47 protein-coding genes and 1 pseudogene (1 of these 48 running past the window's edge) are annotated in these 57,671 nt (G+C 73.4%); 12 read left to right on the top strand and 36 right to left on the bottom strand.

Annotation, left to right across the window (positions count from 1 at the left end; all coding sequences use genetic code 11):
* Positions 1–63: 63 nt before the first annotated feature.
* Positions 64–1,167 (top strand): polyprenyl synthetase family protein, encoded by a 1,104-nt coding sequence (locus tag LZF96_RS21070; protein ID WP_233875362.1) that lies wholly within the window; start codon positions 64–66, stop codon positions 1,165–1,167.
* 94 nt (positions 1,168–1,261) lie between these two features.
* On the opposite strand, the gene LZF96_RS21075 is transcribed toward LZF96_RS21070, so the two are convergent.
* The 5 genes from LZF96_RS21075 to argC form a co-directional block, all read right to left on the bottom strand.
* Positions 1,262–1,789, bottom strand: coding sequence for an arginine repressor (locus LZF96_RS21075; protein WP_233875364.1), 528 nt, complete (start codon positions 1,787–1,789; stop codon positions 1,262–1,264).
* 151 nt (positions 1,790–1,940) lie between these two features.
* Positions 1,941–3,236, bottom strand: a complete 1,296-nt coding sequence (locus LZF96_RS21080) for an acetylornithine transaminase (protein ID WP_233875367.1) — start codon at positions 3,234–3,236, stop codon at positions 1,941–1,943.
* Positions 3,233–4,276, bottom strand: a complete 1,044-nt coding sequence (gene argB / locus LZF96_RS21085; protein WP_233875369.1) for an acetylglutamate kinase — start codon at positions 4,274–4,276, stop codon at positions 3,233–3,235. The genes LZF96_RS21080 and argB overlap by 4 nt, the downstream gene beginning before the upstream one ends.
* The gene (argJ, locus tag LZF96_RS21090) at positions 4,273–5,424 is read right to left on the bottom strand and encodes a bifunctional glutamate N-acetyltransferase/amino-acid acetyltransferase ArgJ (protein ID WP_233875371.1); all 1,152 of its coding nucleotides are present in this window, start codon (positions 5,422–5,424) and stop codon (positions 4,273–4,275) included. The genes argB and argJ overlap by 4 nt, the downstream gene beginning before the upstream one ends.
* Positions 5,425–5,587: 163 nt before the next feature.
* Positions 5,588–6,616 carry an N-acetyl-gamma-glutamyl-phosphate reductase gene (gene argC, locus LZF96_RS21095; RefSeq protein WP_233875372.1) on the bottom strand — a complete coding sequence of 343 codons (1,029 nt, stop codon included), beginning with the start codon at positions 6,614–6,616 and terminating at the stop codon, positions 5,588–5,590.
* Positions 6,617–8,763: 2,147 nt separating this feature from the next.
* On the opposite strand from argC, the gene LZF96_RS21100 reads away from it, so the two are divergent.
* A complete protein-coding gene (locus tag LZF96_RS21100; RefSeq protein ID WP_233875374.1) occupies positions 8,764–9,768 on the top strand; it encodes an alpha/beta fold hydrolase in 1,005 nt (334 codons plus the stop codon).
* A gap of 550 nt (positions 9,769–10,318) precedes the next feature.
* Positions 10,319–10,534, top strand: a pseudogene (locus tag LZF96_RS27410) (transposase); the annotation flags it as partial.
* A gap of 260 nt (positions 10,535–10,794) precedes the next feature.
* On the opposite strand, the gene LZF96_RS21105 reads toward LZF96_RS27410, so the two are convergent.
* The 3 genes from LZF96_RS21105 to LZF96_RS21115 all read right to left on the bottom strand — a co-directional run bounded on the left by LZF96_RS21105 (position 10,795) and on the right by LZF96_RS21115 (position 14,170).
* Positions 10,795–13,014: an NADP-dependent isocitrate dehydrogenase gene (locus LZF96_RS21105; RefSeq protein ID WP_233875376.1), complete on the bottom strand. Its 2,220-nt coding sequence runs from the start codon at positions 13,012–13,014 to the stop codon at positions 10,795–10,797.
* A gap of 91 nt (positions 13,015–13,105) precedes the next feature.
* Complete coding sequence (locus LZF96_RS21110) at positions 13,106–13,666, bottom strand: histidine phosphatase family protein (RefSeq protein WP_233875378.1); 561 nt, start codon at positions 13,664–13,666, stop codon at positions 13,106–13,108.
* A gap of 84 nt (positions 13,667–13,750) precedes the next feature.
* On the bottom strand, positions 13,751–14,170 hold the full coding sequence (locus tag LZF96_RS21115; RefSeq protein WP_233875380.1) for a GNAT family N-acetyltransferase: 420 nt from the start codon (positions 14,168–14,170) through the stop codon (positions 13,751–13,753).
* Positions 14,171–14,503: 333 nt separating this feature from the next.
* Between LZF96_RS21115 and LZF96_RS21120 the strand changes: the two genes are divergently transcribed.
* On the top strand, positions 14,504–14,701 hold the full coding sequence (locus LZF96_RS21120) for a DUF1918 domain-containing protein (RefSeq protein ID WP_233875382.1): 198 nt from the start codon (positions 14,504–14,506) through the stop codon (positions 14,699–14,701).
* Between the two features lie 76 nt (positions 14,702–14,777).
* Here the strand turns inward: LZF96_RS21120 and LZF96_RS21125 are convergent, their stop codons facing one another.
* A complete protein-coding gene (locus tag LZF96_RS21125) occupies positions 14,778–16,073 on the bottom strand; it encodes a glycoside hydrolase family 10 protein (protein ID WP_233875384.1) in 1,296 nt (431 codons plus the stop codon).
* Positions 16,074–16,414: 341 nt separating this feature from the next.
* Here LZF96_RS21125 and LZF96_RS21130 point away from each other — a divergent pair, with 341 nt between their 5' ends.
* From LZF96_RS21130 to LZF96_RS21145, 4 genes are all read left to right on the top strand, one after another.
* Complete coding sequence (locus LZF96_RS21130) at positions 16,415–19,255, top strand: cellulose binding domain-containing protein (protein WP_374203299.1); 2,841 nt, start codon at positions 16,415–16,417, stop codon at positions 19,253–19,255.
* Between the two features lie 171 nt (positions 19,256–19,426).
* Complete coding sequence (locus LZF96_RS21135) at positions 19,427–20,287, top strand: 3-hydroxybutyryl-CoA dehydrogenase (protein WP_233875388.1); 861 nt, start codon at positions 19,427–19,429, stop codon at positions 20,285–20,287.
* A 197-nt stretch (positions 20,288–20,484) separates the two neighbouring features.
* Positions 20,485–21,423, top strand: coding sequence for a peptidoglycan-binding protein (locus LZF96_RS21140; protein ID WP_233875454.1), 939 nt, complete (start codon positions 20,485–20,487; stop codon positions 21,421–21,423).
* Positions 21,424–21,648: 225 nt separating this feature from the next.
* Positions 21,649–22,431 (top strand): SAM-dependent methyltransferase, encoded by a 783-nt coding sequence (locus LZF96_RS21145; RefSeq protein ID WP_233875456.1) that lies wholly within the window; start codon positions 21,649–21,651, stop codon positions 22,429–22,431.
* Between the two features lie 75 nt (positions 22,432–22,506).
* Here the strand turns inward: LZF96_RS21145 and pheT are convergent, their stop codons facing one another.
* The 7 genes from pheT to infC form a co-directional block, all read right to left on the bottom strand.
* On the bottom strand, positions 22,507–25,035 hold the full coding sequence (gene pheT, locus LZF96_RS21150) for a phenylalanine--tRNA ligase subunit beta (protein ID WP_233875390.1): 2,529 nt from the start codon (positions 25,033–25,035) through the stop codon (positions 22,507–22,509).
* A complete protein-coding gene (gene pheS, locus LZF96_RS21155; protein WP_233875392.1) occupies positions 25,035–26,183 on the bottom strand; it encodes a phenylalanine--tRNA ligase subunit alpha in 1,149 nt (382 codons plus the stop codon). The genes pheT and pheS overlap by 1 nt, the downstream gene beginning before the upstream one ends.
* Before the next feature lie 188 nt (positions 26,184–26,371).
* Positions 26,372–27,451, bottom strand: a complete 1,080-nt coding sequence (locus LZF96_RS21160; protein ID WP_233875394.1) for a PAS domain-containing sensor histidine kinase — start codon at positions 27,449–27,451, stop codon at positions 26,372–26,374.
* A gap of 248 nt (positions 27,452–27,699) precedes the next feature.
* Positions 27,700–28,587, bottom strand: a complete 888-nt coding sequence (locus LZF96_RS21165; RefSeq protein ID WP_233875396.1) for an RNA methyltransferase — start codon at positions 28,585–28,587, stop codon at positions 27,700–27,702.
* A gap of 320 nt (positions 28,588–28,907) precedes the next feature.
* Entirely contained in the window at positions 28,908–29,291 is a 384-nt protein-coding gene (gene rplT / locus LZF96_RS21170) for a 50S ribosomal protein L20 (RefSeq protein ID WP_233875398.1), read from the bottom strand.
* A gap of 114 nt (positions 29,292–29,405) precedes the next feature.
* Complete coding sequence (gene rpmI, locus LZF96_RS21175; protein WP_143618415.1) at positions 29,406–29,600, bottom strand: 50S ribosomal protein L35; 195 nt, start codon at positions 29,598–29,600, stop codon at positions 29,406–29,408.
* Between the two features lie 107 nt (positions 29,601–29,707).
* Positions 29,708–30,322, bottom strand: a complete 615-nt coding sequence (gene infC, locus LZF96_RS21180; protein WP_233875400.1) for a translation initiation factor IF-3 — start codon at positions 30,320–30,322, stop codon at positions 29,708–29,710.
* A gap of 375 nt (positions 30,323–30,697) precedes the next feature.
* Between infC and LZF96_RS21185 the strand changes: the two genes are divergently transcribed.
* A complete protein-coding gene (locus tag LZF96_RS21185; protein ID WP_233875402.1) occupies positions 30,698–31,120 on the top strand; it encodes a DUF1844 domain-containing protein in 423 nt (140 codons plus the stop codon).
* A gap of 102 nt (positions 31,121–31,222) precedes the next feature.
* Here LZF96_RS21185 and LZF96_RS21190 read toward each other — a convergent pair whose 3' ends face one another.
* Positions 31,223–32,020: an SseB family protein gene (locus LZF96_RS21190; protein WP_233875404.1), complete on the bottom strand. Its 798-nt coding sequence runs from the start codon at positions 32,018–32,020 to the stop codon at positions 31,223–31,225.
* Positions 32,021–32,125: 105 nt separating this feature from the next.
* On the opposite strand from LZF96_RS21190, the gene LZF96_RS21195 reads away from it, so the two are divergent.
* Positions 32,126–33,304: a serine hydrolase gene (locus tag LZF96_RS21195; RefSeq protein WP_233875408.1), complete on the top strand. Its 1,179-nt coding sequence runs from the start codon at positions 32,126–32,128 to the stop codon at positions 33,302–33,304.
* Here the strand turns inward: LZF96_RS21195 and mycP are convergent.
* The 6 genes from mycP to LZF96_RS21225 form a co-directional block, all read right to left on the bottom strand.
* On the bottom strand, positions 33,276–34,472 hold the full coding sequence (gene mycP, locus LZF96_RS21200) for a type VII secretion-associated serine protease mycosin (protein ID WP_374203297.1): 1,197 nt from the start codon (positions 34,470–34,472) through the stop codon (positions 33,276–33,278). The genes LZF96_RS21195 and mycP overlap by 29 nt on opposite strands.
* The gene (locus tag LZF96_RS21205) at positions 34,469–35,329 is read right to left on the bottom strand and encodes a hypothetical protein (RefSeq protein WP_233875411.1); all 861 of its coding nucleotides are present in this window, start codon (positions 35,327–35,329) and stop codon (positions 34,469–34,471) included. Before LZF96_RS21205 ends, mycP begins: the two co-directional genes overlap by 4 nt.
* A gap of 496 nt (positions 35,330–35,825) precedes the next feature.
* Complete coding sequence (locus LZF96_RS21210) at positions 35,826–36,074, bottom strand: hypothetical protein (protein WP_233875414.1); 249 nt, start codon at positions 36,072–36,074, stop codon at positions 35,826–35,828.
* A 303-nt stretch (positions 36,075–36,377) separates the two neighbouring features.
* Positions 36,378–37,265, bottom strand: coding sequence for a 3-oxoacyl-ACP reductase (locus LZF96_RS21215; protein WP_233875417.1), 888 nt, complete (start codon positions 37,263–37,265; stop codon positions 36,378–36,380).
* 103 nt (positions 37,266–37,368) lie between these two features.
* Positions 37,369–38,811, bottom strand: coding sequence for an aldehyde dehydrogenase (locus tag LZF96_RS21220; protein WP_233875419.1), 1,443 nt, complete (start codon positions 38,809–38,811; stop codon positions 37,369–37,371).
* A gap of 98 nt (positions 38,812–38,909) precedes the next feature.
* Complete coding sequence (locus tag LZF96_RS21225; protein ID WP_233875421.1) at positions 38,910–40,304, bottom strand: glutamine synthetase family protein; 1,395 nt, start codon at positions 40,302–40,304, stop codon at positions 38,910–38,912.
* Between the two features lie 197 nt (positions 40,305–40,501).
* Between LZF96_RS21225 and LZF96_RS21230 the strand changes: the two genes are divergently transcribed.
* Positions 40,502–41,275, top strand: a complete 774-nt coding sequence (locus LZF96_RS21230; RefSeq protein ID WP_233875460.1) for a gamma-glutamyl-gamma-aminobutyrate hydrolase family protein — start codon at positions 40,502–40,504, stop codon at positions 41,273–41,275.
* On the opposite strand, the gene LZF96_RS21235 is transcribed toward LZF96_RS21230, so the two are convergent.
* Genes LZF96_RS21235 through LZF96_RS21250 form a run of 4 tightly spaced genes read right to left on the bottom strand, consistent with a single transcriptional unit; the run spans position 41,183 to position 45,816 of the window.
* Positions 41,183–41,965: a helical backbone metal receptor gene (locus LZF96_RS21235; RefSeq protein WP_233875423.1), complete on the bottom strand. Its 783-nt coding sequence runs from the start codon at positions 41,963–41,965 to the stop codon at positions 41,183–41,185. The genes LZF96_RS21230 and LZF96_RS21235 overlap by 93 nt on opposite strands.
* The gene (locus LZF96_RS21240) at positions 41,962–43,119 is read right to left on the bottom strand and encodes an ABC transporter ATP-binding protein (protein WP_233875425.1); all 1,158 of its coding nucleotides are present in this window, start codon (positions 43,117–43,119) and stop codon (positions 41,962–41,964) included. Before LZF96_RS21240 ends, LZF96_RS21235 begins: the two co-directional genes overlap by 4 nt.
* Positions 43,116–44,747, bottom strand: a complete 1,632-nt coding sequence (locus tag LZF96_RS21245) for an ABC transporter permease (RefSeq protein ID WP_374203298.1) — start codon at positions 44,745–44,747, stop codon at positions 43,116–43,118. The genes LZF96_RS21240 and LZF96_RS21245 overlap by 4 nt, the downstream gene beginning before the upstream one ends.
* Positions 44,748–44,754: 7 nt before the next feature.
* Positions 44,755–45,816 carry an iron ABC transporter substrate-binding protein gene (locus tag LZF96_RS21250; RefSeq protein WP_233875427.1) on the bottom strand — a complete coding sequence of 354 codons (1,062 nt, stop codon included), beginning with the start codon at positions 45,814–45,816 and terminating at the stop codon, positions 44,755–44,757.
* A 373-nt stretch (positions 45,817–46,189) separates the two neighbouring features.
* Here LZF96_RS21250 and LZF96_RS21255 point away from each other — a divergent pair, with 373 nt between their 5' ends.
* Entirely contained in the window at positions 46,190–47,140 is a 951-nt protein-coding gene (locus LZF96_RS21255) for a 5'-3' exonuclease (protein WP_233875466.1), read from the top strand.
* Positions 47,141–47,195: 55 nt separating this feature from the next.
* Here the strand turns inward: LZF96_RS21255 and LZF96_RS21260 are convergent, their stop codons facing one another.
* The 9 genes from LZF96_RS21260 to pafA form a co-directional block, all read right to left on the bottom strand.
* On the bottom strand, positions 47,196–50,111 hold the full coding sequence (locus tag LZF96_RS21260; protein ID WP_233875429.1) for an RNA helicase: 2,916 nt from the start codon (positions 50,109–50,111) through the stop codon (positions 47,196–47,198).
* Positions 50,112–50,348: 237 nt separating this feature from the next.
* Positions 50,349–51,230: a twin-arginine translocase subunit TatC gene (gene tatC, locus LZF96_RS21265; protein ID WP_267941199.1), complete on the bottom strand. Its 882-nt coding sequence runs from the start codon at positions 51,228–51,230 to the stop codon at positions 50,349–50,351.
* A gap of 191 nt (positions 51,231–51,421) precedes the next feature.
* Positions 51,422–51,697 (bottom strand): Sec-independent protein translocase subunit TatA, encoded by a 276-nt coding sequence (tatA, locus tag LZF96_RS21270; RefSeq protein ID WP_233875434.1) that lies wholly within the window; start codon positions 51,695–51,697, stop codon positions 51,422–51,424.
* A 484-nt stretch (positions 51,698–52,181) separates the two neighbouring features.
* On the bottom strand, positions 52,182–52,409 hold the full coding sequence (locus LZF96_RS21275; RefSeq protein ID WP_233875436.1) for a hypothetical protein: 228 nt from the start codon (positions 52,407–52,409) through the stop codon (positions 52,182–52,184).
* A gap of 145 nt (positions 52,410–52,554) precedes the next feature.
* Positions 52,555–53,514: a YafY family protein gene (locus LZF96_RS21280; RefSeq protein ID WP_233875438.1), complete on the bottom strand. Its 960-nt coding sequence runs from the start codon at positions 53,512–53,514 to the stop codon at positions 52,555–52,557.
* A gap of 74 nt (positions 53,515–53,588) precedes the next feature.
* On the bottom strand, positions 53,589–54,542 hold the full coding sequence (locus LZF96_RS21285) for a YafY family protein (protein WP_233875440.1): 954 nt from the start codon (positions 54,540–54,542) through the stop codon (positions 53,589–53,591).
* Between the two features lie 181 nt (positions 54,543–54,723).
* Positions 54,724–55,095 carry an FKBP-type peptidyl-prolyl cis-trans isomerase gene (locus tag LZF96_RS21290; RefSeq protein WP_233875442.1) on the bottom strand — a complete coding sequence of 124 codons (372 nt, stop codon included), beginning with the start codon at positions 55,093–55,095 and terminating at the stop codon, positions 54,724–54,726.
* A gap of 269 nt (positions 55,096–55,364) precedes the next feature.
* The gene (locus LZF96_RS21295) at positions 55,365–56,381 is read right to left on the bottom strand and encodes an FKBP-type peptidyl-prolyl cis-trans isomerase (protein ID WP_233875444.1); all 1,017 of its coding nucleotides are present in this window, start codon (positions 56,379–56,381) and stop codon (positions 55,365–55,367) included.
* Between the two features lie 115 nt (positions 56,382–56,496).
* A protein-coding gene (gene pafA / locus LZF96_RS21300; protein ID WP_233875448.1) for a Pup--protein ligase crosses the window boundary here: on the bottom strand, positions 56,497–57,671 show its 3' portion. The gene runs 187 nt beyond the window's last position; only the last 1,175 of its 1,362 coding nucleotides appear in the window; the start codon falls outside the window, past its right edge; the stop codon is at positions 56,497–56,499.

The following is a 57,671-nucleotide window of genomic DNA, read 5'->3' on the forward strand; positions in this document are numbered from 1 at the left end:
GGGGCGGGGGGGCGGCCCCCCCCGCCGCCCCCGGGCCCGGGCGCCGACAACAGGAGGTCAGGCATGACGACCGCCCACCGATTCCCCGCCGCCGGCGCCGATCCCGTCCCCGGCGGACCGCCGGCGGACCGGGGGGCCGCCCCCTTCACCGCCCGGGAGGCGCTGGAGGCCGGCCGCCGCCTGCTCGACCCCGCCCTGCGCGACCGGGTGGACGACCTGCCCGCCCCCGTGGCCAGGGTCGCCTCCTACCACTTCGGCTGGACCGACGCCGCCGGACGTCCCGACACCGGACCCACCGGCAAGGCCCTGCGCCCCACCCTGGTGACGGGTTGCGCCGAGGCGGTGGGGGGCGCGGCAGCCGACGCGGTGGCCCCCGCCGTCGCGGTGGAACTCGTGCACAACTTCTCGCTGTTGCACGACGACATCCTCGACGGGGACACCACCCGGCGCCACCGCGCCACCGCGTGGGCCGTGTTCGGCTCCCCCGCCGCGCTCCTGACCGGGGACGCCCTGCTCGCACTGGCCTCCCGGGTGCTGGCCGAGGACGACTCCCCGCACGTCGCCACCGGCGTGCGGTGGTTGGCCCGGTCCACCGAACTGCTCATCGAGGGGGAACAGACGGACATCTCCTTCGAGGAGCGCGAACGCGTGACGCTCGCCGAGTGCCTGGCCATGGCCGAGCGCAAGACCGCCGAACTGCTCGCCTGCTCCTGCGCGCTGGGCGCGCTGTGGGGCGGGGCCGGGCCGGAGCGGATCGCCGCGCTGCGGGCCTTCGGTCGGCACCTGGGCATCGCGTTCCAGCTCGCCGACGACCTGTTGGGGATCTGGGGCGATCCGGCGGTGACCGGGAAACCGGCCCGTGCCGACCTGGCCTGTCGCAAGAAGTCCCTCCCGGTGGTCGCCGCGCTGGAGTCGGACACCCCGGCGGGGCGCCGACTCGCCCGTGGCTACGGTCCGCCGGCCGACGGCGCGGGCGAGGAGACCCCCGGCGAGCTGGCTCTGCTCGCCGACCTGGTGGAGGAGGCCGGCGGCCGGGAGTGGGCGGAACGGCGGGCGGCCGGGGAACTGGACCGCGCCCTGGTCGCACTGGAGGCGGGCGAGCCGGAGCCGGCGGTCGCGCGAACGCTCTCCGCCCTCGCCCGGATGGCCTGCCGCCGCGATCACTGAGCCGGTCATCGGGCAGGTCACCCACCCGCACCTCCCGCGCGATCATCCGCGCGGGAGGTGCGGCGTGTTCCCCGGCGGAACGCGCCGCACCCGATCAGTGGTCGCGCTGGGCGAGGCGCAGCAGGTGGTCGGCGAGTTCCTGACCGCCCGCCGGCTCACGGCTGATCAGCAACAAAGTGTCGTCCCCCGCGATGGTGCCCAGGATCTCGTGCAGCTCCGCCTGGTCGATGGCGGAGGCGAGGAACTGCGCCGCCCCCGGGGGAGTGCGCAGCACCACGAGATTGGCCGACGCCTCGGCCGAGATCAGGAGTTCCCCGGCCAACCGGGCCATCCGCTCCTCCTTGACCGACTCCCCCAGCGGGGCCCGCGGCGTACGGTAGCCACCCTCGCTGGGCACCGCGTAGATCAACTCCCCCGAGGGATTGCGGATCTTCACCGCCCCCAACTCGTCGAGGTCCCGGCTGAGGGTGGCCTGGGTCACCGACAGTCCGTCATCGGCCAGCAGTTTCGCCAACTGGCTCTGTGAGCGCACCGGTTGACGGTTGAGGATGTCCACGATCCTGCGGTGGCGGGCGGTACGGGTCTGCGGCACCGCGGGGCCGCCGTTGCGGTCCACGATCATCCCCCTCCCCCACCGCCGCGACCGCCCCGCGTCCCGGAGCCCGGCCGCCGTCCGACGGCGGCCGGGCAGGTGGTCCCGCACGCTCTCCGGGACGCGGATCGTCGTCGTACGCGGAGGGCTCCCGTGATACCCCTGATCCCCATGGCCGGTCTCATGCCCGTGTCCCGTCTTCCTTCCCGGTCCCGGCGTCGCCGGCGGCGTCCAGGATCGCCGGGAGGGCGGCCACCAGTGCGTCGATCTCGGCGTCGGTGATCACCAGCGGAGGGGCCAGCCGAATGACCTCCGGGGCCACCGCGTTGATCAGGAACCCGGCGTCGCGCGCGTGTTCCTGTGCCTTCGCCGCCACCGGTCGCCGCAGGACGACGCCCAGCAGCAGTCCGGCCCCGCGCACCCCCTCCACCAGCGGGTGGTCGAGTGCCTCGATCCCGCCGCGCAGGCGTTCACCGGCTTCCTTGACCCGCTGGAGGAGGTCGGTCGAGGTGATGGTGTCCAGCACGGCCAGCGCGGCGGCGCAGGCCACCGGATTTCCGCCGAAGGTGGAACCGTGCCGACCGGGGGTCAGCAGATCGGCGGCGGGGCCGAAGACCATCGTCGCACCGATCGGTAGTCCGGCGCCCAGGCCCTTGGCGAGGGTGATGACGTCGGGTACCACCCCCTCGGCCGCACAGGCGAACCACTCGCCGGTCCGCCCGATGCCGGTCTGCACCTCGTCCACGGCCAGCAGCGTGCCGGTGGCCCGGGTGATCTCCCGGGCGGCGGTCAGGTACCCCCGCGGGGGCGACACCACGCCGTTCTCCCCCTGGATGGGCTCCAGGACCACCATGGCGGTCTCCTCGGTGACGGCGGCGCGCAGCGCCTCGACATCCCCGTAGGGAACGTGTTCCACCCCGCCGGGCAGCGGGTGGAACCCCTCCTGCTTGGCCGGTTGGCCGGTGAGGGCGAGGGCCCCCATGGTGCGGCCGTGGAAGCCGCCCGCGGCGGCCACGATCCGGGGTCGGCCGGTGAGCCGGGCCAGTTTGAAGGCGGCCTCGTTGGCCTCGGCCCCGGAGTTGCAGAAGTACACCCGACCCTCGCGCCCCGTCAGGGCGAGCAACCGCTCGGCGAGCGCGACGGGCGGTTCGGCCACGTACAGGTTGGAGGTGTGGGCCAGGGTGGCCACCTGTTCGCTCACCGCGCGGACCACGGCCGGGTGGCCGGTGCCCAGGGAGGACACGGCGATCCCGCCCAGGAAATCGACGTACTCCCGACCGTCGGCGTCGCGCAGCCGGGCCCCCTCACCGGAGACCAGGGGCAGCGGCGGTGTGCCGTAGTTGTCGGTGAGGGCGCCCCGCCAGCGACGGACGAGTTCGGCGTTGCGCGACTCCCCCGGGCCGGCGGTGGCGGCTTCACCCGTGCCCGGGCTCCGCTCGGCGGGACGCCCGGGATCGGTGGTGTTCGCAGGGTTCACGGCCGTCCTCCCGGCTCGGATGGGGCGGGGGAACCGGGGGGAGCCGTCCCCCGGTCACCGGTGTGGCCGGTCCGGCCGGCGCCCGGCGGGGGATCGGGCAGCACCATGGTGCCCACCCCCTCGTCGGTGAAGATCTCCAGCAGGATGGCGTGCTGGACCCGTCCGTCGATGACCCGGGCGGTGCGCACACCGTTGCGCACCGCGTGCAGGCAGCCCTCCATCTTCGGGACCATCCCGCTGGCCAGGTCCGGCAGGAGTTCCTCCAGCTCGGAGGCGGTCAGCTCGCTGATCACCTCGTCGCTGTCGGGCCAGTCGGCGTACAGCCCTTCGACATCGGTGAGGACCATCAGGGTCTCGGCGCCGAGCGCCGCGGCCAGGGCGGCCGCGGCGGTGTCGGCGTTGACGTTGTAGACGTGGTGGTCCTCGGTACTGCGGGCGATGGAGGAGATCACCGGGATGCGCCCGTCGTCCAGCAGGGCGGTGACGGCCCCGGTGTCGATGGCGGAGACGTCGCCGACCCGCCCCAGGTCGATCCGCTCGCCGTCCACCTCGGCCCACCGGCGGGTGGCGGTCATCAGGTGGGCGTCCTCCCCGGTCATGCCGACCGCCAGTGGGCCGTGCCGGTTCAACAGACCCACGAGTTCACGCTGGACCTGCCCGGCGAGCACCATCCGCACCACGTCCATGGTCTCGGGGGTGGTCACCCGCAGGCCGGCGCGGAACTCCGAGGTCAGGCCGAGCCGCTCGAGTTGGGCATTGATCTGCGGTCCGCCGCCGTGGACGACCACGGGACGCAGGCCGGCGTGCCGCAGGAAGACCACGTCCTGGGCGAAGGCGGCCTTCAGTTCCTCGTCGACCATGGCGTTGCCGCCGAACTTGATGACGACGGTCTTCCCGTGGTGGCGTGTCAGCCAGGGAAGGGCCTCGATGAGGATGCGGGCCTTGGGCAGCGCGGTGTGCCGGCGACCGGCGGCCGGGCCGTCGGATTCCGCGGCGGGCCCGACGGCCGCGCCGCCGGCTTCGGTGGGGGGATTGCTCATGAGGAATAGGCGCTGTTCTCGTGGACGTAGTCGGCGGTCAGGTCATTGGTCCACACCGTGGCGCCGGCGTTCCCGGCGGCGAGGTCGGCCAGGATGTGCACCTCGCGGAAGCGCATGTCCACGCCCTCGCGGTCCTCCCCGGCGGCACCTCCCTTGCAGACCCACACGCCGTTGATGGCCACGTCGACACGGTCGGGCTCGAAGGCGGCGGAGGTGGTGCCGATCGCGGAGAGTACCCGCCCCCAATTGGGGTCCTCACCGTGCACGGCGCACTTGAGGAGATTGCTGCGGGCGATCGCGCGCGCCACCTCCACCGCGTCGTCCTCGTCGGCTGCGTTGCGCACCTCGACTCGGATGTCCTTGGAGGCGCCCTCCGCGTCGGCGATCAACTGCCGGGCGAGGTCGGCGCAGACCTCGGTGACCGCGGCGGTGAGCTCCTCCTCGTCGGGGGCGATGCCGGAGGCCCCGGAGGCCAGCAGCAGGACGGTGTCGTTGGTGGACAGGCAACCGTCGGAGTCGACGCGCTCGAAGGTGACCCGGGTGGCGGCGCGCAGGGCGCGGTCCAGCACCTCCGGGGTGACCTCGGCGTCGGTGGTGATCACGCTCAGCATGGTGGCCAGGGCCGGGGCCAACATGCCCGCGCCCTTGGCCATGCCGCCGACGGTCCAGCCCTCGCGGGAGGCGACGGCGGTCTTGTGGACGGTGTCGGTGGTCTTGATCGCGATGGCCGCCTTCTCCCCGGCCCGGGGGGAGAGTTCGGCGACCGCCCGGTCCACGCCCGGCAACAGCCGATCCATCGGCAGGCGCACACCGATCAGTCCGGTGGAGGCGACGGCGATCTCGGCGGCGTTGTGGCCGAGGGCCTCGGCGACCCGCTCGGCGGTGGTATGGGTGTCCAGGAAGCCCGGGGATCCGGTGCAGGCGTTGGCACCGCCCGAGTTGAGGATCACGGCGGACACCTTCCCCGCGCGCAGCACCTGCTGCGACCACAGGACCGGTGCGGCCTTCACCCGGTTGGCGGTGAAGACCCCGGCGGCGGTCCGGGAGGGGCCGTCGTTGACGACGAGGGCGAGGTCGGGATCGCCCGAGGACTTGAGGCCGGCGGCGATGCCGGCCGCCCGGAAGCCCCGGGCTGCGGTGACGCTCACGGTGTGGTGACTCCCATCGGTGCGGACGAGTGGAGCGGGTGGGGCGGGTGGAGGGGCCGGGCGGCACGGCGCGGCACGGTGAGCGGGTCGGCGGCCACACCCGGCGGGGACCACCGGGGAATCGGAGGCGAGGGGCGCCCGGGGCTCACCGGGCTCTGGGGCCTCACGGGGCGAGACCCGTCCCGGGCAGTCCGAGGGTCTCGGGGAGGCCGAGGGCGATGTTCGCGCTCTGCAGGGCACCACCGGCGGTGCCCTTGGTGAGGTTGTCCACGGCTGCGATGACCACGATCCGGCCGGCGGCCTCGTCCAGGGCGGTCTGGAGGTGCACCAGGTTGGAGCCCAGGACGGCGCCGGTGGAGGGCCAGCGGCCCTCGGGCAGCAGGTGGACGAAGGGTTCGTCGGCCAACGCCTTCGCGTACGCCTCGCGCAGGCCCTCGGCGGTGGTTCCGGGACGGGCGGGGGCGGTACAGGTGGCGAGGATGCCGCGCGGCATCGGGGCGAGGGTCGGGGTGAAGGAGACGGTGACCGGCTCACCGGCGACGGCGGAGAGATTCCGGACGATCTCCGGGGTGTGGCGGTGGCCCCCGCCGACGCCGTAGGGGGTCATGGAGCCCATGACCTCGCTGCCGAGCAGGTGCGGCTTGAGGGCCTTCCCCGCGCCGGAGGTGCCGGAGGCGGCGACCACCACGGCCTCCGGGGCCGCAAGGCCGGCCGCGAGGGCGGGGAAGAGGGCGAGGCTGACGGCGGTGGGATAGCAACCGGGGACGGCGATCCGGCGGGTGCCGCGCAGCGCCTCCCGGCGGCCCGGCAGCTCGGGCAGGCCGTAGGGCCAGGTACCGGCGTGGGGGGTGCCGTAGAACCGCTCCCAGTCGGCGGCCGAGTCCAACCGGAAGTCGGCACCGCAGTCGACGACGAGGACCGACTCGCCGAGCGCCTCGGCGACGGCGGCGGACTCGCCGTGCGGGAGCGCCAGGAAGACGACGTCGTGCCCCGCGAGGGTGTCCGCGTCGGTCGGCTCCAACACCCGGTCCGCGAGCGGGGTGAGATGGGGCTGGAGCTCACCCAGGGGACGACCGGCGTTGGAGGCGCCGGTCAGGGCCCCGATCCCGATTTCGGGGTGTCCGAGCAACAGGCGCAGGAGCTCGCCCCCCGCGTAGCCACTGGCTCCCGCCACCGCAGCGCGCACCACCATCGCCTCCATTCGATCGACGGCATGACTATACGCATCACGGCAGTTTTATGCAATACCCGGCGATCCGACCGACCGCCCGGGCTGCGACCGAGAATTTTGGTTGGCCCCCGGGCACGCCGACCGGCGAATCCCGTTCCTGTGACGCTGCGTAACGATCAATTCCGAAGAGCGGCTCTCGTCGCCGACCGAGTGGTTCCGCTGTGGGTGAGCGAGGCAGCGAGCGCGAAGATCCCGTCGGATTCAAGTGGCCCGGATCGGCTGGTCACGGTGTATGACGGAGATACCCTCCCGCGGGGATGGCCGCTGCTCGGGGTCGGCCGGCCGCATCGGTGGAGTTCGACGTGACGGGTGGGTGCCGGCAAGGGCAGCCGGCCCGTGCGGGAGATGACTCACGTGCCGGTCCCGGCTTCCCGACCGACGCGAGGGTTCACGTGGCGGTCGAAGCAGCGGCATCGCACCGGGCTCGAGGTGATGGTGTCCACGGACCGGACGGCACGGCGTCGAGTCGCCGGAGGAGATACGGCTACCGATCGCACTGGACTTCCCGGACACCTCGGAGGTGCCGGCGCAGCCGTTCCGACCGGACTTCGAGCACGCGGGCGGGGACACCTGGCACATTCCGGGCCTACCGGCCGTGGCCGGCGCGGGGATGTGGCTGCCGGGCATCCCTCCGATGGAGCCGGTCGAGGAAGAGGATGCGCCGAAGTTCGCGGCGGCCGGCGAACAAGAGAGGGCGGGACTCGCGGATACCGGGTTGTTGACGCGCTCCCTCGGGACGCCGCCCCAACCGCGGCACTCTTGTCGGCAGCGCGTTCGGTCCTTGACAACGGAAATGGGGTTTTCTCAGTGAAATTCATCGCCATGCGTGGTTGAGGGCAAGGGCTGCTTTCGCGGTGGCTCCGATGCGGTGGGGGCTGAGGGTGACGTGTCGGAGGGCTCGCCGTCGTTGTTCGAGGACGGCTGCGGCTCCGCGGAGGGCGGCGAGGGATGCCTCGGTCCGCATGCGTTCGGGGTTGCCGCCGGCGGTGACCGGGGGCCGGACGGCGGTGTCGGGGCCGACTCCGTAGACGGCTCGCAGGACGGGGTCGTGGGCGGTGACCTGGTTGTCCAGGCCCCGGGTCGGGGTCCGGTGCTCGGCGGTCGGCTCCTTGACGCGCCGGACAAGGCTCTTGAGCGCGGTGAGGACCGCGACGTGGACCGGGTCGCCGGCCGCCGCAGCCGGGCCGGGATGTCGGTGCGTTCCGTTCCCTTGAGCCGGCCGTATCGGGTGCGGATGCCCTCGGGTGCGGCGACGAGGATGTGGGTGATCTGGTTGAGGGCTGCGGTGCGTGCCTTGATGGCGGAGCGGGTGGCGTTGTGCCGGGCGCGTGTCCCGGCGACGGTGTCGCCCCCGGCGCGCCGGGGGCCCGTCCGGTCAGGGCGGCGCGGGCGGCGGCGTAGGCGTCGATGGGGTCGATGGGGTCGGACTTGCCGATGCGGCGGCGTTCGGCCCGGTCGGGCCGCTTGACCTCCCCGACATGAAGACCCCGGCAGCGTGCGGCGCGGGGGAAGCCGGCCCCGTAGGGCGAGGTGCCTTCCACACCGATCGCGGTCACGTGGCCGTGGGCGCTCGGGAAGGCCGGGGCGGCGGCGTAGCCGAACTCGGCGTCCGCGAGGTGGCCGCCGTTCTCGCTGATCACGGCGACGTGAGTGGTGTCGGCGTGGGAGTCGACCCCGCCGAACACGCTGTGGTCCGCGGTGTCCACCACAACATCGGATGTCATGCCGATACCGCCTTCCCGGCCGAAGGTGGGCGCCGACCGTCCCGCTGGTTCGGCCCCGCCTCCGCGGGAACTGACGGGATAGCGGACCCGGCACGGTCGCCGGCGACCGTGCCGGACGGAGTCGGTCTCGGGCAACACCGAACGCGTGCCCATCACGTCCGGGGCCATCGGCACCCCGCGGGGCGCCGATGGAGCCGATCCGTTCCTCGCCGATGACACGGCCGAGGACGACGGGTCCACGAGAGACCTCTTGAAATCGTCGCCAGCCTATTGGGGCACGTTGACTTCAAGTCCGGCCATACATATAACGGTCGAGGTCTCCCGGCGACTGCTCTGATTTCATCCTTCGCCGGTCGCATTCTTATTCCAAAAAAGGAGAAATGAGTGTTGCGAAAGGATGGTCCGCTGCGCCGCGTTCGCCGGAGCGTGTACGCGGCAATGGCCGCTCTCGTACTGCTGTTCACCGGTTCGGCCGCGAGCGCCGAGGAGGCATCGACCGTTGATCGCGCGTCCCGGATCGGGCCTGGCTTCCACCACGGGAAGGTGCGGGTCGACGGCGGCACACTGCACTACGTCCGCGGTGGCTCCGGTCCGCCGTTGGTGCTGTTGCACGGCTGGCCGCAGACCTGGTGGGGATGGTCGAAGGTCATGCCCGAGCTGGCCCACAACCACACCGTCATAGCGTTCGACCTGCCGGGTGCGGGCTCCTCCGGCATCCCGGCCGGCGGTTACGACAAGGTGACCACCGCCAACCGCATCCGCGAGGGGGTCCGCAAGCTGGGCTTCGACAAGGTGTCGATCCTCAGCCACGACACCGGCGCCCTGGTGGCCTACCCCTACGCCCGCGACTACCCGGAGGAGGTGGAGCGGCTGGCCGTCCTGGAGACCCCGCTGTCCGGCTTCGGTCTCGAGGACTTCTACGGCATCAGCTGGCACCTCGGCTTCAACCAGACCGCGGCACCGATCCCCGAGACGATCATGGACAACAAGGACGTGCCGACCTACCTCGGCTGGCTGTTCAGCGGTGCCCGTCACCCCGACCGCATCGATCAGCAGGTCTACTTCCGCGCCTACTCGCACTCGGCCCGCCGGTCCGCGGGCTACGAGTACTACCGGGCGTTCGCCGCCGACGCGGCCGACAACCAGGCCAACGCCGACCGCAGGCTGCCGATGCCGGTGCTGGCGATGGGTGCGGAGTTCGCCTTCGGCCCGCTGGTGGCCAACTCGTTCGACCAGGTCGGCGACGACGTCCGTGGTGTCGTCGCGCCGGACAGCGGCCACTGGATCCCGGAGGAGAACCCGCGCTTCCTCATCGACTGTGCGTCACTGTTCTTCGGACAGGAGGGCGTTCCCGCGCCCAGCCCTGAGCTGGAGGGCTGCACGGCCTGACAGGCAGCACGCATCGGCCTCGCGCGAACCGTTCGCGCGGGGCCGATGCCCCGTCCGCGGCGGTGGGTGACTGCCTCGGTTCAGCCGCACCCGGACCGGGATGACCTGCCGGGCGCGCGGTGTGTCGTTGTGATGTCGCACGGGGGGGGTCCGACGAGTTCGATCCCGTGCACCCGGCGTGCGAGGGCGGTGAGCAGCGCCGCCGCCTCGAGTCGAGCCCCGTACCGGCCGACGCGCTGGTGCAAACCCGTGCCGAACCCGACATGGCCCGAGGGGGCGCGGCACGGGTCGAACGAGTCGGGCGCGTCCCTGCGTCGAGGGTCCCGGTTGGCCACCTCCGGGAACAGCCGGACTTTCCTGCCACCGGAAACCACATGGTCGCCGACCCGGATGCCGGTGGTCGTCGTGCGAAGGAAGGTCTGCGCCGGGGACGGCCGCTCACGCATGCGCCGCAGGACATTCGGACCGGGCACCTTGCCGAGCCCCCCGGCCGTTTCGTTCGGATCAACCGACCGTTGGTCCGGGTGAGTCGTCGGCTGACGCGCGGTGGGCGCGGATCGAACGGTTGCTCCCGGACCGGACGCCGGAGCGAGATGGCCGCTGCCGGGACCACCGCGAGGTGACCGATGCGACCGCCCACAAGTTCCGGACCGGAATCCGGTGGGTGCGTCTGCCGGGGAGGTACGGCAACCGGCGCGGTGTCCACAATCGGCTGCGGGTGGGGCCCTCGACGGCACCCGGGAGCGGGTGTTCACCGCTCTGGTGACCCGGGCCGACGCGGAAGGGAATCCGAGCCGGACGACCATGGCATCGGCCGGTCCCGCGGCGGTCGGGGGCTTGCCCCGGGAGAGGGCCCCGTTGTTCCGTCGGGCCCTCCCGTGCCGAGCGGATTCCCCTTTCCCCGGGCCGAGCCGGGCCGGGGAACGGCGCCGGCCGGGATCGGCACCCCGATCCCGGCCGGCGGGGGACGGCGGAGGACCGCCGTCCCCCGCCGACGCCGATGTGCCGGGGAAGCTCGCCCGGTTGTCAGCCGAGCATCGCCAGGGCCTGGTTGAAGGTCTTCGACGGGCGCATCACGGCCGCGGCCAGCGCCGGGTCGGGACGGTAGTAGCCACCGATCTCCGCCGGGGAGCCCTGCACCGAGGCCAGCTCCTCGATGATCGTGGCCTCCTGCGTGGCCAGGGTTTCCGCCAGCGGGGCGAAGGCCTCGGCCAGGCGCTCGTCCTCGCTCTGCCCGGCCAGTTCCCGCGCCCAGTACAGGGCGAGGTAGAAGTGGCTGCCGCGGTTGTCGATCCCGCCCAGCCGACGGCTGGGGGACTTGTCCTCGTTGAGGAAGGTTCCGGTGGCGCGGTCCAGGGTCTCGGCCAGCACCTTGGCGCGGGCGTTGCCGGTGGTGTTCGCCAGGTGCTCGAAGCTGACGGCCAGGGCGAGGAACTCGCCGAGGCTGTCCCAGCGCAGGTAGTTCTCCTTGACCAGCTGCTGGACGTGCTTGGGCGCGGAACCACCGGCACCGGTCTCGAAGAGGCCGCCGCCGTTGATCAACGGGACCACCGAGAGCATCTTGGCGCTGGTGCCCAGCTCCAGGATGGGGAAGAGGTCGGTGAGGTAGTCGCGCAGCACGTTGCCGGTGACCGAGATGGCGTTCTCGCCGCGCCGGACGCGCTCCAGGGAATAGGCGGTGGCCTCGACCGGGGCCATGATCTCCAGGGTCAGGCCGTCGGTGTCGTGCTCGGGCAGGTACTCGCGAACCTTCGCGATCAGGTTGGCGTCGTGGGCGCGGTCCTCATCCAGCCAGAAGACGGCCGGGTCGCCGGTGGCACGTGCCCGGGTGACGGCGAGCTTGACCCAGTCGCGCACGGCGATGTCCTTGGTCTGGCACATGCGCCAGATGTCACCGGCGCCCACGGCGTGCTCCATCAACACGGTGCCCTCGCCGTCCAGGACCCGCACCGTGCCGGTGGTGGGGATCTCGAAGGTCTTGTCGTGGCTGCCGTACTCCTCGGCCTTGCGGGCCATCAGGCCGACGTTGGGCACGGTACCCATGGTCGCCGGGTCGAAGGCGCCGTTGGCGCGGCAGTCGTCGATGACGACCTGGTAGACCCCGGCGTAGCTGCTGTCCGGGATGACCGCGAGGGTGTCGGCCTCCTGACCGTCGGGGCCCCACATGTGGCCGGAGGTGCGGATCATGGCCGGCATGGAGGCGTCCACGATCACGTCGCTGGGGACGTGCAGGTTGGTGATGCCACGGTCGGAGTCGACCATCGCCAGCTGCGGGCCCTCGGCCAGCTCGGCCTCGAAGGAGGCCTTGACGGCGTCGCCGCCGGGCAGGGATTCCAGCCCCTTGAGGATGCCGCCCAGCCCGTCGTTGGGGGTGAGGCCGGCGGCGGCCAGCGCCTCGCCGTGCTCGGCGAAGGTACGGGGGAAGAAGGCCCGCACGACGTGGCCGAAGATGATCGGGTCGGAGACCTTCATCATGGTGGCCTTCAGGTGCACCGAGAACAGCACGCCCTCGGCCCTGGCCCGTCCGACCTGGGCCGTGAGGAACTCGCGCAGCACCGCGACGCGCAGGACGGCGGCGTCGACGACCTCGCCCTCCTCGACCGGCACGGAGTCGCGCAGGACGGTGGTGGTGCCGTCGTCGCCGGCGAGCTCGATGCGCAGGGAGCCGGCGGCGGGGATCACCACGGACTTCTCGGTGGAACGGAAGTCGTCACCGGTCATGTGGGCGACGTTGGTCTTCGAGTCGGCGGACCAGGCGCCCATGCGGTGCGGGTGGGTCTTCGCGTAGTTCTTCACCGAGGCGGGGGCGCGGCGGTCCGAGTTGCCCTCGCGCAGCACGGGGTTGACGGCGCTGCCCTTGACCTTGTCGTAGCGGGCGCGGATCTCGCGCTCCTCGTCGGTGGAGGGGTCGTCCGGGTAGTCCGGCAGGGTGTAGCCCTGCTCCCGGAGTTCCGCGACGGCGGCCTTCAGCTGCGGAATCGAGGCGGAGATGTTCGGCAGCTTGATGATGTTGGCGTCGGCGGTCTTCGCCAGCTCTCCCAGCTCGGCGAGGGCGTCGTCGATCCGCCGGCTCTCCTCCAGGTACTCGGGGAAGGCCGCGATGATGCGCCCCGACAGGGAGATGTCACGGCTCTCCACGGCGACCCCGGCGGTGGAGGCGTACGCCTCGATCACCGGCAGGAACGAATACGTCGCCAGGGCAGGGGCCTCGTCGGTGTGCGTGTAGATGATGGTCGAGTCAGTCACCGGGTGCTCCGCTCCACGTCTGCAACATTGCTCGACATCAAGATATCCCGTGGGCGGGTCCCCATCGACGGGGCCCCGCCGGGTCCCGGCCTCATCCCAGCCGCAGGTTCCAGTGGCCCCCGCCGCCGCTGAAGCTGATCACCGACAGGGGGTGGACCTCGGTACGCCAGTAGGCGTGGGGTGGGGCCTTGAGCGCGTAGAGCATGGCGGCCCGGATGACCGAGGGTTCGGTGACGGCCACCACGCGCCCGTCGGCGACCTCCGGTCGGGTGTCGAGCCAGCTCCCGACCCGGGTGACGAAGGAGACCAGCGGCTCGCCACCGTGCGGCGCGGTGCGCGGATCGGTGAGCCAGGCGTTGACGGCCGCCGGCTCCCGCAGCGTGACCTCATGCAGGGTCATCCCGTGCCAACGACCCATGTCGCAGTCCCGAAGGGCGGGTTGGGCCAGCGGGGCGAGCCCCAGCACATCGCCGGTCTGACGCGCGCAGGGACTCGGCGAGCAGTAGCGCAACTCGGCGGCGGCCAGCGGGGCGAGAGCGGGCAGGGCGCGCTCGACCGCGTGCCATCCCGCGGCGTCCAGCGGACGATCGTCACCGAATCGCGTGTCGAGAAGGCCCGTTCCACGGGCCGCGGCGATCAGGGTGACCAACATGCGGTGATCGTACGAGCAGGCGAATGGACGCGCCACGGTCGTCGAACAATTCATCGGGTTTTTTCACGGGGCGCCGTTCCCCGATCATCCGGGCTCGAAGATCATCCATCGGTCGGGGCGGTCGAGCGCGCGAAAACCGAGCCGGGTGTACAAGTCGTGGGCGTCATGGGTGGCGAGCATGATCCTTTTCAGCCCCCATCCGTCGAGCTGATCACGGACGGCGCCGACGAACTCCGTACCGACCCCGAGCCCCCGTTCGGCCGGGTCGAGGTACACGTCACACAGCCAGGCGAAGGTCACCCGGTCGGTGACCACCCGGGCGTACCCCACCTGCTCACCCGAAGTCACCCGATAAAGACCGAAGTTGAGGGAACCCGCGATGGCCGCTTCCTGCTTTTCCCGGCTTCGCCCCAACGCCCAATAGGCGTCACTGGAAAGCCACCGGTGAATTCGGGGCGTGTTCAGCCGTGTCGGATCCGTCGAGATCTCGTAGTCGTCGCGCACGCCCGGAAGTCTGCCGGCTCACCCGGATCCCCACAGCGAATTTTCCGCATTCCCGCAAGCTCCCCGACCACACTCCGAGCACACCCCGCCCTTCGGCGAGGGGAGACCGAAAGACGGAAAGCAGGAGGAAATGAGGAAATCGGAATAAAATGATCTCGTCGCGGGAATCGGGCCCGCCCGTGGAACGACCGCGGGCCCGGGAGCGGCGCCTCCCTTCGGGGTGACGGGGGCCGTGGCCCGGGAAACGACCGGCTGCGACCGGGGCGGCGGGAGCGACCGCGCACGACCGGATGAACCGGATGAGATAGACGGAAAGAACAAGGAGGTGTCCCCATGCGGGCACACATCGGCGACCGGGTGATCACCCACGGCCGCACCGTGGGTCGGCCCGACCGGGTGAGCGAGATCATCGAGGTACTGGGGGACGACGGCGGGCCGCCCTATCGGGTGCGGGACACCGACGGCCACGAGACCCTGCTCTATCCGGGTCCGGACTCCGTGGTGGAGGACCGCGAGGACGCCCACCACTGATCCGACCCGGCCGCCGGGACCCGTGAACGGGTCCCGGCGGCCCTCGCCTGCGACCCGCACGGGCCGCCGACGGACCTCAACGGCGGGCGGACGGATCCGCGCGCGGTGGTTCGGCGGGCGTGCCGTGGTGCTCGGCGACCAGCAGACCCATCGCCCCCAGGGGGTCGGCTACCACCCGGGAAGCCGAGAAGTAGGCGTGTCCGCCCACCGCCGGCCGGTCGCGGCAGAAGGCCAGGTGCCGGGAGAGTTCGGCCGGGTCCCGCCAGGCCGCCGGCTGTTGCGGATCCCCCACCTTGTAGACCGCCTCGCCGATCCACAGCGCGACCCCGGTGCCCTCCACCGTCCGCGACCACCACTCGACCAGCTCGGCGTAGTCGGCCGGCGCGTGGCCGATGTGCCAGTACAACTGGGGCAGGATGTAGTCGACCCACCCCTCCCGCACCCAGCGCCGGGTGTCGGCGTACAGGTCGTCGTAGGTCTGCAGGGCCGAGGTGGCCGACCCCCCGGGGTCGGTGGAGCGGTTGCGCCACACACCGAAGGGGCTGACCCCGAACAGCGCGTCGGGCCGGGAGGAACGGATCCGCTCGGCGGTCTCGCGGACCAACAGGTCGATGTTGTTCCGCCGCCAGTCGGCCCGGTTCGCGGTCCCCCCGTGGCGGGCGAAGCTCGCGTCGTCGGCGAACTTCTCGCCGGGCACCGGATAGGGGTAGAAGTAGTCGTCCCAGTGCAGGCCGTCCACGTCGTGGGTCTCCACCGCGTGCAGCATCGCGTCCGCCGCGAACCGCCGCACCTCGGGCAGGCCGGGATCGTAGTAGAGCCGGCCGCCGTGGGTGATCGCCCAGTCGGGGTTGCGGCGCACCGGGTGGTCGGCGGACAGCCGGGAGGGGTCGGCGTGCAGGGCGACGCGGTAGGGGTTGCACCAGGCGTGCAGGGCCAAACCGCGGTCGTGCGCCTCGCGGACGGCGAACTCCAGGGGGTTCCAGCCGGGGTCGCGCCCCTGGGTACCGGTCAGCCACTGCGACCAGGGCTCGAAGGGCGAGGGCCACAGCGCGTCCGCGGCGGGGCGCACCTGCAGGAAGATCGTGTTCAGCCGCAGCCGGACCGCCTCGTCGAGGAGGGCCAGCAGGTCGGCCCGGGCCCGGTCGGCGGTGGAATCGGCGGCCGGCCAGTCGATGTGCTCCACGGTCGCGATCCACATCCCGCGCAGTTCGCCGGGGGCGGCGGTCCGCCCGCCGACCGGCGCCGCGTCGTCCTCCCGCCGGGTGTCACCGTCCCCGGGGCGCGAGGCGGCGGAGGCACCGTGCAGGGCGAGGGTCCCGACCAGGGTGCCGGCCGCGGCGACCCCCAGTGTGCGGCGGTTGATCGGTGACATGGAGGCGACTCCCGGGTGCGGACGGTCGGTACCGGGACGCCGGCTCCGCGGGCCCCGGTGGTGCATCGACGATACGCCGCTCCCCTCTGGGATTCGGGGCGATTCACCACCGAGCACCCGGGAGCGCACCATCCGGGTGAATCACGCGAATCACTATCAATCGCCCGAATTCCCGCCCGGAAGTCCTTCCGACACACCACTTATGCGAACAACGTTCGACAGTTAACATCACCGACACGCACCACTTGGGAGCGCTCCCACTTCTGTTTCCCTCCCTGTCCACCCCCCTTGCCGTCCCCGGACGGCGGACCCCTGGAGACCCCATGGAGAGGAGTGCCCGCGTGCGCGGTTGGAAAGCGGCCACGGCGGTACTGGCCGGTACGGCTCTCGCCGCCGGATTGCTCGGCACCGCCGCGGCCCAACAGGACGCGGTGGCCACGACGGCCACCGCCGTCTCGGCCGAGGACTACGACTGGCGGAACGTGCGCATCGACGGGGGCGGTTTCGTCCCCTCGGTGATCTTCAACCGCACCGAGCCGAACCTGCTCTACGCCCGCACCGACATCGGCGGTGCCTACCGCTGGAACGAGGCGGGCCAGGAGTGGATCCCGCTGCTGGACTCCGTCGGCTGGGACGAGTGGGGGTACACCGGCGTCGCCTCCCTGGCGACCGACCCCGTGGACCCCGACCGGGTCTACGTCGCGGTCGGCACCTACACCAACGACTGGGACCCCAACAACGGCGCCATCATGCGCTCCACCGACCGGGGGGCGAGTTGGGACACCGTCCCGCTCCCCTTCAAGCTCGGCGGCAACATGCCGGGGCGCGGCATGGGTGAACGGTTGGCGATCGACCCCAACGACAACCGGGTCCTCTACCTGGGCGCCCCCAGCGGCGAGGGTCTGTGGCGCAGCACCGACTCGGGGGCCACCTGGGCCGAGGTGGCCTCCTTCCCCAACCCCGGCGACCACGTCATCAACCCGGACGACCCGTGGGGCTACGAGAACGACGAGATCGGCGTCGTGTGGGTGACCTTCGACCCCGACACCGGCTCCCCCGGCAACCGGACCGGCACCATCTACGTGGGCGTCGCCGACGAGGAGGAGAGCGTCTACCGCTCCACCGACGCGGGCGCCACCTGGCAGGCGGTGCCCGGTCAGCCGACCGGTTTCCTGCCCCACAAGGGTGTGCTGGACGAGGAGACCGGCGACCTCTACATCGCCACCAGCGACAACCCCGGCCCCTACGCCGGCGGTGACGGCGAGGTCTGGCGCCTGGACACCGCCTCGGACGAGTGGACCGACATCACCCCCCATCGACCCGGTGACGCCGAGTACGGCTTCAGCGGCCTGACGGTGGACCGGCAGAACCCCGGCACCGTGATGGTCACCGGCTACAGCTCCTGGTGGCCCGACACCCAGATCTTCCGCAGCACCGACGGCGGCGAGGAGTGGACACCCATCTGGGAGTGGGCCGGTTACCCGGAACGGGACCGTCGGTTCACCCTGGACCACTCCTCGGTGCCCTGGCTGACCTTCGGCAACCAGCCCACGGCGGAGGAGGACTCCCCCAAGCTCGGCTGGATGACCGAGGGCATGGAGATCGACCCGCACAACCCGGATCGGATGCTGTACGGCACCGGGGCGACGATCTACGGCACCACCGAGCTGACCAACTGGGACCGGGACGCCCGCTTCACCGTCCGGCCCATGATCAAGGGACTCGAGGAGACCTCGGTCAAGGATCTGGCCAGCCCGCCCACCGGTGAAGCCCACCTGTTGAGCGCCCTCGGCGACATCGGCGGTTTCCGGCACACCGACATCGACGCGGTCCCGTCGATGATGTACACCTCCCCTTTCATCGGCACCTCCACCAGCGTGGACTTCGCCGAGCTGAGCCCGAACAACGTGATCCGGGTCGGGGAGCACGTCGGGGACAGCGGCCAGGCCACGGTGGGCTTCTCCACCGACGGCGGGGCGCATTGGTTCGCCGGTACCGTGCCCGGTTCGGCGAACGGCGGTACCGCCGCGGCGGCGGCCGACGGCAGCCGCTTCCTGTGGAGCCCGGCCAACGAGCCGGTCCACTTCACCACCACCTTCGGCAGCTCGTGGACCCCTTCGCAGGGCATCCCGCAAGGGGCGACCATCGCCTCCGACCGGGTCGACCCGCAGCGGTTCTACGGCTTCCACAACGGCACCCTGTACGTCAGCGCCGACGGCGGTGCCACCTTCTCGGCCGGTGCCACGGGTGGGCTGCCGACCGAGGGCAACATCCGACTCGAGGCGGCCCCCGGCTCGCGCGGTGACGTGTGGCTGGCCGGTGGCGACGGTGAGGCGCACGGCCTGTGGCGCTCCACCGACGGTGGCCGGAACCTGAACCGGATCGGCGCGTTGGACCAGGCGGACAACATCGGCTTCGGACGCGGCGCCGAGGGCACCGACTACCACGCCCTCTACAGCAGCGCCGTGGTGGACGGGGTGCGCGGCATCTACCGCTCCGATGATGTCGGCGCCACCTGGACCCGGATCAACGACGACGACCACCAGTGGGCGTGGACCGGTGGGGCCATCACCGGCGACCCCCGGGTGGCGGGCCGGGTCTACATCGGCACCAACGGTCGCGGCATCATCGTCGGCGAGACCGGGGAGCAGGGCAACGACGGCGGTCCCGGCGGGGTCACCGGTGGTCCCGGTGACAACGGCGGGAACGGTGACAACGGCGGCAACGGCGGTGACGACGGCGGCCCGGGTGACAACGGCGGCAACGGCGGTGACGACGGCGGCCCGGGTGACAACGGCGGCAACGGCGGTGACGACGGCGGCCCGGGTGACAACGGCGGCAACGGCGGCGTGGACCCCGACGCCGACTGCGCCGTCGCCTACGCCGTCACCGGCGAGTGGCCCGGTGGTTTCCAGGGCGGGGTGACCGTCACCAACACCGGTGACGCCGCCGTGGAGAACTGGGAGCTGCGCTGGAGCTTCCCGCACGGCCAGACCATCACCCAGCTGTGGAACGGTTCGCACACCCAGTCCGGGGCGCAGGTGAGCGTCACCGGCGCCTCCTGGAACAACCGGTTGGCCCCGGGCGCGTCGGCCACCATCGGCTTCCTCGGCAACCGACAGGAGCAGAACGGGGCCCCGTCCTCCTTCACCCTCAACGGCGCCTCCTGCGTCATCGGCTGATCCGGACCCCCTCCCCCGACCGGCCGGGAGCCGGCCGGTCGGGACGGTCCCGACGGCTCACGCCGGGACCCTTGATGTGCCCGCCGCCCCCGACGGAGTACCGTCGGGGGCGGTGCGACGGGCCGGTGACCCCGCCCGCCACCGCTTTGCCGAACAGCGAAAGGGCACGGAGTGACCGACATCAAGCGCGTCGGAGTGGTCGGATGCGGCCAGATGGGCGCCGGCATCGCCGAGGTCTGCGCACGGGCGGGACTGGAGGTGATGGTCGCCGAGACCACCGGCGAGGCCCTGGAACTGGGACGCAGCCGATTGGCGAACTCGCTGGCCCGGGCGACCGCGCGCGGCAAGCTCACCGAGGAGGAACGGGCCGCCACCGAGGCCCGGCTGGGTTTCACCACCGACCTGGGTGAGTTCGCCGACCGCGATCTGGTGATCGAGGCCGTGGTGGAGAACGAGCAGGTCAAGACCGAGATCTTCCAGGTACTGGACCAGGTGGTGACCCGCCCGGACGCGATCCTGGCCTCCAACACCTCCTCCATCCCGCTGGTGAAGCTGGCGGTGGCCACCTCCCGTCCCGGCCAGGTGCTGGGCATCCACTTCTTCAACCCCGCCCAGGTCCAGAAACTGGTGGAGCTGATCCCCGCCCTGACCACCTCCGAGGAGACGGTGGCCCGGGCGGAGTCCCTGGTCACCGACGTGCTCGGCAAGCACCCCATCCGGGCGGCGGACCGTTCGGGTTTCGTGGTGAACGCGCTGCTGATCCCGTATCTGCTGGCGGCCGTCCGGATGGTGGAGTCCGGGGCGGCGAGCCGCGAGGACATCGACAACGGCATGGAGCTGGGCTGCGCCCACCCGATGGGGCCGCTGCGGTTGGCGGACCTGATCGGTCTGGACACCGTCGCCTCGGTGGCCGACTCGATGTATGACGAATTCAAAGAACCCCTGTACGCCGCTCCCCCGCTCCTGCAGCGCATGGTCGCGGCCGGGCGCCTGGGGCGTAAAACCGGCGCGGGCTTCTACCTCTACCCCTGATTTCCACACCCCGATTTCACCTCTTCGGAGTAATTCGCCCCACTTGGGCCGAGGGCTCGGCATGAGTACCGGCCCCCGGGGCATCTCCCGCCGTACGTCGCACGGCCCGGACGCCGACCGCGTCCTGGCCCGCGACGTACGGCGGTGGCGTCACCGGTCACCGCGCGACCGACGATCGCCCGACAATCCGAGGAGAGATCGGCATGGACCTCGTGTCCCGGTCCGGGTGGGGCGCGCGTGCCTTCCGGACCCCCAACGGGTCGACTCCGTACGGCCGGGCCCGACTCGGGGTGAAGGTGCACTACCTGGGCGCCGCCTATTCCGACCGTGCGCACAGCGGCTGTCCCGGCTACGTCCGTTCCCTGCAGGCGCAGCACATGGACGGCAACGGCTGGTCCGACATCGCCTACAGCTTCGTGGTCTGCACACACGGCACGGTCTACGAGGGGCGCGGCCTGGCCCGCCGGAACTCGGCGAACGGCAACACCTCGCTCAACGACGCCCACTACGCGGTCTGCGCGCTGCTGGGCGCCTCCGGTCTGACCGAACCCCCCGACGCCCAACTGAACGGTCTGCGGGACGCGATCGAGTACTGCCGCCGTGACGGACCGGCCGGGAGTGAGATCGCCCGGCACGCCGACGGCTTCGCCACCGCCTGCCCCGGCCCGGCGCTGACCTCGTGGGTGCGCGCCGGCGCCCCCCGACCGTCGGGCGGCGGCGGGACCACCACCCACACCGTGCGGGCCGGGGAGACGCTCTCCGGCATCGCCACCGCGTACCCGGGGGTGAGCTGGCAGGAGATCGCCCGGACCAACGGCATCCCCGCGCCCTACGTCATCCACCCCGGTCAGCGGCTGACCATCCCCGCCCCACGCCCGGCCCCCGTGACGTACGAGCCGTTCCCCGGCGCCTCGTTCTTCCGGGTGGGCACCGACTCACCCGTCATCACCCGGATGGGCCGGCGCCTGGTCGCGGAGGGGTGTTCCCGCTACCGGGTGGGTCCGGGGCCCCGGTGGTCCGACGCGGACCGGCAGTCCTACGCCGCGTGGCAGCGCAAGCTGGGCTTCGGCGGGGCGGACGCCGACGGCATCCCCGGCCGGACGAGCTGGGATCGGCTGCGGGTCCCGAGGGGTTGAACCCCGCTCCCCCGAACGGATGGTCCGGGAACGGGCCACCGCTCCGACCGGCCCGGTGGGAGCCGGGAAGGTCGCCGGTGACACGGGAGGCGCCTACGATCGGTGGTCCGGGGCCGGTCGGTGTCCCCGGAGCCCGCACCCCGGGCCCATCGGGCCGGCCGCCCGATGGGCGGAACGGCAGGAGATGATCACGTGACGGAGGCATCCGGACCGCGCCGGGAGACGGTGTCGAAGATCGACACCTCGGTGCCGCACTCGGCGAGGATCTGGAACTACTGGTTGGGCGGCACCGACAACTACGAGGTGGACCGGATCGCGGGGGATCGATACCGCGAGGTCTTCCCCGGCATCGTGAAGATCGCGCGCGAGTCCAGGCGCTTCCTGGGGCGGGCGATCCGCTTCCTGGCCCGCGACGCGGGGGTGCGCCAGTTCCTGGACGTGGGAACGGGACTACCCACCGCGGACAACACCCACCACGTGGCCCAACGGGTCGCCCCGGACTCCCGGGTGGTCTACGTGGACAACGACCCGCTGGTGTTGATGCACGCCAACGCCCTGCTCACCAGCGCCCCCGAGGGGGAGACCTCCTACGTGGAGGCCGACCTCCGCGACCCGGAGGGCATCCTGCGGGCCGCCGGGGAGCGGCTGGACCTCGACCGGCCCGTGGCCCTGATCCTCAGCGGGATCCTGGGACACGTCGAGACGGTGGACGAGGCCGCCTCCATCGTGGGCCGGCTGATGGGTGGACTCTCCTCCGGAAGCTACCTGTGTCTGAACGAGGGCAGCGACATCGACCCCGTCTACGCGGAGGCGCAGCACGCCTACAACGAGAGCGGTGCCATCCCCTACCGGCTGCGGACGATGGAGGAGCTCCGCGGGATCTTCGCCGGTCTGGAGCCGGTGGAGCCGGGGGTGGTCTCCGTGCCGCTGTGGCGGCCGGAACCGTCCTCCGACGGCTCCGCGCCGCACCCGATCGGTCAGGCCGGCGGGGTGGCCCGCAAGCCCTGAGCCGACGGCGCCCCGTCCCGGCGGGACGGGACGTGTCCGGCGGGGCCCGGGGCACGGACCCCGCCGATCACGGCGTCAGGCGCCGCGCACCACGGCGCCGGTGCGCTCCGCCGCGGCGGCCACCGCGGCCTCGTGGGCGGCGGTCGTCTCCTCGGCGGTCAGGGTGCGGTCCGGCGCCCGGAAGCGCAGGGCCCAGGCCAGCGACTTGCGCCCCTCGCCCACCTGCTCGCCGGTGTAGACGTCGAACAGCCGCAGGGACTCCAGGAGATCACCGGCTCCCTCCCGCAGCGCCTCCTCGACCCGGGCTGCCGGCACCGAGGCGTCCACGACCAGCGCCACGTCACGCGTGGCCGGCGGGAAGCCGGGCACCCCGGGCGCCCGTACCGGGCCCGCGGAGGCCCGCTGCAGCAGGTCCAGGTCCAGCTCCACCGCGCAGGTGCGATCGGGCAACCCCATCGCGCCGATGACCCGCGGATGCAGCTCACCGGCGTGCCCGGCGGTGAGGGTCCCGCCGTCCACGGTGACCCGGACCGCCGCGCAGCGACCCGGATGCCAGGGGGCGTGCCGGTCGGCGACGATCTCCACGTCGGCCCCCGCCTCCCGGGCCACCAGGCGGGCGGTCTCCACCGCGTCCGCCCAGTCGGTCGGGCGTCCCGGTCCCCACCAGCCGGCGGGGTCCCGCCGCCCGGCGAGCACCGCCGCGACCCGACGCGGCTGACGCGGCAGCGCGGCGTCCAGCTCCGCGATCCCCTCGGCGTCGGGGCGGCGGTCCACCGGCAGGCGGGGCGCGGTCGACTCCTCGCCGGTGGGGCGGAAGACCAGGCCGGTCTCGAACAGGGCGGTGTCGTGGTTGCCCCGTCCCTCGTTGCGGCGCAGTGCCGCGAGCAGCCCCGGCAGCAGCGTGGTGCGCAGGTGGGGCTCCTCGTCGGAGAGCGGGTTGGCCAGCGTCACGGTGCGGCGACGCGGGTCATCCGGCTCCAGGCCGAGGGCGTCCAGCGCGGCGGTCCCCAGGAAGGGGTAGCACGGCGCCTCGACGAAGCCCGCGCCCGCCAGCGCGCGGCCGACCCGGCGGTGCAGACGCTGCCGGGGGGTCAGGCCGCGTCCGGCCGGGGGTCGGGGCAGCGTGGAGGGCAGGTTCTCGTAGCCCTCCAGGCGGATGACCTCCTCCGCCAGGTCGTTGGGGTCGGTCAGGTCCGGCCGCCAGGAGGGCACGCTGACGGTGAGCTCGTCGGTACCGTAGACGTCGCACCCCACCCGCTGGAGGCCCCGGGCGACGGTCTCGCGACCGTACGCGACACCGGCGACCCGGTCCGGGTGGTCGGCGGGGATCCGGATGGTGCGCGGTACGCCCACCACACCGATGTGGGTGACGCCGGGGTCGGCGGTGGCACCGGCCAGGCCGACCAGTAGGTCGACGGCACGCTGTGCGGCGGCGGCGGTCGCCTCGGGGTCCACGCCGCGCTCCCAGCGCTTGGACGCCTCGGTGACCAGCCCGTGGCGTCGGACGGTACGGGCGATCGCGACGGGGTCGAAGTGGGCGGCCTCGACCACGATTTCGGTGGTGCCGCGCCACTCGTCGGTCTCCGGGTCCCGCTCGGGGGTCAGGACCTCGGTCTCCTCGCCGCCCATCACACCGGCCAGGCCGATCGGGCCACGGGCATCGGTGATCAGCAGGTCCTCGGGGTGGAGCGCGCGCTTCACCCCGTCGAGGGTGACGAGTTCCTCACCGGCCTCGGCGCGCCGCACGCCGATCCCGCCCTCCAGGCGGGCGCGGTCGTAGGCGTGGAGCGGGGTACCCAGCTCCAACATCACGTAGTTGGTGATGTCCACCGGCAGCGAGACCGAGCGCATGCCGGCCTTCTCCAGGCGGCGGCGCAGCCACACCGGGGTGATGGCGTCGGGTCGCACCCCGGTGACGACCCGGGCGGTGAACCGGCCGCAACCCGCCCGGTCCTCCACCCGGACGGGGTGACCGTCCTCATTGGGCACCGGCACGTCCAGCAGCGCCGGGTCGCGCAGCGGCAGGTCGTACGCGATCGCGGTCTCCCGCGCCAGGCCGCGCAGTGACAGGCAGTAGCCCCGGTCCGGGGTGACGGAGATGTCCAGGATCTCGTCGCGGAGTCCGAGGAGGTCGATCGCGTCCTCGCCGGGCTCGTGACCGGGCGGCAGCACGATGATGCCGCTGTGGTCGTCGGCCGTGCCCAGTTCGGCGGCGGAGCAGATCATGCCCTCGGAGACCCGCCCGTAGGTCTTGCGGGAGGAGATGGCGAAGTCGCCGGGCAGCACCGCGCCGGGGAGCGCCACGACGACGAGGTCGCCGACGACGAAGTTGCGGGCGCCGCAGATCACCCGCTGCGGTTCACCGGACTCCGCGCCCGCCGAACCGACGTCGACCGCGCAGTACCTGATCGGCTTCTTGAACTCGGTCAGCTCCTCGATCTCCACGACCCGGCCGACGACGAGGGGGCCGGTGAGGTCGGCGCCGACGCGTTCGACGGTCTCGACCTCGAGGCCGGCGGCGATCAGCTTCGCGGCGACCTCGCGACCGGTGGTCCCGGCCGGCAGGTCGACGTACTCCCGGAGCCAGGAAAGCGGGGCCCGCATCAGATCTCCGTTCCGAAGGGCCGGGTGAAGCGGACGTCACCCTCGACCATGTCTCGCATGTCCTCGACGTTGTGGCGGAACATCAGCATCCGTTCGATGCCGAAGCCGAAGGCGAAGCCGCTGTAGCGCTCCGGGTCCACGCCGCAGGCGGTGAGCACCCGCGGGTTGACCATGCCGCAGCCGCCCAGCTCGATCCAGCCCTCGCTGGAGCAGGTGCGGCAGGGACGGTCGGGGTCGCCGACCGACTCGCCGCGGCACACGTAGCACACCATGTCCATCTCGGCGGACGGCTCGGTGAAGGGGAAGTAGTTGGGGCGCAGCCGGGTGCGGATGTCGGAGCCGAACAGGGCCCCGACCATGTGGTCGAGGGTGCCGCGCAGATCGGCCATGGTCAGGCCCTCGTCCACCGCCAGCAGCTCGACCTGGTGGAAGACCGGGGTGTGGGTGGCGTCGAGTTCGTCGGTGCGGAAGACCCGCCCGGGACACACCACGTAGACCGGGGGCTCGCGGTCCAGCAGGGAGCGGATCTGCACCGGGGAGGTGTGGGTGCGCAGCACCACCCCGGAGCCCGGGCCGTCGGCGGCGTCCGCCGGTTCCCCGGCCGCCGGGGAACCCTTCAGGAAGAAGGTGTCCTGCTCGGTGCGGGCCGGGTGATCGGGGGCGATGTTGAGGGCGTCGAAGTTGAACCACTCCGCCTCGGCCTCGGGCCCCTCGGCGACCTCGTAACCCATGGCCACGAAGACGTCCTCGATCCGCTCCATGAGCGTGGTCAGCGGGTGGCGGGCGCCGACGGGCGTACGGCGGGCGGGGAGGGTGACGTCCACCGCCTCCTCGACGAGCACCCGCTCGTCGCGCTCCGCCTCCAACTCGGTCAGCCGACCGGCGAGGGCCTTGTTGACCGCGCCGCGGGCCTGCCCGACACGCTTGCCCGCGTCGGCACGGGCCTTCGGCGGCAGCGCGCCGATCTCGCGGTTGGCCAGCGCCAGCGGCGATCGGTCGCCGGCGTGGGCGACCCTGACCTCGTGCAGGGCATCGAGGTCGTCCGCGGCCTCGATGGCCCGCAGCGCGTCCTCGCGGGCCCGCTCGACCGCTTCCGGTTTCAGTGCCTCGACCTCGACGGGGTCGTAGGACTTGTTGGGTGCCGACATCTCTTCTCGATGTTCCCCTGGTCGCTGGTTGCTGGTTCCCGGTCACCCGGGCGCCCGGTCGCACGCCGTGCCCCACGACGGCGGGGGCCGGATGACGAGTCTACGGGGCGGGGTCCGGGGCCCGGTCCGGCCACGGCCGGCGTGGGCGTGGCGTCCCCCGTCGCGCCGGTTCCACCCGGTCCCCGGCGTCAGGCGAGGAAGGACGGGATGCCGGGGGGCAGGATGAAGCGGAACCGCGCCCCGCCCCCGGGGGCCCTTCCCACGGTGACCGTGCCCCCGTGGGCCTCGACGATGCCCTTGACGATGTACAGACCCAGCCCCGTGCCCCCGCGGCCGCTGCCGCGCCAGAAACGGGTGAAGACCCGGTGCATCGTCTCCTCCGGAATGCCGGGGCCCCGGTCGGCCACGGTGACCGCCGTGGCTCCCGGGCCGGACGGGGCCGACGGCGCCGGCCCCACCTCGATGGTGACGGTTCCCGCGCCGTGCCGCACCGCGTTTTCCAGCAGATTGCCCAGGACCTGGTCGATCTTGACGGGGTCGGCCCACAACCGGGGCGGCTCGCCGGTCGCGCGGATCACGAACCGTTCGGGCGGGGTCCCGGCGGCGACCATGGCGTCCACCCGACGTCGGACGGCCTCCTCCATTCGCAGCGGCTCGCGACGGATCTCCAGGCGACCGGAGTCGATCCGGGAGACGTCCAGGAGTTCGGTGATCAGGCGGGTGACGCGGTCGGCGTCGCCGTCCACGGTCTGCATCATGATCCGCTTCTGCTCGTCGGTGAAGCGGTCCCACTTGTCCAACATGGTGGCGGTGAAGCCCTTGACCGAGGTGAGCGGGGAACGCAGCTCGTGGGCGACGGTGGCGATCAGTTCGGCGTTGCCGCGCTCCACCCGTCGACGGGCCCGGGTGCCGCGCAGGGTGATCACCACCCGGACCGGGGCGCTGCGGGGGTCGGGGCGGACGTAGCGGGCGGCCACCAGGATCTCCCTGCCCCCCGGCAGCAACAGGTTCCGCTCGGGCTGGCCGCGACGTATGGCGAGACCCCCGTAGGGGTCGGTCACCCGCCACCAGGGGCGACCGTCGAGATCCTCCAGGGGGAGCGCGTCCTCCAGGGGACGGCCGAGGGCCCGGTCGGGGGCCGTGCCGGTCAGCCGACCGGCCTCGGCGTTGAAACAGGTGACGAATCCCTCACGATCGGCGATCACCAACCCGTCCGGCAGTTCGTCGGGGCGCGGACACGCCCCGTTCGCGCCGGGTGGTGCTCCCATGCCCTCTCCCCTCCCCCGGCGGGGGCCACCCGGGGGCACCCGCACGCCGCGTCAGCCTACCGCCGCAGCGGGTGAGGGAAGCCCTCCGCGGGGTCGGATCACCCGGAGGTGGGGCCGGTCGGGGCGGGCTGTGGGGCGGGGCGCGGGGGTCCGGCGTCGGCGGCACCGGTCGTCCCGGGGGTATCGGACACGCCGCGGGTGGGCGGGCCGGGGCCGGGGGCCGGAGGGGAAGGGGAGCGTCCCGGCGCTCACCCCGCGGTCGACGGGAGCCCGCGGTCGCCGCCGTCCGCCCGGCAGCCGCCGGGGGCCCGCTGGGCCCGGGCCGAGGCGTACAGGCACACCGCGGCGGCGGTGGCGAGGTTCAGGCTCTCGGCACGGCCGTGGATCGGCACCCGCACGACGTCATCGGCCAGCGCCCGGGTCCCGTCGGGCAGGCCCCACGCCTCGTTGCCGAAGATCCACGCGGTGGGGCCGGTCATCGCGCCGGCGTCCAGTTCGGCGTCGAGGTCGCGGTCCCCGGCCCCGTCCGCGGCCAGGCAACGGACACCCGACGCGGCCAGGGCACCCACTGCCTCCGCCACGGGAACTCCCACCACCAGCGGCACGTGGAACAGGCTGCCGGCGGAGGCCCGTACGGCCTTGGGGTTGTAGGGGTCCACCGAGGCGTCGGTGAGGATCACGGCGTCCGCCCCGGCCGCGTCGGCGCAACGCAGCACCGTGCCCGCGTTGCCCGGGTCCCGAACGCGCGCGAGCACCGCCACCAGGCGGGGGCGGTCGGCGAGGATGGCCTTCAGGGGACGGTCCACGAAGGAGCACACCCCCACCAGCCCCTGGGGGGTGACCGTCTGCGACAGCCCCTCGACCAGCCCGGGGTCGGCGACGGCCACCCGGGCGCCCCCGGCACGGGCGAGGTCGAGCAGGTCGGCGTGGCGTTCGGCGGCCTCGGGGGTGGCGAGAAGGTCGAGCAGGACGGGGCCGTCGGTCCCCGTGAGGCGGGCGGTCGCGGCCTCCCGTACCGCCTGGGGGCCCTCCGCGAGAAAGCGACGCTCCCGGGTGCGGGCCGTACGCCGTGTCAACCTGCGGGCGGCGAGGATCCGGGGGGAGCGCGGGGAGGTCAGCTCAACGGCGGGGGGCATGGCGTCTCGGAGCTCGCTTCCGGGTACGGGACGGGTGATCCGGGCTCACCGCGGGGCCCGCCGCCGTCCGGGACCGGGCCACCGGCACGGGGATGCGTGGCAACGGGAGTGCCGGGAGGGAGGAGGCGCGGCGACGGACCCGGGTCGGACGGATCGGGCCGCGTGCCGGGGCGGTCACGCCCCGGGGGAACGGGGCCGACGGCACCCCGCGCCGGTGTGCCGCGGAACACCGGCGGGGCCGGACACACGCCGGACCCGCGGGCACGGCCCGCGGGTCCGGCGGATGCCCCGGCGTGGTGCCGGGTGAACGACGTGAGGGCTCAGGCGGCCTTCGGGGCGTTCACGTCGGCGGGCAGCGCCCCCCGGGCCACCTCGATGAGGGAGGTGAAGGCGTTGGGGTCGTTGACCGCGAGCTCGGCGAGCATCTTGCGGTCGATCTCCACCTCGGCGGCCTTCAGACCCTGGATGAAGCGGTTGTAGGTCATGCCGTTGGCGCGGGCGGCGGCGTTGATCCGCTGGATCCACAGCTGCCGGAAGTCGCCCTTGCGCTTCTTGCGGTCGTTGTAGTTGTAGACGAGGGAGTGGGTGACCTGCTCCTTCGCCTTGCGGTACAGGCGGGACCGCTGACCGCGGTAACCGCTGGCCTGCTCGAGGATCGCCCGGCGCTTCTTGTGGGCGTTGACCGCCCGCTTCACGCGTGCCACTGGTGAACTCCTTGTAGGGGGGCCTTGGGCGTGCGCCCGGCCCGGGAACGGATGAGGACCCGGTTGACGTCGCCCCGCCCGGTCACCGGCCGCGGCCGGTCGGGCGGGAGGCGGTCACTTGCCGAGCAGCTTCTTGATCCGCTTGGCGTCGGCCGGAGCGGTCTCCGTGGTGCCGGCCAGACGGCGGGTCAGGGTGGAGGGCTTGTGCTCCAGGTAGTGGCGGCGGCCGGCGCGCTGGCGCATCACCTTGCCGGAGCCGGTGATCTTGAAGCGCTTACCGGCACCGCTGTGCGTCTTGTTCTTCGGCATGTCGCCGCTCTCTCCTCGTCCATGGCACGCCTCCGGTCCGCCCCGCGGGGTCGTTCCGGAGGGTGCGATTTTCGCTTGCTGATCCGAGCGGGACGTCGCGCGGCCCTTCAGCCGCGGGACTCCCCCTGCTGGCGCTCCGCCTTGCGGGCGGCCTGCGCCTGCCGGGCTTCGGCCATCGCCTCGGTCTTCTTCTTGTGCGGACCGAGAACCATGATCATGTTGCGGCCGTCCTGCTTCGGGTTGGACTCGACGAAGCCCAGCTCCTGGACATCCTCGGCCAACCGCTGGAGCAGCCGGAAGCCCAGTTCGGGCCGGGACTGCTCACGACCGCGGAACATGATCGTGATCTTGACCTTGTCACCCTGCTTGAGGAACCGGACGACGTGACCCTTTTTGGTGTCGTAGTCGTGCGGGTCGATCTTCGGCCGGAGCTTCATCTCCTTGATGACCGTGTGCGCCTGGTTCTTGCGCGCCTCACGGGCCTTCATGGCCGACTCGTACTTGAACTTCCCGTAGTCCATGAGCTTGCACACGGGGGGTCGGGCGGTGGCCGCGACCTCGACGAGATCCAGGTCGTACTCCTGGGCAAGCTCCAGGGCCTTGGCGAGCGGCACGATGCCGACCTGTTCGCCACTGGGGCCGACGAGTCGCACCTCGGGGACGCGAATCCGGTCGTTGATGCGGGGCTCGGCGCTGATGGGGCCTCCTCGGTTGCGCCGCACAGCCGCCTGGCGGACGGCAGTGCCTCGAACATGATGGGGTGCGACCCTCCGCCCGCAAACGCGAACGCCCCGGGCGGGCACAGGCGGAAGCTCCTCGAAGACCGGAGCACCGCCGTGGCTGGCCACGGGGCGCGACAAGACCTTCTGACCTGCCGGCCGAAGGCCGAAATCAGGTGGGAGACGGAGCCTCCACTTGCGGATCGGCGACCCCGAACGCGACCCCGGAGGACTCCCGGAGCGGACTGGTCACCAATCGGTCGTTTCCCATGGTACCGCAGAACGTCGTGTGGTTCGAAGCCCGGGAGTCCGTCATCACGGGGTGGCATCGCTCACCCGCGATCGGTGGGGCCCGCCGGGCGGCCTAGGCTGGGCGGCATGAGCGAGCCCACCGTCCCCGATCCCACCGCAGCCGATGTTCCCGCCGGGACGTCCGCCGACACGTCCTCCGGCGCCCCGGACACACCGGGGGGTTCCGGGGACGCGGCCCGGGACCTCGCCGACGTGCCGGCGGTCGAGGTGATCACCACCGTGGCGGTGCACCTGATGAGCGCCTCCGCCGTGAAGCTCGGCCTCGCCGAGGACGGCGAGCACCACCGCGACCTGGACGAGGCGCGCAAGCTGATCACCGCCCTCGCGGGTCTGGTGACCGCCGGTGCCGGGGAGGTCAGCTCCTTCCACGCCGCCCCGCTGCGGGACGGCCTGAAGGCCCTCCAACTCGCCTTCCGCGAGGCCTCGCTGGTGCCGGACGCACCGGGACAGGGACCGGGCGAGAAGTACACCGGGCCCGTGCTGGGCTGAGTCCCCGGGCCCGCCGTGTCCCGAGGGGTCCGGCGGATCCCGTGGCCCGGGCCGGGCCGTGCCCCGGGGGCGCGTCCCGGCACGTCACATCGCCGGGAGGGGTCAGTCCCGCTCACTCCCGGGAGCCCGGTCCAGGGCGTCCGGGTCCCGCGTCCCCGGGCCGGCCGGGCCCCCCTCCGGCGGGGGCAGCGGATCGCCGGGAAGTTCCCGCCCCGGCGGGAGCACCGCTACCCGCAGACCTCGCACCAGGGCTGCGCGCAGGGTCTCGTCCGCCGCCACCGCGCCCGCCAGTCGGCGCACCGCCTCCGGTCCCTCCGGTCCCGGCCCGACCGCCAGGACCAGTGTGCCGTCGGCCTCACCGCCGGGCACGAGGCGGGCGTCGAGCACCGCCGGTTCGTCGGCGATCAGGGCCGCCAGCGCCCGGCGCACGGCGGGGTCGGTCACCGGACTGCCACCGGCCATCAGGGCCCGTAGTCCCGGCCCGGTGACCTCCCGGGTCACGGGGCCCGCCAGGTCGACCACCAGGGTGTCCGCCCGTTCCGCCACGGCGGCGCGCACCGCCTGCGGCGCGGCCACGGCCACCGGCCGCGCGTCCGCGCGCCAGGCCGCCAACGAGGCCAGTGAGGTGAAGACCGGCAGGGCCCGGCGCCCGCTGGGAAGTCCCAGGGTGAGCACCGCCATGTCGCTGCTCTTCTCGCGCCGCAGGCCGTCGGGGCCGGTCTCCGTCTCGCCGAGCACCGCCACCACCGGCACCAGCAGGCGTGCCCGCGACAACAGGGTCAGCGCCTCCCGTTCCCGGGCCGGGTCACGGGCCCACGCCTCCAGCGCCGCGGCCAGGGCGGGGTCCGCGCTCCCGTCGTCGTCGGCGAACGGGGACCGGGGGATGTTCTTGGCAGCCACCCGGCGAGGGTACCCGGGGACGCGGCCCGCGGATCGCGCGGGATGCCCCACCTTCTTCATCCCCGGGGGCGACACCCCCGGGGGCTCGGGATACGGTCTGCCCCCATGGAGGAACGGGTGTCGTACCGGCAGACGCGGCGAGCGGTGCCGGCGGCGGTGGTCGTGGGTCTGGCGGGAGCGGTGCTGATGGCGGCGACGGGTGGGGTGCCGGGGCGGGCGGAGGGCGAGCGGGCCGGGCTTCCTCCCGTCGACGCGCCGGCGGCGACGCCTGCCGGGAATCCCACCGCCGACGCGGTCGGCGGTGCGCCCGGCGTCCCCGGTGCGCGGACACCGGCGCTCCCGACCGGGGTCGAACGGCCCGAGGCGACGCGCACCCGGACGGCCGGCGCCGAGGTGCCGCCGCCCCGTCCCCGCCCCGGTCCGAACGCCGACGTCCTCCTCGCGACGGCGCTCGCCGAACTCGACCCGCCCGACCCGGTCCGGCTGTCGGTGCGGGCCCTGGATCCCGCCACCGGAACGGTGGTCTCCGCCGGGGACGGTTTCTTCGACACCGCCAGCATCGTCAAGGTGAACATCGTGGCGGCGTTGCTGTTCCTGTGCCAGGAGGAGGGGCGGGGGCCCGACCCCGGGGAGTTGGCCGGGGCGGCCGCCGCGATCCGGTACAGCGACAACGCGGCCACCGACCGGCTCTGGCGACGGATCGGGGGCGAGGAGGGACTGGACGCCCTGAACTCCCGGTGGGGGCTGACCGGGACCACCGGCGGCGAGGACGGCCACTGGGGTCTGACCCGGACCACGGGTGACGACCAACTGCGATTGCTGGAGATCGTCTTCGGCCCCTCCGGGCCGTTGTCGCCCGACTCCCGGGCCCTGTTGCGGGAGCTGATGGGCGAGGTGGCGGAGGAACAGCGGTGGGGGATATCGGCCGCCGCCGTGTCGGGGGCGCCGGACTTCCCGACGGGGGCCGGAACGGGAACGATGGCGGGGTTGGTGGTGGAGAGCGGCGGCCCCGACGCCACGACCCCGGCGCCGCTCCGCGAGTCCCTCGACACCCCGGCGGCAGCACCCGGCGGGGCACGGTTGAAGAACGGGTGGCTGCCGCGCAGTCACACCCGACTGTGGGACATCAACAGCATCGGCCGGGTGACGGTGGACGGCCGCCCACTCCTGATGGTGGTGCTCTCCGACGGACACACCGGCCGGGAGTCCGGCATAGAGGTCGTGGAGGCCGCGGCGCGGGCCGCCGCGGCGGTGCTCAGGACGGCGGGGGCGCCGCGGGCCTGAGCCGGCGGAAGAGCAGCGCCGCGAAGGCCAACAGCACTCCCCCCACGGCCGCGGCGGCCGGGGCGAGCCACGGGGCGGGGAGGGGATCCTCCGGGGCGGGCCGCGGACCGGGGCCGAAATACTCGCGCGGGTAGGTTCCCGATGCCTCCACCCCGGCCTCGGGCTCCGCGGCGTTCGCCGCGGCGATCGCCGCGGCGGGGTCCACCACGCCGGCGCCCAGTTCGTCGTCACGACCGGTGCCCGCTCCCCCGCCGGCGGTGTCGACGAGCAGTCGCCGGATCTGCGCGGGGTCGAGTTCGGGGTGGGCGGCACGCACCAGGGCGACCGCCCCGGAGACGAACGCGGCGGCGGCGCTGGTGCCCCACCCGTGCAGGTAGCGGCCACCGGGCGAGGCGATCACCACGTCCTTGCCCGGCGCGCTGACGGTGGCGTACCAGCGTCGGGTGGAGAAGGGCGCCCGGGCCCCCGTGCGGTCCGCGGCGGTGACCGCGATGACGCCCGGGTAGCCGGCCGGGTAGGAGACCGGGTCGCCGTCCTCGCCGCCGTTGCCGGCGGAGGCGACCACCACCACGCCGTTGTCCAGGGCGTAGCGGATGGCGGCGTCCTCCGCGGGGTCGGGGTGGGCGGTGGGACTGTCGTCCCCCAGCGAGAGGTTGACGATGTCGGCGCCGTTGTCCACCGCCCATCGGATGCCCTCGGCGACGGTGCTGCCCTCACGCCGCCGATGGTCGGCACGGGCCGGGTCGTCCTCCTCCAACAACACCCTGACCGGCAGCACCATCGCCTCGGGGGCGATGCCGATGACGCCCGACCCGGCGTCGGGGCCGTGTCCCCGGCCGGCGATGATGGCGGCCATCGCGGTTCCGTGCCGCGCCCACTCCGGGTCACCGGGACGGGCGCCCTCGTCCACCAGGTCGGCGCCCTCCAGGACCGCGCCGTACAGATCGGGGTGCGAGGCGTCCACGCCGGTGTCCAGCACCGCGACGGTCACGCCGGCGCCCCGGGTGGTCTGCCAGGCGGCGGGGGCGTTGACGAAGTCCAGGGCCCACCGCTGCTGGTCGCGGATGGCGTCGGCGAGGGCGGGGGGCGTGCCTCCCGCCAACAGCACGCCGGTGAGCAGGGCGACGAGCAGCGGGCGGCGAGGGGAGCGGAACGCGCGGCGGTTCACGCGAGGCCTCCGACGGGGGGTACGGGCCCGGCCGCGACGGCCGGGTGGGACCGGTCGGTGTGTCCGGCGGACCGGATGAGCAAGGGGATGAACGACGCGGTGGGGGCCGCCGCGGCGGCGTCGTTCTCCTCGACGAGGCCGGCGGCGGCCCGGCGCAGTCGGCGTTCGATCCGGTCGGTGATCCCGATCGCCTCGTGGCCGAGCCCGGCCAGGGCGGCCGCGCTGTCGGCCCCCTTCTCCACGGCCTCGGCGGCGGGAACGGGTTCGGGGACGGCGCGGCCGTCGGCGAAACCGGAGACCGCCCACACCACGACCGGCACGTCGGTCAGCGCCCGCAGGGTCCAGGTGGCCCGCTGCCGGTCGCCGAACCCGATGGCGGCCGGGTGCGCGCCGGCCCGGGGGCGGGGCAACAGGTCCGCCCGGGCGTCGAGGTCGTCGGTGTCGATGTCGCGGGCGAGGGCGAGCATTCCGGCCGGATCGGCCTCGGTGAAGACCAGGCCCACCGTGGTGACGGCGCTCTCGGTGTCGTCCACATAGGTGGCGCGCAGCAGGCGGTGACAGCCGACGTCGGCCAGCAGGTCGCCCAGGGCCGGGTCGAAGGCGTCGACGCAGTCGGAGTCGGGGGCGACCGCCACCCGTGACCAGTGCCGGTCCGCGCCGCCGGGACCGGCCCCCTCTCCGGCCAACTCCGTCGGGAAGATCGCCTCCACGGGCAACTCGCGCCACAGGGAACGGCGTTCCTCGAAAAGTCGCTCGGCGGAGTCGGCCTCCGTTTCCGGAGTGGTGAGCCAGACACCGGCGGCGGCACCGCCGAGCAGCCCGGCGCCGAGGACCAGGCAGAGCACGGCGGCGGTCAATCGGCCGCGGTGGACCGGTGGCGGGGCCGGATGGACCGGGGTGCCCCGGGGCGGCTCGGTGAGCGGGGGTCGGTCCCCCGGTACCGGCTCGGGAGCGGGCCCGGGGACGATGGGGCGGTGGCCGGTTCCCCTCGGGTCGGCGGCACGGGGCGAGGGGACGGGCGGGAAGGACATCGGTGCCGATCCCGGGAACCGGGGCGCCCGGAGGATCCGCTCGCCGGAAGGTGGGGGAACCGATGGGGCGGGCGGGGGAACGGACGCCGGCCGTGACGCGAAACCGGGCCCGGGGCCCCGATCGGTGGTCATCCGTTGGCTCCCTGCAACCCGTCGGCCGGCGCGCCCCCATCGCTCGTCGGCGACCGTGGGGCCCGACGGGGCGGGTCCCACGGTCGCCGAATGCGGCCACGGGCGCCCGCCCGGGAGTGTGTGTCCAGATGGGCATCAACTCTACGGGGGAATCGTCGTACTTCGGTACCGGGACGGGGTGATCTCTGCGTCACCCCCGGGGGGCGGTTCGCCGGGGGTCGACCGGGGGGTCGGGAATCCCCGCCGGCGGGGCGGGGTGATCGGGAACCCCCGGCAGGCCCCGGGGCGCGGGCGGCCCGGCGATCAGCAGGGCGACACCGGCCACGACCGAGGCGAGCAGCAGGAACGTGGCGGCCAACGCCACCGGTCGGGCCGCCCGCGAGGGGCGGTGGATCGGCGGGGCACCCGAGGGGCCGGCGGGGACGACCGCTCCCGGCACGGCCGGCGCGGTCCCCCACGGGGTGACGGTACGCCACCCCGGGATCTCCGAGGGCCGGGCGGTCGGAGTGGGGATCCCCGGTGTCGGGAACCGCGGGGCCGGTGATTCCGCGGGCGGCGGATCATCGGCCACACCGGTGACGGGAGGGTCGGCGGGGTGGATCGTGGTCACCCGGGCACCCTAACCGCGACAACCACGACCGGGCCCCTCCCCCGGGACGGCCCCGGTGAGGAGTTCCCGCCGTACCGTCGGTGGGACGGCGGGAACCCGCCCGTACCGGACGCGCGGGGCCCCGGCGCGGGCTCACACCGGGGTGACGTAGGCCCCCGCGATGCCGCCGTCCACCAGGAAGCCGGTGGCGTTGACGAAGGATGAGTCGTCACTGGCGAGGAAGGCGACGGCGGCCGCGATCTCCTCCGGCTCGGCGAACCGACCGGCGGGGATGTGGACCAACCGGCGGGCGGCCCGCTCGGGGTCCCTGGCGAAGAGTTCGGTCAGCAGCGGGGTGTTGACCGGACCGGGGCACAGGGCGTTGACCCGGATGCCCTCGCGCGCGAACTGCACCCCCAGTTCGCGGGACATCGCCAACACCCCGCCCTTGGAGGCGGTGTAGGAGATCTGGGAGGTGGCCGCGCCCATGACGGCCACGAAGGAGGCGGTGTTGAGGATCGAGCCCCGTCCCTGCCGGCGCATGTACGGCAGCACGGCCCGGCAGCAGAGGTAGATCGAGGTGAGGTTCACCTGCTGGACCCGCTGCCAGGCGTCGGGTTCGGTGGTCAGGATCGAGTCGTCCTCGGGCGGTGAGATGCCCGCGTTGTGGAAGGAGAAGTCGACCGAGCCGCAGGTGTCCACCACCGTGGAGAACATCCTCTCGACCTCCTCCCGATCGGTGACGTCGACCCGTACGAAGAGTCCGTCGACCTCCTCGGCCACCGCCCGGCCGGCCGCCTCGTCGATGTCGGCGCACACCACCCGGGCGCCCTCGGCGGCGAGCCGGCGCACGGAGGCCAGGCCGATCCCGCTGCCCGCCCCGGTCACGACGGCGACGCGGTCCACCAGACGCCGGCACACCGACCTTCCGGAGGGCGCCGCGCCGGGGACCGGCTCGGGTACGACGGGTTCGGCGGGAACGGCGCCGGTCGGGCCGGCCGGGTCGATGGGCTCGCCGGTGTCGAGGACGGGGTCGGTCATGTTTCTCTCCCGTTGCTGGGCTGGGCCGGGCCGTGCGTCGGCGGGCCGGGATCGCGCGGTGGCGCGCGGAGCGGGACGCCTCCCCGGGCGCCGGGACGCCGGGTCAGTGGTCGGTGTCGATGAAGACGGTCTTGGTCTCGGTGAAGGCGACCGACGCGTCCGGGCCCAGTTCCCTGCCCAGGCCCGACTGTTTGAAGCCACCGAACGGGGTGGTGGGGCGGACGCTGCTGTTGGAGTTGACCGACAGGTTGCCGGCCCGGATGCCCCGCGAGACCCGCAGGGCCCGACCCGCGTCCCGGGTCCAGATCGACCCGGCGAGACCGTAGGGGGTGTCGTTGGCCGATCGGATGGCGGCGTCCTCGTCCGCGAAGGTCTCGACCACCGTGACGGGGCCGAAGACCTCCTCCACGCGGGCGCGTTCGGGCGCGTCGGCGGCGTCCAGCACGGTCGCCGGGTACCAGAAGCCCGACCCGCCGGGCACGTCACCGCGGATCAGGGCGGGTGTGTCGGTGGGCACCAGCGCGGCGACGCGCTCGCGGTGGGCGGCCGAGATCAGCGGCCCCATGTCGGTGTCCGGGTCGCGGGGGTCACCGACCCGGACGGCCCGCACGGCGGGTTCCAGGAGTTCCAGGAAGCGGTCCCGGGCGCTCTCCTGGACCAGGATCCGGGAGCGGGCGCAGCAGTCCTGACCGGTGTTGTCGAGGAAGGCCGACGGAGCGGCGGCCGCGGCCCGCTCCAGGTCCGCGTCCGCGAAGACGAGCAGGGGGCTCTTGCCGCCCAGTTCGAGGGTGAGCCGCTTGAGGGTGCCGGCGCACCGGGCCATGATCCGGCGCCCGACGGCGGTGGAGCCGGTGAAGACGACCTTGGCGACACCGGGATGGTCCACCAGTGCCTCCCCGGTCACTCCCCCGGCCCCCGGCAGGGTCTGGAACAAGCCCTCCGGGAGTCCGGCCTCCAGCGCGAGTTCGGCCAGTCGGAGGGCGGTCAGCGGCGTCTGTTCGGCGGGCTTGAGGAGGACCGCGTTGCCCGCGGCCAGGGCGGGGGCGGCTCCCCACGCGGCGATGGGCATGGGGAAGTTCCACGGCGCGATGACCGCGACCACCCCGAGGGGCTCCGCGAACGTCACCGCCGTGCCGCCGGCGACGGGGATCTGCCGCCCGGTCAGTCGCTCCACTCCCCCGGCCGAGTACTCCAACAGGTCGCGGACCTGCTCGGCCTCCCACCGGGCCGCGGCGACCGGGTGCCCGGCCTCGGCGGTCTCCAGCGCGGCGAGTTCGTCCAACCGACCGTCCACGACATCGGCGAAACGCCGCAGGGCGCGGGCCCGGTCGGCGGGGGCCAGGGCGGCCCAGCGGGTCCCGGCCGCGTCGGCCCGGGCCACCGCGGCGTCCACGGCGGCGGGGTCGGTGTCGGGGACCAGGGCGATGGTGTCCTCGGTGGTGGGGTCGATCACCGGACGTCCGACGGGTTCGGCCGGACGATCGGTCCCGGTGGCGCGGTCGGGGGCGCCGGGGAGGTCGGTGCGGAAGGAGGTGGTGTGGTTCATCGTTTCGGTCCCCGGGTCGGAGGGGCGGGTGCGGACTGGTGCGGGGCGGGTTCGGGGGCCGGCGGAGGGGCGGGGGTTCGACGGATCCCGCGCACGGGTCACATGCGTTCGAAGGAACGCACCCGTTCCCAGTCCGTCACGGCCCCGTCGTACGCCTTCTGTTCCACCCGCGCCATGGTGAGGTAGTGCTCGACCACCTCGTCGCCGAAGGCGGCGCGGGCGGTGTCACCGCGCTCCCACAGGTCGGCGGCCTCCCGCAGGGTGCGCGGCACGTGCTCCTCGTCCCCCCCGGTCCCCGCGGCGGCGTAGGCGTTGCCGGTGCACGGCTCGGGCGGTTCCAGCCCCCGGTCCACGCCGTCCAGGCCGGCGGCGATCATCCCGGCGACGGCCAGGTAGGGGTTGACGTCACCGCCCGGCACCCGGTTCTCCAGCCGCAGGCCGGGGCCGTGGCCCACCACCCGCAGGGCGCAGGTGCGGTTGTCCGCTCCCCAGGCGACGGCGGTGGGCGCGAAGGAGCCGGGCCGGAAGCGCTTGTAGGCGTTGATGGTGGGCGCGTAGAGCAGGGAGAACTCCCGCAACGAGGCGAGCTGACCGGCGAGGAAGGCGCGCATGGTCGGTGACATCCCCTCGGAGCCGGCCGCCGCGCCGGTCGCGAAGACGGGCCGCCCGTCCGCGTCGCGCAGCGAGAGGTGGATGTGGCAGGAGTTGCCCTCCCGCTCGTCGTACTTGGCCATGAAGGTCAGCGAGACGCCCTCGTCGGCGGCGATCTCCTTGGCCCCGGTCTTGTAGATCGAGTGCTGGTCGCAGGTGGTCAGGGCGTCGGCGTAGCGGAAGACGATCTCGTGCTGGCCGAGGTTGCACTCGCCCTTGGCCGACTCCACGACCATCCCGGCCCCGGCCATCCCGTTGCGGACGCGGCGCAGCAACGGCTCGATCCGTCCGGTGCCCAGCAGGGAGTAGTCCACGTTGTAGCGGTTGACCGGGGTGAGCCGGCGGTAACCGGCGTCGCCGGCGGCCTCGTAGCTCTCCCGGAAGACCATGAACTCCAGTTCCGTGCCGACCAGGGCGGTCCAGCCGCGTTCGGCCAGTCGGTCGAGTTGGCGGCGCAGGATGCCGCGCGGACAGGCGGCCACGGGACGGCCGTCGGGCCAGGCGAGGTCGGCGGTGACCATGGCGGTGGCCGGGTGCCAGGGCACCCGGCGCACGGTGTCGACGTCCGGGTGCAGGACGAAGTCCCCGTAGCCGGTGTCCCAGGAGGACATGGCGTAGCCGTCGACGGTGTTCATCTCCACATCGACCGCCAGCAGGTAGGCGCAGGCCTCGGTGCCGTGCCGCAGCACCTCGTCGAGGAAGTGGCGGGCGGCGAACCGTTTGCCCTGCAGTCGGCCCTGCATGTCGGTGAAGGCCACGACGACGGTGTCGATCTCCCCGAGATCGACCCGGGCCCGCAGTTCCTCGACGGAAAGCGGGGGCGTGCGGTCCGCTGGTGTCACGAGTGGGCCCTCCCGATCGCTGCTGCCGGATGCCATAGGGTACGGGTGCCCGGGTCGGTCCCCCGCTCATGCGCGCCGGGGACCGGCGACGGAGGGACGAGCATCCGGCGGCGCGCGACACCGTGGCGCGCGGCCGGCGGACCCGCGGGAGCGCGATCGTGGAACGGCAGGGGGCCCCGGCCGGGGCGGGGGCGCCGATGATCGGGGTGAGCACCTACCTGGAGCCGGTGGCCCGGTGGGGTGCCTGGGAACTGCCCGCGGCGCTGTTGCCGGCCGACTACCACCGGCTGGTGCAGCGGGCCGGTGGGAGGGCTCTGCTGTTGCCGCCCGATCCGGAGCCGGGGGCGGCGCGGGCGGTGGTGGAGCGGTTGGACGGCGTCGTGGTGGCGGGCGGTCCGGACGTGGACCCGGCCCGGTACGGCGCCTCCCGGGATCCGCGGACCGGTCCGCCCGCGCACGAGCGCGACGTGTGGGAGTCGGAGCTGATCGCGGCGGCCCTGGAGGCGGATGTGCCGTTGCTGGGTGTGTGCCGGGGGATGCAGTTGATGAACGTGGTGCTGGGCGGGACGCTGGTCCAGCACCTGGACGGCCACGCGGGCGCGCCCGGCACCTGGGAGACCCATCCGGTGTGCCCGGTGCCGGGCACCCGGCTGGCGGGGTTGCTGGGGACAACGGTCTCCGAGGTCGCGACCCACCACCACCAGGCCGTGGACCGGCTCGCCGAGGGGCTGGTGGTCTGCGCCCGGGCGGGGGACGGGACGGTGGAGGCCGTCGAACTGCCCTCCGCCGGGTTCGCGATGGGGGTGCAGTGGCACCCGGAGGCCGGGGAGGACCTGCGGCTGATGGAGGATTTGGTGACCCGGGCCGCCGCCCGCCGGTCAGGGGCTCCCGAGGCCGGGGGCCGGTCTCCCGGCGGGCGGCAGCGGGTCGAGCAGCGCGGCACCCAAACGGTGGGGCGCCTCCACCAGTGACGGCCCGTACCAGGTGAGCGAGCGCCCGTCGACGAGGGCGGCGGGCAGCTCCGGGAAGGCCTCCGGGCCGTCGCCGGGCCCGAAGGCGTACGGCTCGTCGGGGAGGACCACCAGGCCGGCGCCGGCGGCGCGCAGGTCGGGCAGCGGAACCCGGGGGTAGCGGTCGGAGGCGTCGGCGAAACGGTTGCGCGCCCCCAGCCGGGAGAGCAGGTCCCCGGCGAAGGTGTCCCGCCCCAGCACCATCCACGGTCGGCGCCAGATCGGCACGATCACCGGGGCGTCGACCACCGGTCGGACGGCGTGCCAGTTCTCGCGCGCCTCCTCCCACCAGGCGGGGCGGGGCAGTCGGCAGCCGGTCACCAGGACCCGTTCCAACTCGGCGAGGGCCTCATCGAGGGTGCGGATCACGGTGACCAGGACGGTGAGTCCGGCGGCCCGCAGCGCCTCGAGGTCGGTGGGCCGGTTCTCCTCCTCGTTGGCGACCACCAGATCCGGCGCGAGGGCGAGGATCCGCGCCGGGTCGGGGTTCTTGGTTCCGCCGATCCGCTCGGCCGCCAGGTCGGCGGGGTGGGAGCACCAGTCGGTGACGCCGACCAGCGACTCCGGCGCGCAGGCGGCGATCGCCTCGGTGAGCGAGGGCACGAGGCTGACGACCCGGTGCGGGGCGGGTGTCCGGCGTTCGCGGGTCATCGGGTCGCCGCCGCGGTGTCCGCGGACACCTCCGTGCCCACCTCCGCCTCGACCCCGGCGGGGGTCTCCGGGGTGTGCAGCAGGGCCGGACCGGTCACCACCAGGCCGGTGGGGTCACCGGGCCGTACCTCCACCGTCCCCGGGTGGCGCACCTCCACCGGGCGGTCCAGGCCGGGCACCCGCACGGTGACCACCGCGTCGTGGCCGTAGAAGTGGACATCCACGACCGTGCCCTCGACCGCGTCGGCGGTTCCCGGCGCGCGCAGGAGGAGCTGTTCGGGACGCAGCAGCACCGTGATCGGGGTGCCGCGCCCCGCCGGTGACGCCACCGGACCCGTCGTGGCGGCCGGGGTGGCCGGCGGGAGGAGGATCTCGCCGAGCGGGGTGTCCGCCCGGTCCCCGGCGGTCCCCTCCACCGATCCGGGCAGCACGACCGCGTCACCGACGAAGCACGCCACCCGGGCGTCCACGGGATGGTGGTAGAGCCGGCGCGGATCGTCCTGCTGGACCACCCGGCCGTCGCGGACCACGGCCACCGAGTCGGCGACGGAGAGCGCCTCCTGCTGATCGTGGGTGACCAGCAGGGCGGTGGCCCCACCTGCCCGGAGGGCGGCACGCACGTCCGCGCGCAGGCCGGTGCGCAGGGAACTGTCCAGGGCGTTGAAGGGTTCGTCCAGCAGAACGAGGGCGGGACGGGGGGCCAGGGCCCGGGCGAGCGAGACCCGCTGTTGCTGACCGCCGGAGAGCTCGTGCGGCATCCGACGGCCGTGGTCGGCCAGGCCCACCAGGTCCAGCATCTCCGCCACCCGACTGCGGCGCGCCGCCCGGGACAGGTCGGTGAGGCCGAAGGCGATGTTGCGGGCGACGTCCAGGTGCGGGAAGAGAGCACCCTCCTGGGCCACGATGCCCACCGCCCGCCGTTCCGGCGGGACGTGCGTGCCGGGACCGGTCAGCACCCGTCCGCCGACGGTGACGGTACCGGCGTCGGCACGCAGGAAGCCGGCGACCACCCGCAGCAGGGTGGTCTTCCCGCAGCCGGAGGGACCCAGCACGGCGACCAGACCGCCGGCCTCGGCGTCCAGGTCCAGGCCGCGCAGGACGGGTCCGTCGGGGCCGTGGGACTTCACGAGGCCGCGGACGCTCAGGTCGTTCACGAGCGGTGTCTCCCCAGGAGGTGGGCGGGAACGGCGGCGATGAGGATCAGCGCCAGGGCGTAGGGTGCGGCGGCCGCGTGGGCCTGGTTCTCGGTATGGGTCCACAGCCGGGTGGCGAGGGTGTCCATGCCGCTGGGGCGCAGCAGCAGGGTGAGCGGCAGCTCCTTCATGATGACCACGAAGGTCAGTGCCGCGCCGGCGGCGACACCGGGGGCGGCCAACGGCAGCGTGACCCGTCGCAGCACGGCGAGCGGTCCGTGCCCCAGGGTCCGGGCGACGTCCTCCAGAACGGCCGGTGACTGCTGGACGGCGGTGCGCACCCCGGTGACCGCCAGCGGGAGGAAGAGCGCCGCGTAGGCGATGACCAGCAGGGGGTATTCCTGGTAGAGCGGTCGGGCATAGCGCACCGAGAGGAAGACGAAGGCCAGGGCGACCGTGATGCCCGGCAGCGCGTGGGCCGCGTACGCCGCCTGTTCCAGCGCCCGGGAGGCGCGGGTGCGGTATCTCGCGGCGATCACGCCGACCGGCAGCGCCAGGAGCGTGGTGAGGGCGGCCCCGGCTGCGGCGACCGCGATCGTGGTCCAGGCGGTGGCGGCGAGGGCGGCGGGCTGCCAGGTGGCGGAGGAGCCGGTGACGATCCACCACACCAGAGTGCCGACGGGCAGCAGCACCGCGGCGGAGGCGACCGTCGCGCACCAGGCCAGGGCGAGGGGGGCGAGCCTGCCCAGCGGAACCCGTCGGGGCGGGCGGGCCGCCCCCCGGCCGACGCCGGCGGGTTCGCCCCGACCCCGGACCCGCCGCTCGGCGGCCACCAGCAGGAGGGTGATGACCACCAGGACGCAGGCGAGCGCGGCGGCCGGGGTCCGGTCGAAGCTGGCCCGGTAGGACATGAAGATCGCCCGGGTGAAGGTGTCGTACCGCATGATCGACACGGCCCCGAAGTCGGAGACGACGTAGAGCGCGACCAGCAGCGCCCCGCCCAGGGCCGCCGGGCGCAACCCGGGCAGGGTGACCCGCAGGAAGACGCCGGTCGCGGAGTGGCCCAGGGCCCGGGCCGCCTCCTCACGGGCTGGGTCGGAGACCCGGAGCACGGCGGCGACCGGGAGGAAGACGTAGGGGAAGCAGGCCAGGGAAAGAGCGAGGACCGCCCCGGTGAAACCGCTCGCGCCGGGCACCGCGGAGAGCCAGCCGAAGGCCATCACGTAGCTGGGGACCGCCAGCGGCAGGGTGGCGGTCATCGTCCACAGCCGGGCGCCGGGCAGGCGGGTGCGCTGGGTCAGCCAGGCCAGCGAGACACCGAGCAGGAGGGTGATCAGCACGACGGTGAGGGTCAACCGCAGGCTGTTGCCGAGCAGTTCCAGGGTGCGCGGGGAGACGACGATCTCCCGGGCGCGGTCGGGGCCGTGCTCCAGCGCCCGCACACCGAGGTAGACCAGGGGTAGCAGGGCGAAGGCGGCGGTCAGGGCCGCCGGGACGGCGAGGACGAGGGGGATCCGGCGATCCCCCCGGTACCGGCGGCGCCGGGTGGGGGCGGCGTCCGGGGGGACGAGGGGCGCCCGCCCGGCCGACACCGTGGTGTCGTCCGGGCGGGCGGGGACCGTCGGGGACGATCGACCGGGCGTGCTCACGACCCCCTCAGACCATTCCGGCTTCCCGGAGCAGTTCCAGGGTCCGCTCCAGGGAGTCCAGGTCGGTGAGGTCGATGTCCGGGGCCTCGATGGACTCCAGCGGGGGCAGCCCCTCCACCGGGCTGGTGACGCCGGCGGCCAGCGGGTACTCCTTGGTCTCCTCCGCGAAGTACAGCTGGGCCTCCTCGGAGAGCAGGAAGTCCACGGCCTTCAGGGCCGCCTCCTCGCCGTCACCCCGGGCGGTGACACCCACGCCGGCGACGTTGATCAGGGAGCCGGGGTCGCCACCGGACAGGAAGTGCAGGCGGGCGTCGAGGTTCTCCTCGCCCTCCTCGGCGGCCTTGGCGAACCAGTAGTAGTGGTTGATCAGGCCGAGGTCGATCTCACCGGCGTTCACCGCGTCCAGGATGGCGCCGTTGCGCTCGTAGACCTCGCCGTGCTCCCGCAGGTCGGTCAGCCACTCCAGCGCGGCGTCCTCCCCCTCCAGGACGCGCAGGGCGGTGACGAAGGACTGGAAGGAGGCGTTGGTCGGCGCGTAGCCGACGCGCCCCTCCCAGCGGGCGTCGTTGAGTTCCCGGTAATCGGTGGGGAGTTCGGACTCCTCGACGTTCTCGGCGTTCCAGACCACGACCCGGGCACGGCCGGAGATCCCGATCCAGTCGTCGGCCGAACCGCGGAAGGCCGGCTCCACCTCCTCCAGGGTCCCGGCGGGCAATTCCCGCAGCAGGCCCTCGCGGGAGAGCGCGCCCAGGGCTCCCGCGTCCTGGGCGATGAACAGGTCCGCGGCGGTGCGGTCGCCCTCCTCCATGAGGGCGGCGGCGAGTTCGGCGGTGTCACCGTAGCGGACGGTGATGTCCAGCCCGGTGGCCTCCTCCATACGGGCGATCAGGGGATCGATGAGTTCTTCGTTGCGGCCGGAGTAGACGGTCAGTTCGCCCGTGTCCCCGGCCGTCGCCTCGTCGGTGCTCCCGTCGGTCCCGGCGGATTCGTCGGTGCCGCAGGCCACGAGGGTGGTCAGCAGCACCGCAGCCCCGGTGAGGGCGGCGGCTGTCCGGCGGTGGCGTCGCATGACCAGGCCTTTCTGTCGGCACGCCCGGGAAGGGCGTGTCGCGGATGGCGCCGCCCGCGGAGGAGGGGCGCCGTTCTCCGGGTGGTTCCCGGACCACCCCATCAGTAAGGTAACCCTCACCTAAGCGTCAAGGGTGTGGCTCACACTCCCGGTATCGATCGATCAACGAAACCAACCGGTGTTCCGGCCGTGCGACGTCGGCCCGGATGACGATTCGTCAACCGCCGTGTCCGGCGCACCCGCGGACGACGGCTCCCCCGGACCGTCTACCCCGACCGTCGGACCCGTGCGGCATGATCGGGCCATGAGCGCACCCACCGCCCCCGGGCCCGACACGGCCGCCGACACCCCGCCTCCGGGGTCGGCGCCACTGATGCTGCTGGACACGTCCTCGCTGTACTACCGCGCGTACTTCGGTGTCCCCGAATCGGTGCGCGCGCCCGACGGCACGCCGGTGAACGCGGTGCGCGGCCTGCTCGACTTCATCGCCCGCCTGATGGCGGATCACCGCCCGTCCGGGCTGGTCGCCTGTCTGGACACCGCCTGGCGACCGACCTGGCGGGTACGGCTGATCCCGTCCTACAAGGCGCACCGGGTCGCCGAGGGCACCGGAGTCGGGACCGGAGCCGGCGGGACCACCGGGAACGCCGCCGGGGAGGCCGAGGAGGCACCGGACTCCCTCCTCGCGCAGGTCCCGATCATCCACGAGGTGTTGGACGCCCTGGGGATCGCCCGACTGGGCGCGACCGACCACGAGGCCGACGACGTCATCGGCACCCTCGCCCGTCGGGCCGACCGACCGGTGCTCGTGGTCACCGGTGACCGCGACCTCTTCCAGCTCGTGGACGACGCGCGGGAGGCGCGGGTGCTGTACCCCCGCAAGGGCGTGGGCGACTGCGACGTGGTCACCGAGGAGGTGGTCCGCGAGCGGTACGGCGTCCCGGCGTCCCGGTACACGGACTTCGCGGTCCTGCGCGGCGACCCCAGCGACGGACTGCCCGGCGTGCGCGGCATCGGGGACAAGACCGCGGCCCAACTGCTGGTGGAGTACGGGGACCTGGCGGGGGTGCGGGCCGCGGCGGACGATCCGGCCACCCGGCTGACCCCCGCCCGGCGTCGGAATCTGCTGGCCGCCGCCGACTACCTGGACGTCGCGCCCCGGGTGGTGCGGGTGGTGGACGACCTGCCGCTGCCGGCGATCGATCCGACCCCGCCGACCGCCCCCGCCGACCCGACTGCGTTGTCGGAGCTGGCCGACCGGTGGGGTCTGGGCGGCTCGCTGCGCCGAGTGGTGGAGACCCTGGCCGCGCAATCGCCCCGCTGAGCCGACGCCACGGCTCCCCTTCCGCCCCGGCCCACCGGGGCGGAAGGGGAGCCGATCAGCCCACCGAGCTGTAGGCGACCACGCCCCGCAGCAGCGACTCCACCGCGCGACGCGCGGCACGCGGCACGGTGCTGTTCTCCGCCGGCGCGGCGGCCGCGACCTGCCCCAGCACGTCGATGACCTGCTTGCACCAGCGCACGAAGTCACCGGCCGGCATGTCGGCCTCCCGCAGCACCGGGTCCAGGCCGTCGCCCCGGGACCACCGGTACACCGGCCGGGCGAACCCGGCGTCCGGCTGCCGCTGGCCCACGCCCGCCGTCTGCGCGATGCGGTGCCGCTCCTCCAGGTCGTCCAGCCGGCTCCAGATGACACCCATCTCGTCCAGGGCGTGCTTGACCCGGCCGCCGGGCGGTTCCGGCGCCAGGGCGTCGTCGACGTTGCGCGCCTCGTAGACCAGCGCCGACACGCACGCGGCCAGCTCGGCCGGCTCCAACCCCTCCCAGACGCCTTCCCGCAGGCACTCCCCGGCCAGGAGATCCAGCTCGCCGTGGAGCCGGGAGAGCCTGCGGCCGTGGACGGTGACCTCGTCCCCGCTCAGGTAGTCCAGCTCGGTGAGCAGGGCGTGGACCCGGTCGAAGGTGCGCGCGATGGTGTTGGTGCGGCCCTCGACCCGGTCCCGCAACTGACCGGTCTCCCGGGTCAGGCGCTGGTACCGCTCGCCCCATCGGGCGTGGTCCTCCCGCTCGTCGCAACCGTGGCAGGGATGGGCGCGGATCGCCGTGCGCAACTCGGTGATCACCGGGTCCTCCGCCGCGTCGGACCGCCGACGGCGCTGCCGTTCCGGCTCGTGGTGACCGGCCCGGGTGCGCAGCGCGGAGGCGAGGTCGCGTCGGGACTGCGGGCTGCGGGCGTTGAAGGATTTGGGGATCCGCATCCGGTCCAACGGCTCCACCGGCACCGGGAAATCGGCCTCGTTGAGCCGCTTGACCTGGCGTTGGGCGGTGAGCACCAGGGGGCGGGGCCCCTCCCCCGGCTCCCGGGTCCACCGGCCCTCACGGTGGCCGTTGCGACCACCTCCCGGGACACCGGGGTCCAGCACCAGGGCCAGCCCGGCGAACTTCCCGGCCGGCACGTGGATGACGTCACCCGGCCGCAACTTCTCCAGCGCGTCGGCCGCGGCGGCCCGCCGCAGTCCGGCGCCCCGGCGGGCCAGTTCGTTCTCCCGCTCCTTCAGGCGCCGGCGCAGGTCGGAGTACTCGGCGAAGTCCCCCAGGTGGCAGGTCATCGCCTCCAGGTAGCCCTCCAGGCCCTCCTCGTTGCGCTGCACGCGCCGGGCGAGCGCGACCACCGAGCGGTCGGCCTGGAACTGGGCGAAGGACGCCTCCAACAGTTCCCGGGAGCGCTCGCGCCCGAACTGGGCGACCAGATTGACCGCCATGTTGTAGGAGGGACGGAAGGAGGAGCGCAGCGGGTAGGTGCGGGTACCCGCCAGGCCGGCCAGGGCGGCCGGGTTCATCCCGCGCTGCCACAGCACCACCGCGTGGCCCTCGACATCGATGCCGCGCCGTCCGGCCCGGCCGGTGAGCTGGGTGTACTCGCCGGGGGTGATGTCGGCGTGCTGCTCGCCGTTCCACTTGACCAGCTTCTCCAGCACCACCGAGCGGGCGGGCATGTTGATGCCCAGAGCGAGGGTCTCGGTGGCGAAGACCGCCTTGACCAGCCCGGCGACGAACAACTCCTCGACGATCTCCTTGAAGGTGGGAAGCATCCCGGCGTGGTGGGCGGCGATGCCGCGCTCCAGCCCCTCCAGCCACTCGAAGTACCCCAGGACGTGGAGATCCTCGTCGGGGATGGCGGTGATGCGCCGCTCGACGGTCTCCCGCACCCGGGTCCGCTCGGCGGCGTCGTTCAGCCGCAGGCCGGAGACCAGACACTGGCGCACGGCGGCCTCGCACCCCGCCCGGCTGAAGATGAAGGTGATGGTGGGCAGCAGACCGTCGGCGTCCAGCCGGTCGATGACCTCCGGGCGGCTCGGCGTCCACACCCGGGCGCGCTGCCGGCGCTCCCGTTCCCGATCCGCCTCGCGCCGGGGGCGTCCCCGGCCGTCGCGTGCGAAGGGGCGGGAGTGCTCCATACGGGCCATCCGCTCCAGGTCCGGATTGACCTCGCGCCGCCCGCCGCGCTCCTCGAACAGGTCGTACAGCCGCCGGCCCGCCAGGACGTGCTGCCACAGCGGTACCGGACGGTGCTCGGAGACGATCACCTCGGTGTCACCGCGCACGGTGTCCAGCCAGTCGCCGAACTCCTCGGCGTTGGAGACGGTCGCGGACAGCGAGACGAGGGTGACCGATTCGGGGAGGTGGATGATGACCTCCTCCCACACCGCGCCCCGGAAGCGGTCGGAGAGGTAGTGCACCTCGTCCATCACCACGTACCCCAGGCCGTCCAACGCCCGGGAGTTCGCGTACAGCATGTTCCGCAACACCTCGGTGGTCATCACGACCACGGGCGCGTCGGAGTTCACACTGTTGTCACCGGTCAGCAGACCGACCCGCTCGGCGCCGTGCCGCGCGGCGAGGTCGGCGTACTTCTGGTTGGAGAGCGCCTTGATGGGAGTGGTGTAGAAGCACTTGCGGCCCCGGGCGAGCGCCAGGTGGGCGGCGAACTCGCCGACCACCGTCTTCCCCGAACCGGTGGGAGCGGCCACCAATACGCCCTTACCGGCCTCCAGGGCCCGGCAGGCGTCGAGCTGGAATGGGTCGAGGGGGAAGTCGTAGCCCTCCCGGAAGGCGTGCAGTTCGGTCGCCCGTTCGGCCGCGCGCCGTCGGGCGAGGGCGTACCGCCGGGCGGGCGACAGGTCCTCGAGAAGCTCTCCGTCCGGGTCGTCGGGGGGTGCCTCGGAAAAATCGGGCGGGGGGCCGGCAGCGGAACCGGTCTGCGGATTCGCGGTCCGGAAGTGATCGTCGGTCATGGTCATTCGAGCCTACCGGCCCCGGCCGACAACCGGCGGGGAATTGCGCGCCGGGTCGGAAACCGCCGGTGGGAGCCGTGAGGACGCCCCGGGGCCCGGAGGACCCGGTGGGCGGGGGGGGTACGGGAACCGGGGAGACGATGGTGGGGCGGGCGGTGCGCGGCAATCCATCCGCTCCAGGTCCGGATTGACCTCGCGCCGCCCGCCCCACCGGTTCGTCGGGTCCGACCGGACCCGTCAGGTCACGTCGTCCCAGCCGCCCGGGCGTCGCCCGTCCGCCCCGCCGGGATCGGGCGCGGGGTCCGTCCGGTCCGGAACCCCGATGGGCGAGGGGGTCAGGTCGATGTCGGAGGCCTCGTCGTCGGAGAGATTCGCGTCCGGGTCCCGACGGCGCCGACGGCGGTCGTTGAGCAGGGAGATCCCGACCGCGACGAAGTACAGGGCGGTGACCGGGATGGCCAGCGCGATCATGGAGACCGGGTCGGTGGGGGTGACCGCGGCGGAGAAGATCGCGATGCCGAGCACCATCCCCCGCCACCAACCCAGCATCCGCTGCCCGCTGACCACGCCGCCCAGGTTGAGCAGGACCAGGACGAGCGGCAACTCGAAGGCGAAGCCGAAGGCGATGGCCATCCGGACGATGGTGTCCAGGATGTTCTCCACCGTGACCAGGTTCTCGGCGCCCTCGGGAGTGAAGCCGAGCAGCACCACGATGGCCCGGGGCAGCAGCCAGTACGCGAACCAGCAGCCGGTCAGGAAGAGCGGCACGCCGAAGGCGACCACGGCCCGGGTGTACTTCTTCTCGTGCTGGTGCAGGCCGGGCGCCACGAACGCCCACATCTGGTACAGCCACACCGGCGAGGCGATGACCAGGCCGGTGAAGAGGGAGACCTTGATGTAGGTGATGAACGGTGAGGTCAGACCGTCCATGGTGAGCGACGCGCAGGGGCCGTCCAACTCCTCGGGCGGTGCGCCGCGCGGGCAGGCGGGCAGCGGCGCCGTGAGCACGTTCATGATGTCCTTGGCGAAGAACATCGCGCCACAGGTGATGACGACGATCACCCCCACGGCGATCGCCAGGCGGTTGCGCAACTCCCGCAGGTGCTCACCCAGGGGCATCCTGCCCTCGGCGTCGCGTTCGCGGGCGGCGCCCCGACCGCGACCCTTGCGGGCTTTCGCCCCGTCATCCGTGTGTCGGTTGCGGATCGACCCGAGCACCCCTCGTCCTCATCTCGTGCGGAGTCCCGGCCGGCCCGTCCGGTCGGACCGGCCGGCCCCGTCTGTGCCGGAGTCCCGACCGGCCCGGCGGGTCAGGCCTGGTGGGTGCTGCTCCGCGGCTCCTCGACCGGTCGGCCGCCGGTGATGTCACCGGGGGCGGCTTTGATGGTCTTGGGGGCGGGCGGCGCCTGCTGCTCGTCCGCCTCCGGGGCGGCGGGCGGGTCGTTCTTCATCGCGCCGGTCTCGCTCTTGAGGATGCGCAGCGACTTGCCCAGCGCCCGCGCCGTGTCGGGCAGCCGCTTCGCGCCGAAGAGCAGCACCACGACGGCGAGGATGATAACGATCTGCCACGGTCCGATCTGGCCCATATCCGTCTACCTTCTCCATACGGGGCTGCGCGGGGAGGTCCCCGGTGTCGGAGAGGCCGGCCGGTGGTCCGGATCCCCGCCTCGGCGACACGCTGTGCACGCCCGGCAATCCTAACGCCCGGGGGTGAACACCGGGCAATGCCCGGACGTCGCCGATTGTGCGCGCCGCCGCCCGCCGGGTGACGGCACCGGCCGGGACGGGCGGGACGGGGGTGGGTTCCCGGAAGCCGGAGGCGCGGGGAGCTGCCCCGGGCGGGTGCGCGGGGCGCGGGCCGCCCGCCGCGCGACGGTGTCCCGGGGGCCGCGGAATCGGGAGAGGAACCGTCGGGGACGGGGGCGTCCGTGATCGTGACCCCCGGCCCGGCCCTCCCGGCCCCGGTCGGGATGCCGTTCGCGCACACCCGAGCCGTTGGCCTCGGTCCCGTCGAGGGGAACGGGGGAGGAAGGGTGGGGCCGGGGGGCCGGTGGGTACGTGGGGAAGGTCTCAGCGCGAGGTGTCGCCGGCCCGGTACTCGGCGCGCAGCTCGGCGCCCTTGCGCACGGCGGGCCCGGCGACCCGTTCCAACTCCTCGGCCGCTCGCCCGATCCGCTCCGAGCTCCCGGCCACCGCCCGCGAGAAACGGTTCACCTCCAGGCCGACCCGGACGGCGAGGACGCCGAGCACGGCGACGCCGCAGAAGGCGAGGGCTACGTGGAGCATCGGCCAGAACATGCCCCGGAGACTACCGGGCGTTCACCCGGACGGCGGGCCCGGCCCACCGGGGCGCGGCGCGATCCGGAACGCCGCGATCGGGTGATCGGGACGCTCACCGGGGCCCCGCCGGCGCGCGCGTGCCGCCGGGATCACCCCGACCGCGTCACTCGTAGGCCGCCAGGGCCTCCCGGGCCGCGGTCACCGCGCTCTCGGCCAGCTCGGGCGGGGAGACGATCCGACCGTCGCGCCCCAACCGCAGGGCCAGCCGGCGCAGTCCCGCCGGATCGGCGGTGCGCAGGGTGATCCGCAGTCCGTCGTCGGCGAGTTCCTCGGTGCTCTCCGGCTGGTAGTACTCCGCCACCCAGCGCCCCCCGGGGCCGACCTCGACGACCACCTCGGGGTCGTCGGGGGCCGGTTGCACGAGGCCCGCGCCCAGGTCACGGGGCTCCAGCGCCGGCGGTTCGGCCGGGGCGTCGAGCACCTCGATCCCGGCGATGCGGTCCAACCGGAAGGTGCGGCGCGCCTCGGAACGGCGGCACCACGCCTCCAGGTAGGTGTGGCCCGGGGCGATCATCCGGATGGGGTCGACCTCGCGCTCGGAGACGGCGTCGCGCCCCGGCGAGTAGTAGCGCAACCGCAGCCGACGGCGCTCGGCCAGCGCCCGCTCCACGTCGGCGAAGACCTCGCCCTCGGACTCGAAGGTGACCGTCAGCCGCGAGCTGGCCCCGGCGGTCTCGCCGGCCGCCTCCTCCAGCTTGGCGGTGGCGGTGAGCAGGGCTTCACGGTCGCCCTCGCGCAGACCCGGCAGCGCGGCCACCGCGCGGGCGGCCACGAGCAGGGCCGTGGCCTCGTCGGCGGCCAGTCGCAGCGGCTCGCGGGCTCCGTCGGAGACCGCCTCGGCGTTGTGCCACCAGATCTGTTCACCGTCGGTGTCGATGTCCAGGAGGTCGCCGCCCCGGTAGCTGATCCCGCACATGGGCAGCAGCCGCAGGTCCGAGATCAGGGTCTCCTCGCCGACGCCGAAGGCGCGGGCGACCTCCTCCACCCGGGCGCCGGGGCGGTCGCGCAGGTAGGTGACCAGGGACAGCATCCGCCGGGTGCGGTCGATGGCGTTGGACGCCATGTGGGTGCCTCTTCTCCGCTGCTCTCGTTCGTCATCCGTCTCCCGGCTCCCCCGGCACGGGGCGTCCGGTGTGGTCAGCCCTTGGCCACCGCGCGCAGGCGGTCCACCACGTCGGCCCGCAGGTCGGCCGGTTCGAGGACCACCACGTCGGGGCCGAACTCCGCGAGCCAGGCCCCCAGCCCGTGGCCGTGCGGGATCTCCAGCTCGTCCCAATCGTCGTCGATCCGTCGCGTCCCGTGGGCCCTGGCCCGCAGGGGGTAGCCCCGATCGGTCCGCAGCCGGATCCGGGCCCGGCCCAGGGGCTTCTCCCCCGCCCACGCCGCCACGGCCTCACGGATCTCGACCCGGTCCGGGACCGGCGCGGTGAAGGAACCGGCGCGGGAGGTGACCCGCCCCGTGATGCGGGAGAGCCGGAAAACCCGACGGTCGCCCCGGTCCCGGTCCCAACCGGCCAGGTACCAGTGACCGTGCCAGCACTCCAGCGCCCACGGCTCCACCTGTCGGGTCCCGGGGCGGGCGGCGGTGGACTTGCGGTAGGGGAAGGTGACGGGGCGGCGCTCCCGGCAGGCGATCATCAGCGGTTCGAAGGCCGCGTCACCGCCGGGGATGCGGGGCTCCAGCACCCAGCCGGACTCGCGTTCGGCGTCGGCCTCGGGCATCCCGGCCGCGCGCAGTTTCTGCAGCGCGCCACTGGCCGCGCCCGCCAGCCGGGCCTGCTGCCACACCCGGGCGGCCAGCCCCAGGGCGGCGGCCTCCGCGATGTCCAGGGTGATCGGGGGCAGGCGGTTGCTGTCGGGGCGGGCGACGTAGGCGGTCTCGCCCTCCACGCTCTCCACGGTCTCGATGACCATGCCCAGTTCGCGGAGGTCGTCCTTGTCCCTCTCGAACATGCGGTTGAAGGCGTCCTCGCCGGACACCTCCAGGTACGCCTCGATGGTGGCGCGCAGCTCGCGCTTGGTGAGCGGCCGTCCGCTCCCGCGCAGGCACAGCGCCAGATTCATCAGCCGCTCGGCCTTGGGAATCGCCATCGCCGATCCGCCCTCTTCTTCGTGGAACACCCCGGTGACCGACCGTACCGCCATCACGACCCCGGGCGAAAGTTCGGGCCCGTTCCCCCGGTCGGGGGAACGGGCCAGGGGTCCGATCCCCGCGTCCCGGGGGCACCGGGAACGTCGGGAACCTCGGAGGGAAACGGCCCGGCGGACCGCCTCAGACGGAGACCAGGTCGCAGACGAAGATCAGCGTCTCGCCCGGCTTGATGGCGCTGCCCGCGCCGCGGTCGCCGTAGGCCAGGTGCGGCGGGATGACCAGCTGACGCCGGCCGCCGACCCGCATGCCCTGCACCCCGCGGTCCCAGCCGGCGATGACCTGCCCGGCGCCGAGTTGGAACTGCAGCGGACGACCGCGGTTCCAGCTGGCGTCGAACTCCTCGCCGCTGCCGAAGGACACGCCCACGTAGTGGACGGAGACGGTGTCACCGGCCTTCGCCTCCGGGCCGTCCCCCTGCACGACATCGGTGATCTGCAGGTCGGCCGGGGGCTCGCCACCCGGGAAGTCCACCTCGGGCTTGGTGTTGCTCACGCGTTGCTCCTGTGATGTGTGCGTGGGTGGTGGCCGCGACGGTGTCGCACCGGTCACCGGTGGGGCCGCCGCGGGGTTCGCGCGGGTTCGGCGCGCGGAGGCGCCGGGGTGCGCCGCGCGTGCTCCCGGCCCCGGTGGGGCGCCGGGAGGACCCGCCGGCCTCCCCCTTCCGGGGGTGGGGCCCGCGGGAGACGGGGGCGGGGACGGGACCGGCGCGGTACGGCTCGGTGAGCGGTCCGCGTCCCCGGGTGCCGGGGCGGGGCCCCGGGTCAGACGGCGTCCAGGATGTCGACGACGAAGACCAACGTCTCCTCCTGCAGTTCGTGGCCCTCCGCGCCGCCGTAGCCCTGCTCCGGCGGGATGACCAGCAGCACCCGGTCACCGACGTTGCTGCCGACCAGCACCTCGTCCCACCCCTGGATCACCTGGCCGACGCCGATGCCGAACTTGGCGGCGGCCTCGCGGCTCCAGGAGGAGTCGAAGACCTCGCCGTCGCTCCAGGCGGCGCCGGTGTACTGGGCGATGAGCTGGGTGCCGGCCTCGACCTCGGGCCCGTCGCCCTCGATGAGGACCTGGGAACGCAGCTCCCGCGGCGGGTCCTCGCCCTCCGGAACGGTGATCACGGCGGGCTCGGTACCGTCGGCCTCGACCTCGGGCATGCCCTCCTCGACGGGGGCCTGCTCGCCCTCGGCCCGGCCCTGCGCGTCGATCACGGTGACCACGTCGTAGACGAAGACGACACTGTCGTCCTCCTCGAAGCCGAGCTGGGTGGCGATGTCACCGATCAGCTCCACGGCCGAGCCCTGGACGACCACCCGGCTGCCCTCGTTGACGCCGATCAGCGGCTCGGTGGCGGCGGGCGGCAGCAGGTCGTCGACGTTCACCCGGAGCGCGGCGTAGACCGGGTCGCCCTCCTCGGCCTGCTGCTCCTCCCCGCCCTCGGGGTCGGCGACCATCGGACGCCAGGTGTTGACGAGGTCCTCCTGCTCGGAGTCGGGGGACCGCACCAGCAGGCCCGCCCGCAGGTAGTCGCCGTCGGACACCTCCGGTCCGTCGCCCTGCACCAGGACGTCCACCCGGGTCTCGTCGGACCGCTCGGCGTCGTCCTCGACGCCGACCTCGGGCTCCTCACCCATGTCGCCGGTCACCGTCGCGACCGGCCAGGACGCCGTCGCGCTCTCGCCGTCGTCGACCTCGGATTCGGCGTTGCCGCAGGCCGCGGTCAGCAGAAGGGCCGGGACGGCGAGTGCCGCGACGAGGCGGTGTGCTCTCTTCGTGGGGGTCATCAGTCCAACTCGCGGTAGAGGGGGTGGGGGCGGAACCCTCCGGTCCCGCCCCACCCTACGGCTTCACCCGACGAAGCCGGCGTCACTCGCCCCGGGAGGCACGCGATTGCCCGGATCACATCCCCGCGATGAGCTTCTCCACCCGCTCGTCGACCGAGCGGAAGGGGTCCTTGCACAGCACGGTGCGCTGCGCCTGGTCGTTGAGCTTGAGGTGCACCCAGTCGACCGTGAAGTCGCGGCGCTGCTCCTGGGCGCGACGGATGAAGTCGCCGCGCAGTCGGGCCCGGGTGGTCTGCGGGGGCACCGACTTGCCCTGGAAGATCTTCAGGTCGTTGCACACCCGCTTGGCCTGCCCGCGCCGTTCCAGCAGGTAGTACAGACCCCGTCGACGGTGGATGTCGTGGTAGGCCAGGTCCAGTTGGGCGACCCGGGGGTTGGACATGGACAGACCGTGCTTGGCCCGGTAGCGCTCGATCAGGCGGTGCTTCATCACCCAGTCGATCTCGGTCTCCACCCGGTCCAGCCGCTCCTCACGGACGGCGTCCAGGGTGCGGCCCCACAGCTCCAGCACCCGGGCGGTGATACCGGTGCGGGCACCGCGACGCTCGCAGAAGTCCAGCGCCTTCTCGTAGTACTCCTGCTGGATCTCCAGCGCGGAGGCCTCCCGACCGGTGGCCAGGCGCACCTTGCGCTGCCCGGTGATGTCGTGGCTGACCTCGCGGATCGCCCGGATGGGGTTCTCCAGGGTGAGATCCCGCATGACCGTGCCGGCCTCGATCATGCGCAGCACCAGGTCCGTGGCGCCCACCTTGAGCAGCATGGTGACCTCGGACATGTTGGAGTCGCCGACGATCACGTGCAGCCGGCGGTAGCGCTCGGCGTCGGCGTGCGGCTCGTCACGGGTGTTGATGATCGGACGGGAACGGGTGGTCGCCGAGCTGACCCCCTCCCAGATGTGCTCGGCGCGCTGGCTGACGCAGTACACCGCGCCGCGCGGGGTCTGCAGGACCTTGCCCGCCCCACAGATCAGTTGGCGGGTGACGAGGAAGGGGATGAGGACGTCGGCGAGGCGGGAGAACTCGCCGTGCCGGGCCACGAGGTAGTTCTCGTGACAGCCGTAGGAGTTGCCGGCGGAATCGGTGTTGTTCTTGAACAGATACACGTCACCGGCGATGCCCTCCTCGTGCAGCCGGCGCTCGGCGTCGACGAGCAGACCCTCCAGGATCCGCTCGCCCGCCTTGTCGTGGGTGATCAGCTCGATGACGTTGTCGCACTCGGGAGTGGCGTACT

The organism is Streptomyces sp. ST2-7A (assembly GCF_021390475.1).
GTDB lineage: Bacteria > Actinomycetota > Actinomycetes > Streptomycetales > Streptomycetaceae > Streptomyces.

Bases quoted from the DNA above. Each gene is read 5' to 3' on its own strand.
- LZF96_RS21260 (WP_233875429.1), bottom strand. From the start codon at position 50,111: ATGACCGACGATCACTTCCGGACCGCGAATCCGCAGACCGGTTCCGCT.
- LZF96_RS21160 (WP_233875394.1), bottom strand. From the start codon at position 27,451: ATGGGAGCACCACCCGGCGCGAACGGGGCGTGTCCGCGCCCCGACGAA.
- LZF96_RS21075 (WP_233875364.1), bottom strand. From the start codon at position 1,789: ATGATCGTGGACCGCAACGGCGGCCCCGCGGTGCCGCAGACCCGTACC.
- LZF96_RS21285 (WP_233875440.1), bottom strand. From the start codon at position 54,542: ATGGCGATTCCCAAGGCCGAGCGGCTGATGAATCTGGCGCTGTGCCTG.
- argC (WP_233875372.1), bottom strand. From the start codon at position 6,616: ATGGTGGTGCGCGCTGCGGTGGCGGGAGCCAGTGGCTACGCGGGGGGC.
- LZF96_RS21235 (WP_233875423.1), bottom strand. From the start codon at position 41,965: ATGACCCGCGAACGCCGGACACCCGCCCCGCACCGGGTCGTCAGCCTC.
- LZF96_RS21195 (WP_233875408.1), top strand. From the start codon at position 32,126: ATGGAGGAACGGGTGTCGTACCGGCAGACGCGGCGAGCGGTGCCGGCG.
- argB (WP_233875369.1), bottom strand. From the start codon at position 4,276: ATGAGCAATCCCCCCACCGAAGCCGGCGGCGCGGCCGTCGGGCCCGCC.
- LZF96_RS21125 (WP_233875384.1), bottom strand. From the start codon at position 16,073: ATGTCACCGATCAACCGCCGCACACTGGGGGTCGCCGCGGCCGGCACC.
- LZF96_RS21220 (WP_233875419.1), bottom strand. From the start codon at position 38,811: ATGAACCACACCACCTCCTTCCGCACCGACCTCCCCGGCGCCCCCGAC.
- pheS (WP_233875392.1), bottom strand. From the start codon at position 26,183: ATGTCGGCACCCAACAAGTCCTACGACCCCGTCGAGGTCGAGGCACTG.
- LZF96_RS21215 (WP_233875417.1), bottom strand. From the start codon at position 37,265: ATGACCGACCCCGTCCTCGACACCGGCGAGCCCATCGACCCGGCCGGC.
- LZF96_RS21280 (WP_233875438.1), bottom strand. From the start codon at position 53,514: ATGGCGTCCAACGCCATCGACCGCACCCGGCGGATGCTGTCCCTGGTC.
- LZF96_RS21250 (WP_233875427.1), bottom strand. From the start codon at position 45,816: ATGCGACGCCACCGCCGGACAGCCGCCGCCCTCACCGGGGCTGCGGTG.
- LZF96_RS21120 (WP_233875382.1), top strand. From the start codon at position 14,504: ATGCGGGCACACATCGGCGACCGGGTGATCACCCACGGCCGCACCGTG.
- LZF96_RS21165 (WP_233875396.1), bottom strand. From the start codon at position 28,587: ATGCCCCCCGCCGTTGAGCTGACCTCCCCGCGCTCCCCCCGGATCCTC.
- LZF96_RS21070 (WP_233875362.1), top strand. From the start codon at position 64: ATGACGACCGCCCACCGATTCCCCGCCGCCGGCGCCGATCCCGTCCCC.
- LZF96_RS21295 (WP_233875444.1), bottom strand. From the start codon at position 56,381: ATGACCCCCACGAAGAGAGCACACCGCCTCGTCGCGGCACTCGCCGTC.
- rpmI (WP_143618415.1), bottom strand. From the start codon at position 29,600: ATGCCGAAGAACAAGACGCACAGCGGTGCCGGTAAGCGCTTCAAGATC.
- LZF96_RS21230 (WP_233875460.1), top strand. From the start codon at position 40,502: ATGATCGGGGTGAGCACCTACCTGGAGCCGGTGGCCCGGTGGGGTGCC.
- tatA (WP_233875434.1), bottom strand. From the start codon at position 51,697: ATGGGCCAGATCGGACCGTGGCAGATCGTTATCATCCTCGCCGTCGTG.
- LZF96_RS21255 (WP_233875466.1), top strand. From the start codon at position 46,190: ATGCTGCTGGACACGTCCTCGCTGTACTACCGCGCGTACTTCGGTGTC.
- LZF96_RS21185 (WP_233875402.1), top strand. From the start codon at position 30,698: ATGAGCGAGCCCACCGTCCCCGATCCCACCGCAGCCGATGTTCCCGCC.
- tatC (WP_267941199.1), bottom strand. From the start codon at position 51,230: ATGCCCCTGGGTGAGCACCTGCGGGAGTTGCGCAACCGCCTGGCGATC.
- LZF96_RS21275 (WP_233875436.1), bottom strand. From the start codon at position 52,409: ATGTTCTGGCCGATGCTCCACGTAGCCCTCGCCTTCTGCGGCGTCGCC.
- pheT (WP_233875390.1), bottom strand. From the start codon at position 25,035: ATGCGGGCCCCGCTTTCCTGGCTCCGGGAGTACGTCGACCTGCCGGCC.
- LZF96_RS21110 (WP_233875378.1), bottom strand. From the start codon at position 13,666: ATGTTGGTCACCCTGATCGCCGCGGCCCGTGGAACGGGCCTTCTCGAC.